This window comes from Streptomyces melanogenes (assembly GCF_014649795.1).
In the GTDB taxonomy this organism is placed as follows: Bacteria; Actinomycetota; Actinomycetes; order Streptomycetales; family Streptomycetaceae; genus Streptomyces; species Streptomyces noboritoensis.
Window position 1 is genome coordinate 222,105 of sequence record NZ_BMTS01000002.1, and the last position, 55,065, is coordinate 277,169.

At 72.0% G+C, this 55,065-nt stretch carries 55 protein-coding genes and 1 riboswitch (2 of these 56 running past the window's edge); of the genes, 27 read left to right on the plus strand and 28 right to left on the minus strand.

Annotated features, from left to right (window positions below):
- Window positions 1-240 carry the 3' portion of a carbohydrate-binding protein gene (locus IE252_RS05015; protein WP_190088061.1) on the plus strand. Its footprint begins 765 nt before the window's first position, so the window shows 240 of its 1,005 coding nt (coding positions 766-1,005); its start codon lies off the left edge, out of view; its stop codon occupies window positions 238-240.
- An 87-nt stretch (window positions 241-327) separates the two neighbouring features.
- Here the strand turns inward: IE252_RS05015 and IE252_RS05020 are convergent, their stop codons facing one another.
- From IE252_RS05020 to IE252_RS05030, 3 genes are all read right to left on the minus strand, one after another.
- A complete protein-coding gene (locus IE252_RS05020; protein WP_190088062.1) occupies window positions 328-1,245 on the minus strand; it encodes a 1-phosphofructokinase family hexose kinase in 918 nt (305 codons plus the stop codon).
- Window positions 1,246-1,324: 79 nt separating this feature from the next.
- Entirely contained in the window at window positions 1,325-2,461 is a 1,137-nt protein-coding gene (gene nagA / locus IE252_RS05025; RefSeq protein ID WP_190088063.1) for an N-acetylglucosamine-6-phosphate deacetylase, read from the minus strand.
- The gene (locus IE252_RS05030) at window positions 2,461-3,450 is read right to left on the minus strand and encodes an ROK family protein (protein ID WP_190088064.1); all 990 of its coding nucleotides are present in this window, start codon (window positions 3,448-3,450) and stop codon (window positions 2,461-2,463) included. Before IE252_RS05030 ends, nagA begins: the two co-directional genes overlap by 1 nt.
- A 271-nt stretch (window positions 3,451-3,721) precedes the next feature.
- Between IE252_RS05030 and IE252_RS05035 the strand changes: the two genes are divergently transcribed.
- The 3 genes from IE252_RS05035 to otsB all read left to right on the plus strand — a co-directional run bounded on the left by IE252_RS05035 (window position 3,722) and on the right by otsB (window position 6,274).
- Window positions 3,722-5,008, plus strand: coding sequence for an extracellular solute-binding protein (locus tag IE252_RS05035; protein WP_190088065.1), 1,287 nt, complete (start codon window positions 3,722-3,724; stop codon window positions 5,006-5,008).
- A gap of 127 nt (window positions 5,009-5,135) precedes the next feature.
- On the plus strand, window positions 5,136-5,381 hold the full coding sequence (locus tag IE252_RS05040; protein ID WP_190088066.1) for a DUF3263 domain-containing protein: 246 nt from the start codon (window positions 5,136-5,138) through the stop codon (window positions 5,379-5,381).
- 50 nt (window positions 5,382-5,431) lie between these two features.
- Window positions 5,432-6,274, plus strand: coding sequence for a trehalose-phosphatase (otsB, locus tag IE252_RS05045; RefSeq protein ID WP_190088067.1), 843 nt, complete (start codon window positions 5,432-5,434; stop codon window positions 6,272-6,274).
- 237 nt (window positions 6,275-6,511) lie between these two features.
- On the opposite strand, the gene IE252_RS05050 is transcribed toward otsB, so the two are convergent.
- The gene (locus IE252_RS05050; protein ID WP_190088068.1) at window positions 6,512-7,900 is read right to left on the minus strand and encodes an alpha,alpha-trehalose-phosphate synthase (UDP-forming); all 1,389 of its coding nucleotides are present in this window, start codon (window positions 7,898-7,900) and stop codon (window positions 6,512-6,514) included.
- Window positions 7,901-7,975: 75 nt separating this feature from the next.
- Window positions 7,976-8,923 carry a glucosyl-3-phosphoglycerate synthase gene (locus tag IE252_RS05055; RefSeq protein WP_190088069.1) on the minus strand — a complete coding sequence of 316 codons (948 nt, stop codon included), beginning with the start codon at window positions 8,921-8,923 and terminating at the stop codon, window positions 7,976-7,978.
- A 152-nt stretch (window positions 8,924-9,075) separates the two neighbouring features.
- A riboswitch (SAM riboswitch) is annotated at window positions 9,076-9,203 on the plus strand.
- A 17-nt stretch (window positions 9,204-9,220) separates the two neighbouring features.
- Here IE252_RS05055 and thrC point away from each other — a divergent pair.
- The 4 genes from thrC (at window position 9,221) to groL (ending at window position 13,406) form a co-directional block, all read left to right on the plus strand.
- Entirely contained in the window at window positions 9,221-10,507 is a 1,287-nt protein-coding gene (gene thrC / locus IE252_RS05060; RefSeq protein WP_190088070.1) for a threonine synthase, read from the plus strand.
- Window positions 10,508-10,535: 28 nt separating this feature from the next.
- Window positions 10,536-10,814 (plus strand): MoaD/ThiS family protein, encoded by a 279-nt coding sequence (locus IE252_RS05065; protein WP_067162840.1) that lies wholly within the window; start codon window positions 10,536-10,538, stop codon window positions 10,812-10,814.
- 433 nt (window positions 10,815-11,247) lie between these two features.
- Window positions 11,248-11,451 carry a cold-shock protein gene (locus tag IE252_RS05070; protein WP_005315736.1) on the plus strand — a complete coding sequence of 68 codons (204 nt, stop codon included), beginning with the start codon at window positions 11,248-11,250 and terminating at the stop codon, window positions 11,449-11,451.
- Between the two features lie 332 nt (window positions 11,452-11,783).
- Window positions 11,784-13,406: a chaperonin GroEL gene (groL, locus tag IE252_RS05075; RefSeq protein ID WP_067162842.1), complete on the plus strand. Its 1,623-nt coding sequence runs from the start codon at window positions 11,784-11,786 to the stop codon at window positions 13,404-13,406.
- Between the two features lie 94 nt (window positions 13,407-13,500).
- Here groL and IE252_RS05080 read toward each other — a convergent pair whose 3' ends face one another.
- Genes IE252_RS05080 through IE252_RS05090 form a run of 3 tightly spaced genes read right to left on the minus strand, consistent with a single transcriptional unit; the run spans window position 13,501 to window position 15,894 of the window.
- Window positions 13,501-13,971, minus strand: coding sequence for a hypothetical protein (locus IE252_RS05080; RefSeq protein ID WP_190088071.1), 471 nt, complete (start codon window positions 13,969-13,971; stop codon window positions 13,501-13,503).
- 43 nt (window positions 13,972-14,014) lie between these two features.
- Window positions 14,015-14,932, minus strand: coding sequence for an N-acetylmuramic acid 6-phosphate etherase (gene murQ / locus IE252_RS05085; protein ID WP_190088072.1), 918 nt, complete (start codon window positions 14,930-14,932; stop codon window positions 14,015-14,017).
- Window positions 14,933-14,973: 41 nt separating this feature from the next.
- Window positions 14,974-15,894 carry a MurR/RpiR family transcriptional regulator gene (locus tag IE252_RS05090; RefSeq protein WP_190088073.1) on the minus strand — a complete coding sequence of 307 codons (921 nt, stop codon included), beginning with the start codon at window positions 15,892-15,894 and terminating at the stop codon, window positions 14,974-14,976.
- A gap of 87 nt (window positions 15,895-15,981) precedes the next feature.
- Between IE252_RS05090 and IE252_RS05095 the strand changes: the two genes are divergently transcribed.
- Both IE252_RS05095 and IE252_RS05100 read left to right on the plus strand, forming a co-directional pair.
- Complete coding sequence (locus tag IE252_RS05095) at window positions 15,982-16,350, plus strand: DUF8819 family protein (protein ID WP_190088074.1); 369 nt, start codon at window positions 15,982-15,984, stop codon at window positions 16,348-16,350.
- The gene (locus tag IE252_RS05100; protein ID WP_190088075.1) at window positions 16,347-16,613 is read left to right on the plus strand and encodes a DUF4031 domain-containing protein; all 267 of its coding nucleotides are present in this window, start codon (window positions 16,347-16,349) and stop codon (window positions 16,611-16,613) included. Before IE252_RS05095 ends, IE252_RS05100 begins: the two co-directional genes overlap by 4 nt.
- A gap of 1 nt (window position 16,614) precedes the next feature.
- Here IE252_RS05100 and IE252_RS05105 read toward each other — a convergent pair whose 3' ends face one another.
- The 5 genes from IE252_RS05105 to IE252_RS05125 all read right to left on the minus strand — a co-directional run bounded on the left by IE252_RS05105 (window position 16,615) and on the right by IE252_RS05125 (window position 21,602).
- Window positions 16,615-17,256: an HD domain-containing protein gene (locus IE252_RS05105; protein WP_190088076.1), complete on the minus strand. Its 642-nt coding sequence runs from the start codon at window positions 17,254-17,256 to the stop codon at window positions 16,615-16,617.
- Window positions 17,257-17,418: 162 nt separating this feature from the next.
- Window positions 17,419-18,108: a copper homeostasis protein CutC gene (locus tag IE252_RS05110; protein WP_190088077.1), complete on the minus strand. Its 690-nt coding sequence runs from the start codon at window positions 18,106-18,108 to the stop codon at window positions 17,419-17,421.
- A 140-nt stretch (window positions 18,109-18,248) separates the two neighbouring features.
- Window positions 18,249-19,478: an alpha/beta hydrolase family protein gene (locus IE252_RS05115; RefSeq protein ID WP_190088078.1), complete on the minus strand. Its 1,230-nt coding sequence runs from the start codon at window positions 19,476-19,478 to the stop codon at window positions 18,249-18,251.
- Window positions 19,479-19,605: 127 nt separating this feature from the next.
- Window positions 19,606-20,280, minus strand: coding sequence for a hypothetical protein (locus tag IE252_RS05120; RefSeq protein ID WP_190088079.1), 675 nt, complete (start codon window positions 20,278-20,280; stop codon window positions 19,606-19,608).
- 134 nt (window positions 20,281-20,414) lie between these two features.
- Complete coding sequence (locus IE252_RS05125; RefSeq protein WP_190088080.1) at window positions 20,415-21,602, minus strand: MFS transporter; 1,188 nt, start codon at window positions 21,600-21,602, stop codon at window positions 20,415-20,417.
- A 90-nt stretch (window positions 21,603-21,692) separates the two neighbouring features.
- On the opposite strand from IE252_RS05125, the gene IE252_RS05130 reads away from it, so the two are divergent.
- Window positions 21,693-22,022, plus strand: a complete 330-nt coding sequence (locus tag IE252_RS05130) for an ArsR/SmtB family transcription factor (protein WP_190088081.1) — start codon at window positions 21,693-21,695, stop codon at window positions 22,020-22,022.
- Between the two features lie 179 nt (window positions 22,023-22,201).
- On the opposite strand, the gene IE252_RS05135 is transcribed toward IE252_RS05130, so the two are convergent.
- Complete coding sequence (locus tag IE252_RS05135; RefSeq protein WP_190088082.1) at window positions 22,202-24,247, minus strand: HelD family protein; 2,046 nt, start codon at window positions 24,245-24,247, stop codon at window positions 22,202-22,204.
- A 311-nt stretch (window positions 24,248-24,558) separates the two neighbouring features.
- Between IE252_RS05135 and IE252_RS05140 the strand changes: the two genes are divergently transcribed.
- Together IE252_RS05140 and IE252_RS05145 are read left to right on the plus strand one after the other, a co-directional pair.
- The gene (locus tag IE252_RS05140; RefSeq protein WP_101388879.1) at window positions 24,559-24,750 is read left to right on the plus strand and encodes a hypothetical protein; all 192 of its coding nucleotides are present in this window, start codon (window positions 24,559-24,561) and stop codon (window positions 24,748-24,750) included.
- An 87-nt stretch (window positions 24,751-24,837) separates the two neighbouring features.
- Entirely contained in the window at window positions 24,838-26,040 is a 1,203-nt protein-coding gene (locus tag IE252_RS05145; protein WP_373298504.1) for a glycosyltransferase 87 family protein, read from the plus strand.
- A 62-nt stretch (window positions 26,041-26,102) separates the two neighbouring features.
- On the opposite strand, the gene IE252_RS05150 is transcribed toward IE252_RS05145, so the two are convergent.
- Both IE252_RS05150 and IE252_RS05155 read right to left on the minus strand, forming a co-directional pair.
- The gene (locus IE252_RS05150) at window positions 26,103-27,752 is read right to left on the minus strand and encodes a DNA repair helicase XPB (RefSeq protein ID WP_190088083.1); all 1,650 of its coding nucleotides are present in this window, start codon (window positions 27,750-27,752) and stop codon (window positions 26,103-26,105) included.
- A gap of 70 nt (window positions 27,753-27,822) precedes the next feature.
- Complete coding sequence (locus IE252_RS05155; RefSeq protein WP_190088084.1) at window positions 27,823-30,381, minus strand: helicase C-terminal domain-containing protein; 2,559 nt, start codon at window positions 30,379-30,381, stop codon at window positions 27,823-27,825.
- Between the two features lie 92 nt (window positions 30,382-30,473).
- Between IE252_RS05155 and IE252_RS05160 the strand changes: the two genes are divergently transcribed.
- Window positions 30,474-31,490: a hypothetical protein gene (locus tag IE252_RS05160; RefSeq protein ID WP_190088085.1), complete on the plus strand. Its 1,017-nt coding sequence runs from the start codon at window positions 30,474-30,476 to the stop codon at window positions 31,488-31,490.
- 224 nt (window positions 31,491-31,714) lie between these two features.
- A complete protein-coding gene (locus IE252_RS05165) occupies window positions 31,715-32,332 on the plus strand; it encodes an HAD family hydrolase (RefSeq protein ID WP_190088086.1) in 618 nt (205 codons plus the stop codon).
- On the opposite strand, the gene IE252_RS05170 is transcribed toward IE252_RS05165, so the two are convergent.
- Window positions 32,329-32,589 (minus strand): hypothetical protein, encoded by a 261-nt coding sequence (locus IE252_RS05170; protein WP_101388874.1) that lies wholly within the window; start codon window positions 32,587-32,589, stop codon window positions 32,329-32,331. The genes IE252_RS05165 and IE252_RS05170 overlap by 4 nt on opposite strands.
- Window positions 32,590-32,762: 173 nt before the next feature.
- Here IE252_RS05170 and IE252_RS44120 point away from each other — a divergent pair, with 173 nt between their 5' ends.
- Window positions 32,763-33,146, plus strand: a complete 384-nt coding sequence (locus IE252_RS44120) for a cold-shock protein (protein WP_067162767.1) — start codon at window positions 32,763-32,765, stop codon at window positions 33,144-33,146.
- Between the two features lie 14 nt (window positions 33,147-33,160).
- On the opposite strand, the gene IE252_RS05180 is transcribed toward IE252_RS44120, so the two are convergent.
- The 4 genes from IE252_RS05180 to IE252_RS05195 are packed head-to-tail and all read right to left on the minus strand — an operon-like array spanning window position 33,161 to window position 36,525.
- Window positions 33,161-34,021 carry a 1,4-dihydroxy-6-naphtoate synthase gene (locus tag IE252_RS05180; RefSeq protein WP_190088087.1) on the minus strand — a complete coding sequence of 287 codons (861 nt, stop codon included), beginning with the start codon at window positions 34,019-34,021 and terminating at the stop codon, window positions 33,161-33,163.
- Window positions 34,014-34,652, minus strand: a complete 639-nt coding sequence (locus IE252_RS05185; protein ID WP_190088088.1) for a futalosine hydrolase — start codon at window positions 34,650-34,652, stop codon at window positions 34,014-34,016. The genes IE252_RS05180 and IE252_RS05185 overlap by 8 nt, the downstream gene beginning before the upstream one ends.
- 1 nt (window position 34,653) lies before the next feature.
- On the minus strand, window positions 34,654-35,151 hold the full coding sequence (locus IE252_RS05190) for a DUF2771 domain-containing protein (protein WP_229848007.1): 498 nt from the start codon (window positions 35,149-35,151) through the stop codon (window positions 34,654-34,656).
- Between the two features lie 27 nt (window positions 35,152-35,178).
- The gene (locus IE252_RS05195) at window positions 35,179-36,525 is read right to left on the minus strand and encodes an MFS transporter (protein WP_190088089.1); all 1,347 of its coding nucleotides are present in this window, start codon (window positions 36,523-36,525) and stop codon (window positions 35,179-35,181) included.
- Between the two features lie 291 nt (window positions 36,526-36,816).
- On the opposite strand from IE252_RS05195, the gene IE252_RS05200 reads away from it, so the two are divergent.
- Both IE252_RS05200 and IE252_RS05205 read left to right on the plus strand, forming a co-directional pair.
- Entirely contained in the window at window positions 36,817-37,725 is a 909-nt protein-coding gene (locus IE252_RS05200) for a DUF3027 domain-containing protein (protein WP_190088090.1), read from the plus strand.
- A 317-nt stretch (window positions 37,726-38,042) separates the two neighbouring features.
- Window positions 38,043-41,141 carry a sacsin N-terminal ATP-binding-like domain-containing protein gene (locus tag IE252_RS05205; RefSeq protein WP_229848048.1) on the plus strand — a complete coding sequence of 1,033 codons (3,099 nt, stop codon included), beginning with the start codon at window positions 38,043-38,045 and terminating at the stop codon, window positions 41,139-41,141.
- A gap of 233 nt (window positions 41,142-41,374) precedes the next feature.
- Here the strand turns inward: IE252_RS05205 and IE252_RS05210 are convergent, their stop codons facing one another.
- On the minus strand, window positions 41,375-43,792 hold the full coding sequence (locus tag IE252_RS05210; protein ID WP_190088092.1) for a cation-translocating P-type ATPase: 2,418 nt from the start codon (window positions 43,790-43,792) through the stop codon (window positions 41,375-41,377).
- Window positions 43,793-43,902: 110 nt separating this feature from the next.
- Window positions 43,903-44,172, minus strand: a complete 270-nt coding sequence (locus IE252_RS05215) for a DUF2530 domain-containing protein (protein WP_190088093.1) — start codon at window positions 44,170-44,172, stop codon at window positions 43,903-43,905.
- A 222-nt stretch (window positions 44,173-44,394) separates the two neighbouring features.
- Between IE252_RS05215 and IE252_RS05220 the strand changes: the two genes are divergently transcribed.
- Window positions 44,395-45,840 carry an NCS2 family permease gene (locus IE252_RS05220; protein ID WP_190088094.1) on the plus strand — a complete coding sequence of 482 codons (1,446 nt, stop codon included), beginning with the start codon at window positions 44,395-44,397 and terminating at the stop codon, window positions 45,838-45,840.
- 11 nt (window positions 45,841-45,851) lie between these two features.
- On the opposite strand, the gene IE252_RS05225 is transcribed toward IE252_RS05220, so the two are convergent.
- Window positions 45,852-46,034: a ribbon-helix-helix protein, CopG family gene (locus IE252_RS05225; RefSeq protein WP_101388865.1), complete on the minus strand. Its 183-nt coding sequence runs from the start codon at window positions 46,032-46,034 to the stop codon at window positions 45,852-45,854.
- A gap of 167 nt (window positions 46,035-46,201) precedes the next feature.
- On the opposite strand from IE252_RS05225, the gene IE252_RS05230 reads away from it, so the two are divergent.
- From IE252_RS05230 to thpR, 3 genes are read left to right on the plus strand one after another with little or no spacing between them, the layout of a single operon-like run.
- Window positions 46,202-46,645, plus strand: coding sequence for a MarR family winged helix-turn-helix transcriptional regulator (locus tag IE252_RS05230; RefSeq protein WP_067162750.1), 444 nt, complete (start codon window positions 46,202-46,204; stop codon window positions 46,643-46,645).
- Window positions 46,646-46,676: 31 nt separating this feature from the next.
- Window positions 46,677-48,023 carry an MFS transporter gene (locus IE252_RS05235; protein WP_190088095.1) on the plus strand — a complete coding sequence of 449 codons (1,347 nt, stop codon included), beginning with the start codon at window positions 46,677-46,679 and terminating at the stop codon, window positions 48,021-48,023.
- A 37-nt stretch (window positions 48,024-48,060) separates the two neighbouring features.
- Window positions 48,061-48,624, plus strand: coding sequence for an RNA 2',3'-cyclic phosphodiesterase (gene thpR / locus IE252_RS05240; RefSeq protein WP_190088404.1), 564 nt, complete (start codon window positions 48,061-48,063; stop codon window positions 48,622-48,624).
- 8 nt (window positions 48,625-48,632) lie between these two features.
- Here thpR and IE252_RS05245 read toward each other — a convergent pair whose 3' ends face one another.
- The 3 genes from IE252_RS05245 to IE252_RS05255 all read right to left on the minus strand — a co-directional run bounded on the left by IE252_RS05245 (window position 48,633) and on the right by IE252_RS05255 (window position 50,763).
- Window positions 48,633-49,496 carry a hypothetical protein gene (locus IE252_RS05245; protein WP_190088096.1) on the minus strand — a complete coding sequence of 288 codons (864 nt, stop codon included), beginning with the start codon at window positions 49,494-49,496 and terminating at the stop codon, window positions 48,633-48,635.
- A 15-nt stretch (window positions 49,497-49,511) separates the two neighbouring features.
- Window positions 49,512-50,105, minus strand: a complete 594-nt coding sequence (locus IE252_RS05250) for a hypothetical protein (protein ID WP_190088097.1) — start codon at window positions 50,103-50,105, stop codon at window positions 49,512-49,514.
- Between the two features lie 199 nt (window positions 50,106-50,304).
- Window positions 50,305-50,763, minus strand: a complete 459-nt coding sequence (locus IE252_RS05255) for a carboxymuconolactone decarboxylase family protein (RefSeq protein ID WP_190088405.1) — start codon at window positions 50,761-50,763, stop codon at window positions 50,305-50,307.
- A gap of 75 nt (window positions 50,764-50,838) precedes the next feature.
- Between IE252_RS05255 and IE252_RS05260 the strand changes: the two genes are divergently transcribed.
- From IE252_RS05260 to IE252_RS05275, 4 genes are all read left to right on the plus strand, one after another.
- A complete protein-coding gene (locus tag IE252_RS05260) occupies window positions 50,839-51,372 on the plus strand; it encodes a MarR family winged helix-turn-helix transcriptional regulator (protein ID WP_190088098.1) in 534 nt (177 codons plus the stop codon).
- 104 nt (window positions 51,373-51,476) lie between these two features.
- Window positions 51,477-52,064, plus strand: a complete 588-nt coding sequence (locus IE252_RS05265; protein ID WP_190088099.1) for a Uma2 family endonuclease — start codon at window positions 51,477-51,479, stop codon at window positions 52,062-52,064.
- A 55-nt stretch (window positions 52,065-52,119) separates the two neighbouring features.
- Entirely contained in the window at window positions 52,120-53,130 is a 1,011-nt protein-coding gene (locus IE252_RS05270) for an aldo/keto reductase (protein WP_190088100.1), read from the plus strand.
- 59 nt (window positions 53,131-53,189) lie between these two features.
- The gene (locus IE252_RS05275) at window positions 53,190-54,188 is read left to right on the plus strand and encodes an aldo/keto reductase (protein WP_190088101.1); all 999 of its coding nucleotides are present in this window, start codon (window positions 53,190-53,192) and stop codon (window positions 54,186-54,188) included.
- Between the two features lie 10 nt (window positions 54,189-54,198).
- Here the strand turns inward: IE252_RS05275 and IE252_RS05280 are convergent, their stop codons facing one another.
- Window positions 54,199-54,879 carry an SGNH/GDSL hydrolase family protein gene (locus IE252_RS05280; RefSeq protein ID WP_190088102.1) on the minus strand — a complete coding sequence of 227 codons (681 nt, stop codon included), beginning with the start codon at window positions 54,877-54,879 and terminating at the stop codon, window positions 54,199-54,201.
- A gap of 80 nt (window positions 54,880-54,959) precedes the next feature.
- Between IE252_RS05280 and IE252_RS05285 the strand changes: the two genes are divergently transcribed.
- Window positions 54,960-55,065: the 5' portion of an esterase-like activity of phytase family protein gene (locus tag IE252_RS05285; RefSeq protein WP_190088103.1), read on the plus strand. The gene runs 875 nt beyond the window's last position; only the first 106 of its 981 coding nucleotides appear in the window; its start codon is at window positions 54,960-54,962; the stop codon falls past the right edge of the window.

Sequence of the window (55,065 nt, forward strand, 5' to 3'; positions counted from 1 at the left end):
CCGGCGAAGGACGCGAACGCGACGCTGACGGTCAACGGCAAGCCGAACTCGCAGCCGATAGGTCTGAAGAACTTCAGGGGGTCGACCGACCCGAACCTGGAGAACAACTGGCAGTACACGTGGGCGCCGGTGACCCTCAAGCAGGGGTCGAACACGATCAAGCTCTCCTGTGAGCAGGGGAATCAGTGCGACGCGGTGTTCGACTGGGTCGAGATCAGCAAGACGAAGAAGTCCTACTAGGCCGCTGGCCGGGTCTTTCGGCTGCGGACCGTGCTGGGTTGCTCGCGCCCACGCGGCGGAGCCGCAAATGTCACAGCCCCGCGCCCCTCAGGGGGTGCTGGTCACCCGGATCTGCGTGAGCAGCTCCTCGTACGCCTCGGCGTCGAACTCCCCCGCCACCGGCGCCAGTACCGTCGCCGCCGACAGTGCCACCGCTCGGGTCAGCCGGGACGGCCACGGCAAGTTCTCCACCAGGGACGACAGCAGGGCCGCCACCGCCGAGTCGCCCGCGCCGGTGGGGTTGCCTCGGACCGGGGACGGTGGGGTGGCCTGCCAGGTGCCGTCGGGGGTGACCGCCACCAGGCCCTCGGGGCCCAGTGAGGCGACCACCGCGTGGGCGCCCCGGCGGCGGGCGTCGCGGGCCGCGCGGAGCGGTTCGCGGGAGCCGGTGAGGCGGGCCAGCTCGTCGGCGTTCGGCTTGATCAGGTCGGGGCGGGCCGCCAGGCCGCGCCGCAGGGGCTCGCCGCTGGTGTCCAGGAGGACGGGGACGCCCGCCGCGCGGGCCCGGCGTACCAGGTCCGCGTAGGCGCCGACCGGTACCCCGGGCGGCAGGCTGCCGCACAGCGCCACCGCGTCCGCCTGCCGCAGCAGCGGCTCGTACGCCGTGAGGAACGCCTCCCACTCGTCGGCCGTGATCTGCGGGCCCGGCTCGTTGAGCTGCGTGGTGTCGCCGGTGGCCGCGTCCACGACCGCGATCGTGCGGCGGGTGCTCCCGGCGACCGGGACCAGCGCGTCGACGGGCGCGAGCGGCGCGAGCAGTTCGCGCAGCACCGCGCCGGTGCGGCCGCCCGCGAAGCCAGTGACGACGCATCTGTGGCCGAGCGCGGTCAGCACCCGGGCGACGTTGAGGCCCTTGCCGCCGGGGCGCTCGGTCACCTCGTCCACGCGGTGGCTGGCGTGCGGGACGAGCTCCGGGACCCGGTAGGTGAGGTCGAGTGCCGTGTTCAGCGTGACGGTCAGGATCACGAGGTGATCATGCCAAACGGACGGTGGCCGGCCCAGACCCCACAGCCCCGGAATCCGGCCACCGTCCCGTCATGAGGGGCTAGGGCGCCACGATCCACTCGCCGCGCCGCATCACGCCCTTGAGCGCGAAGTGCTCGTCCAGGACCACCAGGTCCGCGTCCTTGCCGGGTTCGAGCGAGCCGACCTTGTCGTACACGCCGAGCAGCCGCGCCGGGTTGGCGCTGAGCGCGCGGACGGCGTCCTCGACGGGGAGGCCGTCGACGGTCACCGCACGGCGGAACGCGCGGTCCAGGGTGAGGGTCGAGCCCGCGATCGAGCCGCCCTCGACGAGCCGGGCGACGCCCTCCTTGACCTCGACCTCCAGCGGGCCGAGGTGGTAGAGCCCGTCCCCGAACCCGGCCGCGTCCATGGCGTCCGTGATGAACGCGACCCGGTCGGCGCCCTTGTGGTGGAAGGCGAGTTCGAGCGAGGCGGGGTGCAGGTGCGTGCCGTCGTTGATCAGCTCGACGGTGATCCGCTCGTCCTCCAGGAGGGCGGCGATCGGGCCGGGCGCGCGGTGGCCGAGCGCGGGCATCGCGTTGTAGAGGTGGGTGGCGACGGTGGCGCCCGCGTCGATCGCCTCGACGGTCTGCTCGTACGTGGCGTCGGTGTGGCCGATCGCGGCGATCACGCCGTGCTCGGCGAGCAGCCGTACGGAGTCCAGGCCGCCGGGGAGCTCGGTGGCGAGCGTGAACATCTTGGCGGTGCCCCGGGCCGCGTCCATCAGCTTGCGGACCTCGGCCGGGTCCGGGTGGCGCAGCAGGTCCTCGCTGTGGGCGCCCTTGCGGCACGGCGAGATGAACGGGCCCTCGAAGTGGATGCCCGCCAGGTCGCCCTGCTCGACCAGCTCGGAGAGCAGCCCGGCCCGCTGGGCCAGGAAGTCCATCTCGCCGGTGACGGTGGAGGCGACCATGGTGGTGGTGCCGTGCAGCCGGTGGGTGTGGACGCCCTTGAGGACGTCGTCGACCGTGCCGTTGGTGAAGGAGGCGCCGCCGCCGCCGTGCACGTGCATGTCGACGAAGCCGGGGACCACCCAGTGGCCGGTGAGGTCGACGCGCTCGGCGGCCTCGGGCGCGCTTCCGGCGATCTTCCCGCCCTCGACGATCACGCGTCCGTTCTCGACGACCCCGGTCGGCAGGACGACGCGGGCGCCGGAGAGGACCTTGCTGGTGGCCATCAGGCGGTTACCTCCGAGGAGTGGGTGGTGCCGGCGTCGGTGCCGGACGAGGGGGAGCCGGACGAGGCGGCGGTGTCGAGCAGGTCCCAGGCGAGCAGGCCCGCGCCCAGGCAGCCCGCCGTGTCGCCGAGGGCCGCCGGGACGATCGCGGGCAGCTTCTGGAAGGTGACGCGCTCCTCGACGGCCGCCCGTAGCGGTACGAACAAGGTTTCCCCCGCTTCGGCGAGTCCGCCACCGATGATCAGGGTGCGCGGGTCGAGCAGGGTGAGCGCGGTGACCAGGCCGTCCGCGAGCGCGTCGACCGCGTTCTGCCACACGGCGCGCGCCGCCGGGTCGCCGGACTCGACGGCCTTGGCGCAGTCGGCCGCGTCGGCGTCCGGGTCGCCGCTGGCCTCGGCCCACGCCTGGGTGACGGCGGAGGCGGAGGCGAGCCGCTCCAGGCAGCCGCGCTGGCCGCAGCCGCAGGGGATGCCGCCGGGGCGCACCACGATGTGGCCGATCTCGCCCGCGTAGCCGTGGGCGCCCGGCTCGATGCGGCCGTCGATGCCGATGGCCCCGGCGATGCCGGTGCCGAGCGGGATGAACAGGAAGCGGTCGGCGCCCTTGCCCGCGCCGATCCGGCCCTCGGCGAGGCCGCCGGTGCGCACGTCGTGGCCGAGGGCGACGGGCACGCCGTCGAGCCGCTCGCTCAGCAGCCGCCGCATGGGGACGTCGCGCCAGCCCAGGTTGGCCGCGTAGACCGCGATGCCGTTCTCGGCGTCGACGATGCCGGGCACGGCGACGCCGGCCGCCACGGCGCTCTCGCCGAGGTGCTCCTCGCCGTACGTCCGCAGCTCGGCGGCGAAGTCGAGGATGCTCTCGACGACGGCCTCGGGGCCGCGCTCGCGGCCGGTGGGCCTGCGCGCCTCGTACAGCAGGCCGCCGTCCACCCCGATGAGGGCGGCTTTCATCCCGGTGCCGCCCACATCCAGGGCGATGACGTGTCTCACGGGGGACAGTCTCGCGCGTTCACCCATGAAAGGTCTAGTCCACTCACCGGGCGGCGGGTAAGCGTTTTCCCAAGTGCCGCCCGGAATACGGCCGTACGGGTGGGACGGCGGCGGCAGAAGTTGCGGAAGTGATACCCAACTGGTGTAGACCTCAGCCCCGGCCGCAAGGGAAGATCGCAGCTCATGTAGACAGGACGTTGCGAACAGGACGTTCACGGGGGACCGACTGGCGAACAACGAGGGTGGGACAGGGCACGTGCAGCAGCGGCGGATGGGGTCTCCCCTGCTCTTTAAGAGCTTGGGGAACGGTCTGACGGCGGCGGTTGCCGCACTCGGAATAGCGGCTGCGGGCCTCACCGGCTGCGGCAGCGACAGCGGCTCCGGCAGCGTCACCCTCAAGCTGGTCGCGGCCGACTACGACATCGCGGGCGGCAGCAGCACCAAGGCGTACTGGCACGACGTGGTCGCCGACTTCGAGAAGAAGAACCCCGGCATCAAGGTCGACGTCTCCGTCCTGTCGTGGGACGTCGTCGACGCCAAGGTCGCGGAGATGGTGAAGGCGGGCAAGGCCCCCGACATCGCGCAGATCGGCGCGTACTCCGACTACGCGGCGGCCGGCAAGCTCTACTCCGTCGACCAGGTGCTCTCCATCCCCGTCCAGGCGAACTTCCTGGCGCCGCTGGCGGACGCGGGCGAGATGAAGCGCGTCCAGTACGGCATCCCGTTCGTCGCGTCGACCCGGCTGCTGTTCTACAACCAGACGCTCTTCGACAAGGCGCACCTCAAGCCGCCGCAGACGTGGGCGCAGCTGGAGGCCGACGCCAAGGCGCTGAAGGCCAAGGGGGTCAAGACCCCGTTCGCGCTGCCGCTGGGCAGCGAGGAGGCCCAGGCCGAGACGATGATGTGGATGCTGAGCGGCGGCGGCAGCTACGTCAACCAGATCTCCGGGTACGACATCGACTCGCCCGAGAACATCAAGACCTTCAACTGGCTGAAGAGGAACCTGGTCGAGGAGGGCCTGACCGGCCCCGTCGCCCCGGCGAAGCTCAACCGCCAGGCGGCCTTCGACGCGTTCGCCAAGGGCGAGGTCGGCATGCTCAACGGCCACCCGTCGCTGATGGAGCAGGCCAAGAAGAAGGGCGTGAAGTACGGGATGGTCCCGCTGCCCGGCGCCGAGGGCAAGGCCAAGGCGTCGATGGGCGTGGCCGACTGGATCATGGGCTTCAAGCAGAACGGCCACCGCGAGCAGATCGGGAAGTTCCTGGACTTCACGTTCAACGACCAGAACGTGCTGGCGTTCGCGGACAAGTACGACCTGCTCCCCGCGACCCGTACGGCGTCGCAGACCATGCAGAACAACGGCAAGCACCCGGAGCTCAAGGAGTTCCTGGCCGCGCTGCCGACGTCGGAGCTGCCGCCGGTCGGCAAGACGTCGTGGCCGAAGGTGAGCGAGACGATCAAGAAGCGGATCGGCGGGGCGGTGTCGCCGGAGGGGGACCCGCGGTCGGTGCTGGAGGGGATCGCGAAGGTGGCTACGGAGGCGGAGAACGCGGAGTGAGGTGCCCGGGGTTTGTCTGCGGGTGATCTGTGGCTGGTCGCGCCCACGCGGCGGAGCCGCAAATGTCACCGCCCCGCGCCCCTGACTTTCGGGGCTGCGCCCCTCAATCGGCTATACGTTGGCTTGTATGACTGACCACGACGACGGTGGGCTTAGTGAGCGGGCTCGGGCCGTGTTGGCCATCGAGCGGGGGTCCTGGGCCGGGCCCGGGGCCAAGGAGCGGGCCGTACGGGAGCGGCTGGGTATCTCTCCGACGCACTACTACCAGCTCCTCAACGCCCTGCTCGACGACGAGCGCGCGCTGGCCCACGACCCGGTCACGGTGAACCGGCTGCGCCGGATACGCGAGGCCCAGCGCGAGCGCCGCGCATAACCGCTCTCCCGCCATGGCTGTGATCCGCCCCGCGCCGCTAGGGTCGTGGCATGGGCAGCCAACCGCACCTCCTGCCGACCCCTGCCACCTCCGCCGGACGCGAGGCGCTGGCCGCGATCCTGGCCGCGCCCGAGCGGGCCGTGATCGCCCTCGACTTCGACGGCACGCTCGCCGAGATCGTCCCCGACCCCGAGCAGGCGCGCGCCCACCCCGGTGCCGTCCCCGCCCTGGCCGCCCTCGCCCCGAAGGTCGCCTCGGTCGCGGTGATCACCGGGCGTCCTGCGGGTGTGGCCGTACGGTACGGGGGCTTCGCGGGCGTTCCCGGCCTGGAGCACCTGGTGGTCCTGGGCCACTACGGGGCCGAGCGCTGGGACGCGGTGACCGGGACCGTGGCCGCGCCCGCCCCGCACCCCGGGGTCACGGCGGCGCGGGCCGAGCTGCCGGGGGTGCTGGACGCGCACGGGGCGTGGCGGGGTACGTGGATCGAGGAGAAGGGGCAGGCGGTCGCGGTCCATACGCGGCGGGCCACGGACCCCGCGGCCGCGTACGCCGCGCTGCGGGACCCGCTCGCCGCCCTCGCCACCCGCCATGGGCTCATCCTCGAACCCGGCCGGCTGGTTCTGGAGCTGCGGCCGCCCGGGATGGACAAGGGGGTGGCGTTGGCGGAGTACCTGCGGGAGGTGGGGGCGGGGTCGGTCTTGTACGCGGGCGACGACCTCGGTGATCTGCCCGCGTTCGCCGCCGTCGAAAAACTCCGCTCGGACGGGGTGCCGGGGCTGTTGGTGTGCAGCGGGTCCACGGAGGTGCCGGAGGTGTGGGAGCGGGCGGATGTGGCGGTGCCGGGCCCGGCGGGCGTGGTCGCGCTCTTGGCCGCCTTGGCGGCGGGCCTTTAGAGGCCCCCACCCCACCCCTTCCCGAAAGCCCTCGGCCGGGCGGCTTGGTTCTTCGTCTGCGGACCGTGGATGGCTGGCCGCGCAGTTCCCCGCGCCCCTAGAAGCGCCCCTCCGGGCCGCCCAGGGGATGCCGCGCAGCGGCACTTAAGGGGCGCGGGGAACTGCGCGACCAGCCCAGCACGGTCCGCAGACGAACGAGCACCCTCGGAGAGTTTCGGGAAGGGGCGGGGTGGGGGATTACCCCTCGCGCAACGCGTTCAGCTGCTCCAAGAACCACTGCCGCGGCGGCAGCGCCGTCGCCGCCGCGGCCAGCCGCTTCGTCCGCTCCCCCCGCTCCCCCGCAGACATCGACAACGCCTCATGGAGCGCGGCAGCCGTACCGACCACGTCGTACGGATTCACCCCCACCGCATCCTCCCGCAGCTCCTCATACGCCCCGGCCTCCCGAGAGAGCACCAGCACGCACCCCTCCTCCGACACCACCGGCACCTCCTTGGCCACCAGGTTCATGCCGTCCCGGATGGGGTTCACCAGGGCCACGTCCGCCAGCCGGTACGCCGCGAGGGACCGCGCGAAGTCGTCCTCGACGTGGAGGAGGACCGGGGTCCAACCGTCGACGCCGTACGTCGAGTTGATCGCGGACGCCACCCGCGAGACCTCCGCCGTGTACTCCCGGTACACCGCCAGATCCTGCCGCGACGGGTACGCGAACGCCACGTGCACCACCCGGCCCCGCCACTCGGGGCGGTCCGTGAGCAGCTGCCCGTACGCCAGCAGCCCCCGCACGATGTTCTTCGAGAGTTCCGTGCGGTCGACCCGCACGATCGCCTTGCGGCCCGGCCCGATCTGCTCCCGCAGCGTGGCCAGGCGCTCGTCCACGTCCGGCTCGTGCGCGCGCCGCCGCAGGAACTCCGCGTCCGCGCCCAGGCCGTACACCCCGATCCGGGTGGCGCCCGTACCGCCCAGCACGTCCACGCAGCAGCGCGCGAACGCGTCCGCCCAGCGCCGCGTCAGGAACCCGAGCCGGTCCGCGCCGAGCATCCCCCGAAGGAGCTGCTCCGCCACGTCGTCGGGGAGCATCCGGAAGTACTCCGGCGGCGCCCACGGCGTGTGCGAGAAGTGGCCGATCCGCAGGTCGGGGCGGAGCTCGCGGAGCATGCCCGGCACCAGCGCCAGGTGGTAGTCCTGGACCACCACCGAGGCCCCGTCCGCCGCCTCCTCGGCCAGCGCCTGGGCGAAGGCGCGGTTGTACGTCTCGTACGCACCCCACTGGCGCCGGAACTCCGCGTCGAAGACCGGCTCCAGCGGCGTCTGGTACAGCATGTGGTGGACGAACCACAGCACCGAGTTCGCGATGCCGTTGTACGCGTCCGCGTGCGTCCCCGCGTCGATGTCGAGCATCCGCACGCCCTCTTCGCCCACCCCGCGCCGCACGGCCTCCCGGTCGCCGTCGCCGAGCGCCGAGCAGACCCACAGGGCGTTCGCCTCGGAGCCGATGGCCGACAGGCCGGAGACCAGGCCGCCGCCGCCGCGCCGGGAGGTCAGCGTCCCGTCGGCGTCGAGGGCGTACGAGATCGGGCCGCGGTTGGACGCGACGAGAACCTGGGCAGCGCGCGCGGAGACCATGGACACGAACCTAGCCCGTAGCGGAATGCCTCAAACGTGCGAACAGCGGCACCGGCCCCCGATCGTCACGCCCCCTTACGCCGCCCGATGCACCGCGTACTCCCCGATGTCGCGCATCGGCGGCCGCTCCTCGGTGTCCACCGCGTACGTGCGCGGCACGAATCCGTCCTCGCCGCGCTCGAACTGCGTCAGCGTCGGGCGCACCAAGTGGGCGCGGGAGAGCCGGAGTTGGGCCGTGCGGTAGATCGCCGCCGCCATCCGGCCGAGGGCCTGGCCGTCCTGGTGGCGGTGTTTGCGTACGCCCACGTCGACCTGGGCCAGCGCGTCCAGGCCCACCGTGTGCAGCGCGTCGACGAGCAGGCCCAGCTCCACTCCGTAACCGACGGGGAACGGCAGCCGCTCCAGGAGCGAGCGGCGGGCCGCGTACTCGCCGCCCAGCGGCTGGACGAACCCGGCCAGCTGCGGCCAGTGCAGATTGAGCAGGGGACGGGCCACCAGTTCGGTGACCCGACCGCCCTGACCTGGGGAGTCGCCGAACGGGCGGTCGTACATCGCCTTGACGAAGTCGACGTCCGGGTCGGTCAGGAGCGGCCCGACGATCCCGGAGACGAAGGCGGGGTCGAAGTCCTTCAGGTCCGCGTCGATGAAGCAGACGATGTCACCCGTGGTGACCAGCAGCGAGCGCCACAGGACCTCGCCCTTGCCGGGCAGGGCGGGGATCCGGGGCAGGATCGCGTCCCGGTGCACCACCCGGGCGCCCGCGGCGGCCGCGACCTCGGCCGTACGGTCGGTGGAGCCGGAGTCGACCACCACCAGCTCGTCCACCAGCGGCACCGCGGCGGTCATCAGCTCGCGCCGGATCGCGGCGACGATCTGGCCGACCGTGGCCTCCTCGTCGAGCGCCGGCAGGACGACGCTGACCGTGGTGGCGCCGCGGCGCTTGGCGGCCAGGATCCCGTCCAGCGGGCGGTCGGCCGCCGACCAGGAACGCCTGCTCAGCCAGCGCTCCACCTCTTCCAACACGGGCCGGAGCCTCCTCTGTGATCCATCTCGCGGTTCGGACGACTATCTCAACCGTCCGGGCCTTCGGTTACAGTCTTGAACAACGCGGATGGCCGTCGCATGTCGGGGTCGTCGCGCGAACAAATGCCTGGGTCCTGGACCCAGTGCCACAGCGCTCATCCAGAGGGACTGAGGGAACGGCCCGTTGAAGTCCCGGCAACCCTCCTGCCGACCGCGAGGTCACGGTGGGGAAGGTGCCAATTCCGTCTCATGGCGAAATGCGCCATGGGGAAGATGAGGAGAAAGGGCCTCGCCATCATGGCTGTGCAGACCATCGACAATGCCGCCACCACTGTGAACCTCGGTCCCGCCGTCGCGCTTTCCTGCCGGGAATGCGGCGAGCGGTTCGACCTCGGCCCGATCTTCGCCTGCGCCCTGTGTTTCGGTCCGCTCGAAGTCGCGTACGACCTTCCGACGGGTGACCCCGAGGCGCTGCGCAAGCGTATCGAAGCGGGCCCGGACAACATCTGGCGCTATGCGCCCCTGCTGCCCGTTCCGGCCAATGTGGCTGAAAAGCCCAACCTGAATCCGGGATTCACCAAGCTCGTCAAGGCCGACAATCTCGCCCGCGAGCTGGGCGTCACCGGCGGCCTCTACGTCAAGGACGACTCCGGCAATCCGACGCACTCCTTCAAGGACCGCGTCGTCGCGATCGCCGTCGAGGCCGCCCGCGCCTTCGGCTTCACCACGCTCTCCTGCTCCTCCACCGGCAACCTCGCCGGCGCCGTCGGCGCGGCCGCCGCCCGGGCCGGTTTCCGCTCCTGCGTGTTCATCCCGCACGACCTGGAGCAGGGCAAGGTCGTCATGGCCGCGGTGTACGGCGGCGAGCTGGTCGGCATCGAGGGCAACTACGACGACGTCAACCGCTTCTGCTCGGAGCTCATCGGGGACCCGCTCGGTGAGGGCTGGGGCTTCGTGAACGTGAACCTGCGCCCGTACTACGGCGAGGGCTCCAAGACGCTGGCGTACGAGATCTGCGAGCAGCTCGGCTGGCGGCTCCCGGACCAGATCGTCATCCCGATCGCCTCCGGCTCGCAGCTCACGAAGATCGACAAGGGTCTCCAGGAGCTGATCAAGCTGGGCCTGGTCGAGGACAAGCCGTACAAGATCTTCGGTGCTCAGGCGGAGGGCTGCTCCCCGGTCTCCACCGCCTTCAAGGCGGGCCACGACGTCGTCCGGCCGCAGAAGCCGAACACCATCGCCAAGTCGCTGGCCATCGGCAACCCGGCGGACGGGCCGTACGTGCTGGACATCGCCCGGCGCACCGGCGGCGCGGTGGAGGACGTGAACGACGAGCAGGTCGTGGACGCGATCAAGCTGCTCGCCCGGACCGAGGGCATCTTCGCCGAGACGGCGGGCGGGGTGACCGTGGGCGTCACCCGGAAGCTCATCGAGAGCGGGCTGCTGGACCCGGCGCTCACTACTGTCGTCCTCAACACGGGGGACGGCCTCAAGACCCTGGACGCCGTGGCCCCGACGACCGGCCCGACCGCGACGATCCGCCCGAGCCTGGACGCGTTCCGCGACGCGGGCCTCGCCCACTGACCCACCGGCCACGGAAAGGCAGAACACCATGAGCGTCAACGTCCGCATCCCCACCATTCTCCGTACGTACACCGGCGGCAAGGCCGAGGTCGCGGCCGAGGGCACCACCCTCGCCGAGGTCATCGCCGACCTGGAGAAGAACCACACCGGGATCGCCGCCCGGGTCCTGGACGACCAGGGCAAGCTGCGCCGCTTCGTCAACGTGTACGTCAACGACGACGACGTCCGCTTCGAGCAGGGCTTGGAGACGGCGACGCCGGACGGCGCCGGAGTCTCGATCATTCCCGCCGTCGCCGGCGGCTGCTGAAGACAGGCGCGAACATAGGCGCGCCACACGCACAGTTACCTGAATTGCCCCCTCCGCAAGCTAAGCGGAGGGGGCAATTCAGTGTGGTTGAGCGCGGTAGAGTGGGGAAGTCCCCTTCGTTGTGCGTGCCACGTGCATATGAGAACGCGACGAACCGGCGTCGAGAAGCAGTCAAAGTGTTCGAGCATATTGCTCCTTAAGTGCGCTTTGCCCGGCCCGACTTGCCCCGGAATGCTGAATTTCGCGGCATTCCGCTCCTCACCCCTGCCCGGAATTCTCGTCCGATTGACCTGTTGCAGAGGGCAGTTGGGCAGATACATTCAGCCGCGGTCGACGCGTTCCGGCGCACACCCTCTCCTGTCGGAGGGTGGAGGTCTGACCCGGGTCCGCGAAGTGCGGTCCCGTGCAAGGGCCAGTAATAGGGGAGTTAGGCATGGCTCAGGGCACCGTCAAGTGGTTCAACGCGGAGAAGGGGTACGGCTTCATCGCGGTCGACGGTGGTGCGGATGTTTTCGTCCACTACAGCGCGATCCAGATGGACGGCTACCGCACCCTTGAAGAAGGTCAGCGAGTCGAGTTCGAGATCTCGCAGGGCCAGAAGGGTCCGCAGGCGGACATGGTCAAGCTCGCCGTCTGATCTCGGCGCGATCGGCCACCGACGCATACAGGCCCGTGGGGCCCGCATCCTCTGTAAATGGATGCGGGCCCCACGTGTGTGTCCGGGGCCCGGGCCGCCCGCCCCGGAGGTGGCCGGGACCCGGCCGGAGCGGTGGGACGGCCTTGCACTCTCCTGGGTCGAGTGCTAATCATTGGCGTTAGCACTCTCCGAGTGAGAGTGACAGAACCAGGATCGGGTCGGTGAGGTCCGCGAGCCGCGTGGGGCAAGGAACCACAAGGCGCGCAGGCCGTCCGTCGCGGGCGCCTCCTCGATCCGGAGCAATCCACCCCTGTCCGGGAGGACCACTTCACATGGCCAAGATCATCGCGTTCGACGAGGAGGCACGGCGCGGTCTCGAGCGCGGGATGAACCAGCTCGCCGACGCCGTCAAGGTCACCCTTGGCCCCAAGGGCCGCAACGTCGTCCTCGAGAAGAAGTGGGGCGCCCCCACGATCACCAACGATGGTGTTTCCATCGCCAAGGAGATCGAGCTCGAGGACCCGTACGAGAAGATCGGCGCCGAGCTGGTCAAGGAAGTCGCCAAGAAGACGGACGACGTCGCCGGTGACGGTACGACCACCGCGACCGTCCTCGCCCAGGCGCTCGTCCGCGAGGGTCTGCGCAACGTCGCCGCCGGCGCCAACCCGATGGCTCTGAAGCGCGGCATCGAGAAGGCCGTCGAGGCCGTCTCCGGTGCGCTCCTGGAGCAGGCGAAGGATGTCGAGACCAAGGAGCAGATCGCTTCGACGGCCTCCATCTCCGCCGCCGACACCCAGATCGGCGAGCTCATCGCCGAGGCGATGGACAAGGTCGGCAAGGAAGGCGTCATCACGGTCGAGGAGTCCCAGACCTTCGGTCTGGAGCTCGAGCTCACCGAGGGCATGCGCTTCGACAAGGGCTACATCTCGGCGTACTTCGCGACCGACATGGAGCGCATGGAAGCCGCGCTCGACGACCCGTACATCCTGATCGTCAACTCGAAGATCGGCTCGGTCAAGGACCTGCTGCCGCTCCTCGAGAAGGTCATGCAGTCGGGCAAGCCGCTCCTGATCATCGCCGAGGACGTCGAGGGCGAGGCCCTGTCGACCCTGGTCGTGAACAAGATCCGCGGCACCTTCAAGTCCGTCGCCGTCAAGGCCCCGGGCTTCGGCGACCGCCGCAAGGCGATGCTGAACGACATCGCCATCCTCACCGGCGGCACGGTCATCTCCGAGGAGGTCGGCCTCAAGCTGGAGAACGCGGGTCTCGACCTGCTGGGCCGCGCCCGCAAGGTCGTCATCACCAAGGACGAGACCACCATCGTCGACGGTGCCGGTGACAGCGAGCAGGTCGCCGGTCGGGTCAACCAGATCCGCGCCGAGATCGAGAACTCGGACTCGGACTACGACCGCGAGAAGCTCCAGGAGCGCCTGGCGAAGCTGGCCGGCGGCGTGGCCGTCATCAAGGCCGGCGCCGCCACCGAGGTGGAGCTCAAGGAGCGCAAGCACCGCATCGAGGACGCCGTTCGCAACGCGAAGGCGGCCGTCGAGGAGGGCATCGTCGCCGGTGGTGGCGTGGCCCTGCTGCAGGCCTCCTCGGTCTTCGAGAAGCTGGACCTGTCGGGTGACGAGGCGACCGGCGCCAACGCCGTGAAGCTCGCCCTGGAGGCCCCGCTGAAGCAGATCGCCGTCAACGGTGGTCTCGAGGGCGGCGTCGTCGTCGAGAAGGTGCGCAACCTGGCCGTCGGCCACGGTCTGAACGCCGCGACCGGCGAGTACGTCGACATGATCGCCGAGGGCATCATCGACCCGGCGAAGGTGACGCGCTCCGCGCTGCAGAACGCCGCGTCGATCGCCGCGCTGTTCCTCACCACCGAGGCCGTCATCGCCGACAAGCCGGAGAAGGCCGCCGCGGCCGCTCCGGGCGGCATGCCGGGCGGTGACATGGACTTCTGATCCCCTCCGGGATCGGTAGCTCCATAACGCTGTACGCCGAGGGCGGCACTCCTGTTCGCAGGGGTGCCGCCCTTCGGCGTTCTGTCGGGCTGCTTCAGCAGGCGCCGTCCGTGACCCGCGCCCCGATCACCGCCAGGCCGTCGCCGAACGGGCTCACCGTGAGGTGCATGCAGAACGCCGCGTCCGTACCGGCCCCGGTGATGTCGTACGCCGCCGATTCCTTGCCGTGACCGCGCAGCACGACCGGGTCGACGAACCACTGGGCCGCGCCGGTGTTCTTCATGGCGTCCTCGATGGTCCGTGCGTAGTCGCCGCCGGAGAACGCCCGGGACGGGTCCATGTTGGGCTGGGTCGACCCGTCCAGGTCGTGGGCCGCCTGGCGGGCGGCGTCGCGCAGCTCGCCCTCGCTCCAGTCGCTCTGGTCGTTCACGACGAAGAAGGCGACGGCGACGAAGACCAGGGTGAGGATGATGAGGGTGAGGCCGACGGGGTTGGCGGGGTTGTAGGCGAAACGGCCGTTGGCGTGGGTGAAGACCGGCTCGGGTTCGCGGTCGGACGTGGTCATGACGAGATCGTAAGGCGGCTGCGCCGTAAGGGAGTTGCCGGTTTTACGTCAGTGCCGAGCGCAGCCGCCCGCCCGCCCGCTCCAGGCGCCGCGTCGCCGTCGCCGCGTCCACGTCCGCGAGCAGCATCAGGATCGCCGTCTTCACCTCGCCGTCGGCGGCGGTGAGGGCCGACTCGATGTCCTCGTCGCCCGCGTCCGTCGCCAGCGCGACGATCCGTCGCGAGCGGGCGCGCAGCTTCTCGTTGGAGGCCCGTACGTCGACCATGAGGTTCCCGTACGTCTTGCCGAGCCGGATCATCGTGATCGTCGAGATCATGTTGAGCACGAGCTTCTGGGCGGTGCCGGACTTGAGCCGGGTGGAGCCGGTGAGCAGCTCAGGACCGACGACGACCTCGATGCCGTGCTCGGCGGCGGCGGCCAGGGCGGACCCTTCGTTGCAGGCGAGCCCGATGGTCAACGCCCCAAGCGCACGGGCGTGTTCGACGGCGCCGACGGCGTACGGGGTACGGCCGGAGGCGGACACACCGACGACGGTGTCGAGGGAGCTGAGCCGGAGCCCGTCCAGATCCTCCGCCGCCAACTCCTTGGAGTCCTCGGCGCCTTCGACGGAGGTGGCGACGGCTTTCGGCCCGCCCGCGATCAGCCCGACGACCTGCGACGGGTCGGTGTTGAAGGTCGGCGGGCACTCACTGGCGTCCAGGACGCCGAGCCGCCCGGCGGTGCCCGCGCCCGCGTAGACGAGCCGCCCGCCGCGGGCCATCCGCTCGGCGGTGGCGTCGATGGCGGCGGCGATCCGCGGCAGCTGCGCGGCGACGGCGGCCGGGACGGTGGCGTCCTCGGCGTTCATGAGGCGGGCGATCTCGGCGGTCGGCAGCCGGTCGATGTCGGCGAGCTCGGGCCGGAACGCCTCGGTGGTCAGTGCGGCCAGCTGGGCGCGGAGTTCCCCGTACGTGGAAGTCATGGGAGCGCTGCTCTTTCCGTACGTGTGCGAGGCACCCGGGGTCAGCGGGTGCGCGGGCTGTGGCGGTGGGCGAGTGCCTCGTAGGAGGCGGCGAGCGCGGGGGCGGCCGTCTCGTACGTGCGCTGGGCGATGCCGATGAACAGGCAGTCCACGACGAGGAGTTGGCTCGTCCGGGACGACATCGCGGCCGGGCGCAGCTCGCTCTCGCGGGCGGTGGAGGTGGTCAGTATGTGGTCGGCGTACTGGGAGACGGGGCCGTCGGGGCGGCCGGTGATGGCGATGGTGGTGGCGCCCCGGTCGAAGGCGACGCGCAGCGGCTCGATGACGTCGCCGGTGGAGCCGGAGTGGGTGATGGCGACGGCGGCGTCGCCGGACCGCAGCTGGACGGCGTTGGTGACGGCGAGGTGCGGGTCGGTGTGGGCGTGCGCGATGAGCCCGATCCGCAGCAGCTTCTGAGCAAGATCCTGCCCCACCAGCGAGGAGGCCCCCACCCCGTAGATGTCCACCCGACGGGCCTGGGCGAGGGCGGTGACGGCGGCGCCGAGCTGGACGGTGTCGAGGGCGGCGGCGGTGTCGGCGAGGGTCTGCTGCTCGTCGTAGGCGAGCTTGGCGACGACGTCGGCGATCGGGTCGTCCACGGCGATGTCGGCGGTGACGGCCGGGGCGCGCCCCGACTGCTGCTGGGCGGCGAGCCCGGCGAGCGCGAGGCGCAGATCGCGGTAGCCGGGGTAGCCGAGCAGCCGGGCGGTGCGGACCACGGTGGCCTCGCTGGTGCCGGTGAGCTCGGCGAGGCCGGTGACGGTGAGGGCGGCGCACCCGGCGGGGTCCTGGGCGACGGCCTCGGCGACGCGCTGCATCGAGCGGGTCATGGACGGCGCGAGGGTGCGGACCTTGGCGGCGAGGGCGGCGGGGGCCGGCGGGGTGCCGTCGCCGATGAAAATTTCCTTCACGTCACGAGTCACTATTGAAAGATATTTTCGCAGGTGGGCCGCGGTCAACCCTCTGGTGGTGGGGCGAGCGGGTGCGGCCGAAGGGGTGACAATGGCTGCATGGACGACGTCGACCCCCTGGAGCAGTCCCTTCACGCCGCACGCGCCCTGGTGCTGGCGGATCTGGCCGCGCGCGATGTGGCCCAGGCCGATGTGGTCTCGCTGGTCGAGGACGCGGTGACGCACCGCCGCTGGTGGGTGGAGCAGTGGCCGGACGGCGTTGAGTACGTGGCCGGCCTGGTCGCCCAGGACGTCCAGGACGCGCTCCTGGAGAAGTACGGTCGCTGGCCCATCTGCCCGGTCTGCGACGCCGGGGACCCGCACGCGCTGGACGTGGAGCCGGAGCTGGGCCCCGACCCGCACTGGGTGTGCGGCAAGGCGGGCGTGAAGGTGGCCCCGGTCGGCGGCCTGGGCGGCCCCGCCGCATGACGGTCTACATAGACCCCCCGACCTGGCCGGGCCACGGCCGCCTGTGGTCCCACCTGATCAGCGACGTCTCGTACGACGAGCTCCACGCCTTCGCCGCCGCGATCGGCTGCCCACCGCGCGCGTTCGAACGCGACCACTACGACGTGCCTCAGTCGCGGTACGGGGACGCGGTGGCGGCCGGGGCGGTGGAGATCGGGTCGAAGGAGCTGGTGCGGAGGCTTACGGGGGCGGGGCTGAGGCGGCCGAAGGGGCGGCCGGCGTAGCTCACCCGCCGAGCAGCTCCAGCTCCGCCGTCAGGTTTTCGCGGGCGCGGGACTCCCACTCCTTGGTGCCGTGCGGGGTACGGAACAGCCTCGGCAGGTCCAGGAGCTGGCGCAGGACCGCCGCTCGGCCGGTGCGGAAGGCTTCGTCGGGGACGAAGGCGTACTCCTCGCGGACTGCGGCGGCGTAGGCCGCGTACTCCTCCGGGTCCCCGGCGAGCACCGCCAGGTCCGCGTCGCACAGGACCTCGCCGTTGGTGTCGCCCTCGGCGGGGTCGTGGGTGACGGTGAGGCGCACCAGCCGGGCGACCTCGGCGGTGCCGTCCCGGCTCAACCCGGCCTCGGGCAGCGCCCGTTCGGCCTGCGCCGCGCTGCGCTCCTCGTTCTCGGAGCGGTCCGGGCGGTACACGGCGTCGTGGAACCAGGCGGCGAGGCGTACGAGTTCGGGGTCTGCGGCGTGGTCGGCGAGGGTGTCGACGTGGCGCAGGACGGCGCTGAGGTGGGCGACGGTGTGGTACTTGCGGTGCGGCTCGGCCCACTGGGCGAGGAGGCGCTCGGCGTAGGGGGCGGGGTCGGGGCCGGGCCCTTGGCGGGCGGCGGTGAGGGTGTGGGTCCAGCGGGTGTGGAGGTCGTCGAGGTCGGCCATGTGTTGAGCGTAGCCATGGCTCTGCCCTGTTCGTCTGCGGGCCGGTGGGGGCTGGTCGCGCCTGCGCGGCGGAGCCGCAAGTGTCACAGCCCCGCGCCCCTGACCACCTAGGGGCGCGGGGAACTGCGCGAGCAACCCACCACGGTCCGCAGACAACACCGACTACCCCTCCAACGCCCCCCGCCACTCCGCGACCGCCTCCGCCGCCACAGGCGCCCCCCACCCGTGGGGCCGGGACGCGCCGCCGATGTGGACCGCGTCGATGCCCGCGCGGAGCAGGGCGGGGAGGTGGTCGAGGCGGAGGCTGCCGCCTACGAGGATGCGGGGCTCGTAGCCGGGCTCGGTGGCGCGGGACGCCTCCGTGAGGAGGGTCGGGAGGCCGTCGTCGACGCCGCCCGCCGCCCCGGCCGTGAGGTACGTGTCGAGGCCCGGGAGCCCCGCGAGCTCCTTGCGCAGGGCGTCACGGTCGGCGGCGCGGTCGATGGCGCGGTGGAACGTCCAGCGGCAGCCGTCCAGCTCCGCGACCAGTGCCCGTACCGCCGTCATGTCCGGCGCGCCCGTCTCGTCGAGGAACCCGAGCACGAACTCGTCCGCGCCCTCGGCCCGCAGCGCCCGCGCGTCCCGTACGAGCGCGTCCACGTCGCCCGCCGCGAAGCCGTCCGCCGAGCGGAGCATCACGCGCAGGGGGATGTCGACGGCGGCGCGGATCGCCGCGAAGGTCTCCCTGGAGGGGGTCAGGCCGTCGGCCGCCATGTCGGTGACCAGCTCAAGGCGGTCCGCCCCGCCGGACTGCGCCGCGATCGCGTCCGCCGCGTCGAGGGCGATCACCTCAAGCAGTGCACGGTTGCTCATCTGACCCCAATTCCTCGGCTGCCATACAGGTCGACAGGTCTAGTCCAATAACAAGCCTACGCGTCGACCTGCCCAGCCGCATGACACCACCGCCGACGCGGCTGGATCACATACGGGCGGGGGGTGTGCCGAAAGGGATCTCACTCCACGAATCGCACCTCCGGCCATCGCCCCGAAGGCCCGTCGAGCAGCCGCCCGGCCTCCTCGCGCCCGCGCAGCCACCGGTCGAAGAACGCGGATACGTACGCCTTCTGCGCGGCGACCGAACGTACGGGATCGATCGCCCCCACGTTCTTCACGACGAAGGCGTCCGGCAGCCCCAACTGGCGGGCGATCTGTGGGACTTGCGACTGGAGGTCGGTGAAGGAGGCGTGGGCGGAGCCGGTGAGCGTCAGGTCGCGGTGCCAGCCGGTGCTGTGCTCCCAGGCCGCGCCCCACGAGGCCACGGTGTGGTGGTTGTCGCCGTCCATGCCCATGAGCAGCAGCGGCCGGTCGACGCCGTCGGTGCCGACGGGGGACGGGTTCGCGGGGTCGTCGTCGCGCTGGCTGTATCCCATCACCCCGTCCATGTTCAGCGCGGCCCTGATCCGGCGGTCGTCGTGCATGGTCTGCGCGGCGGTGAAGCCGCCCGCGGACTGCCCGAACATGCCGATGGCGTCGAGGTCGAGCAGGCGCGGGAGGGGGCCGGGGAGGTGACGCAGCTGATCGAGTACGAACCGGGTGTCCGCCACCCGTACGTCCACGACCTTCTTCAGGAGGGCGACGACGTGCTCGGGTCCCGCCTCCTGCGCGCGTGTGAACTCGCGGGGCAGGACCGTGCGTTCGAGCCTGCGCCGGGGGAATTCGACGACCTGGGCGTCGTACGTGTGGTCCACCATCACCACGACATAGCCGCGCGAGGCGAGCTCGTCGCAGAGGGTGGTGCCGAGGGTGCGGGGGTCGCCGGCGCCGGGCGAGTAGAGGACGACGGGGAGGCGCCGGCCGGGGGCGATGACGGGGGCGTGGGTGTACGCGTGGCTGCGGGTCGCGGCCCAGTCGACCGCGCCGGGCGGCACGTCGAGCCCGCTGACCTGGCCGTACGCGTCCGCCGCGGCCGGGGGCATCTGCGGCGCGCGCTCGTACCCGCGCACGCTCCGGGCCGGATACCGCACCCCCACCATCAGCTCCCGGTACGGCCGCACCCCGTCCCACGGATCCCGCCGCCCCCGGTCGACTAGCCGCACGCTCACGGTGCCGACGGGGTGCGGGCCGGTGGGCTCGGGCAGCGACATCCGTACGCGGGGTGCGGCGACGGCGGGTCCGCCGACGAGGGTGGCGGCGGCGGAGAGGGCGGCGGCGGACAGGACGACTCGACGAGACGGCGCGATCATGCCTCCGACTGTCCCAGTCCCCGTCCCCGCCCCCAATCGGGCAGGCCCCCGTGTCGGGCTTGGGGTTACCCCGACCAGCCCCACCGGCACGCAGACGACCACGCGCCCCGGCCTGCCCTCTTCCGGGCTACTTCCAGAAGATGCCCTTGCCGCCCAGGCTGAACGGGTCCCCCCAGTACTCCGCCGACGCCACCTTCGTCGCGGCCGACGGTGCCAGTGCGACCGCGCAGCCCTTCTGGGTCTTGCCGTTGGTGAAGCCCTGTGGCAGGGACTCGCTCCGGCACTTGGCGAAGTCGCCGACTATCAGGAGGCTCTGGGCCTCGGTGCCGTCGCCGAGGTGGCCCTTCATGTGGGACACGGAGGCGTACTCGAGGTTCGTCGTGCCGACGTTCTTGACCGTGTAGCGGATGTAGTACGGGACCTTTCCGCTGGCCTTGTCGCCGAGCTTGAGCGGGGCGAGGTCGGCCGGGTCGCCCTTCTCGATCGCGTCCACGGTGAGGGCGATCTCGCCCTTCTTCGTGGTCCCGTACTTGAACGGGAACTGCGCCGCCTCGCCGATCTTGAACGTCTGGCCCGCCTTCGCCTGACCCCCGGTCGCGCCGCCGTCGGCGGCCGGGTCCGACGGCTTGGTGGACGGGGCCGAGGACGGCGCCGACGACGTCGGCGTCGCCCCGCCGACCGGCTTGTCCGCCGTGCCGTCGTCCCCGTTGCACGCGCTCAGCGCCAGCGAGCCGACGACCACCAGCCCGACCGACGCCAGCTTGACCCGGCCGCCTCGGCGCATGACAGAACTGCTGCTCATTGTTCGTACTCCCCCGTACATCATCGTGCTGTGGATCGCCTTTGCGATCTCTGATCGCTACGAACAGAGTTCCTAGTGCAGATCCACTACGCGTTGCCACCGCGCTGACCGAAATGCCTGCGCCCGTGGCCGATTCATGACTTGGTCAATACGAAAGTGCTACGCGCGCCCCGCGTCGACGGTGAGGGCGCCCGCCGCGTCGTTGCCGCCGCCAAGGCGACCGCACACAGCATCAGCGCCGTTGACGTGAACGGGAACCAGCGCTCGCCCAGGACCGCGATCGCCGCGCTGCCCGTGCCGCCCGCCGCCGCCACGCCCAGGTACAGCGCGCTGCTGTTCAGGGAGAGGAGGAGGGGTGCGGACGGTGGGTCCAGGGACACCAGGCGGGCCGGGAGCGCCACCGCCACCGCCCAGCCCGCGAGGGGGTTCAGGGCCGACGCGATCAGGGCGGTCGTCATCGACTGCATCAGCCACGGCAGGGCCAGCGACACCGCCGCCGAGACCGTGCCCGCCGTCAGGATCACCACCCTCGGACCCCAGCGGTCCACCACCCGGCCGCCCAGCGAGCTGCCCGCCACCGAGAACACGCCCGAGACGAGGAGGAGCAGGGTCAGGCGCGACTGGTCGCCGCGGGTCGCCGGGGCCGCCGCCACCGTGTAATAGATGAAGACCGTCTGGGCGGCCAGGAAGACCAGGAACGTCGTCGCCGTCGCACCCAGTACGCGGGTGTTGGCCAGCGGGGCCAGGCGCACCCGCAGGCCGGGAGACGGCTGGGGGGCCGGGAGGCCCCGGAGCATCAGGCCGACCCCGGCGAACGCGGCCGCGCCCAGCGCCGTGACCAGCCACATCGTCAGGCGCCAGTCCGTCCGGCCGATCCAGGTGCCCAGCGGTACGCCGAGCGCCGTGGCGACCGTGAGGCCGCCCATCACCGTGGCGATCGCCCGGCCGCGCCGCTCCGGCGGTACGAGTGCGGTGGCCACGGCGTTGGCGGTGGGCGTGTAGAGGGCCGCGCCGACCGCCGCCAGGACGCGGGTGGCGAGCAGCAGGCCGAAGTTCGGGGCCAGGGCCGAGAGCGCGTTGGCCACGGTGAACACCGCCAGGGCCGTCAACAGGGTGTGCAGCCTCGGCCACTTCGCCGTCGCCGTGGCCAGGACCGGCGCGAGCACGGCGTACGCGAGGGCGAAGACCGTGATCATCTGGCCCGCCGCCGACACGGACACGTCCAGGTCGTCCGAGACGAGCGGCAGGATTCCGGCGATCACCATCCCGTCCGTACCGACGGCGAAGGTGCCGAGAGCGAGCAGGAGCAGGCGTAGGCGCATCAGATCCCCCGTATCGTTTGATGTGCGTCAAACGATCGCGGAGTTGTTTGATGTTTGTCAAACGATTCTGGTGGAGGGGAGGGTGGGGGCATGGGTGACGAACCGATCGGGGAGTGGCTGGCGCAGCCCGATGCGAGGGAGATCGAGCTGGTCAAGGTGCTGCACGCGCTCGGCGATCCCGTACGGCTGAGGCTGCTCAAGGTGTACGCGGACGGGGAGCAGTACAGCTGTGCGCCGGGGGCGTTGGGGCTCGATCACCTTCATAAGTCGACGGTGTCGCACCATATGCGCATCATGCGCGAGGCGGGGGTGACCTCGACCCGGGTCGTGGGGCGCAGTCGTTATGTACGGCTGCGTCGGGACGACCTGGATGCGCGGTTCCCCGGCCTTCTCGATGCGCTGATCAAGGCGTTGCCGTAGCGCTTCGCGGGAAGTGTGTCGTCTGCGGGCCGTCCCCAACTGGTCGCGCAGTTCCCCGCGCCCCTTAGATGCGCCCCTACAGGGGCGCCCCTGTGGGGCGCCCCCGTAGGGGCGCGGGGAACTGCGCGAGCAACCCACCACCACCCGCAGACGAACGCCGGGCCAAAAAGGGGCGCCGCTCAGGCCAGCTGTTCCGGCAACCCCGCCGCATGCACCACCGTCAACCCCGACACCGCCCGCGTCAGCGCCACATACAGCCGTCGCAACCCCGTGCGTTCGTCCGGCTCGCCGTCCACCACCGCTGCCGGCTCGTCCAGGACCACGTAGTCGTACTCCAGGCCCTTGGCCAGGGACGCGGGGACGAGGGTGAGGCGGGATTCTGCTGTCGTCTCCTCGCCGGGGGCCAGGAATGCCAGGTCCGCCGCCGTCAGGGCCTCCGCCAGGGCCGGGATCCGGGCGTCGGCCGCGATCAGGCCGATCGAGCCCTCGTGCTCAAGCGACTCGCGGCAGGCGGCGATCACGTCCGCGTCCAGGTCCGTGGAGAGCCGTACGTCCAGCGAGCCCGGTGTCTCACGGACCGACTCCACCGGGGCCAGGCCGGGGGAGATGGAGGGGAGCAGACGCGAGGCGTACGCGATCACCTCGCGCGGCACGCGGAAGCCCGCCGTCAGCTCCTCCACCACCGCGTCCGCCTTGCCGAGGTGGCGCAGCGCCTCGTCCCAACTGGCCGTCGCCCAGGGTGTGGTGCCCTGCGCCAGGTCGCCGAGGACGGTCGCCGAGCCGGTCGAGCAGCGGCGGCCGACCGCCCGGTACTGCATGGGGGAGAGGTCCTGCGCCTCGTCGACCACCACATGGCCGAGCGAGTGCGTGCGCGCCACCAGGTCGTTCGCCTCGTCGATCAGGACCGCGTCCGCCGCCGACCACCTGGCGCTCTTCACGCTCCGCGCGGGCCTGGCCCACAGGATCGTCTTCTGCTCGTCGGGGGTGAGCACGCCTTCCGCGTGCTCGGCCAGGAAGTCGGGGTCGGCGAGCAGCCGCAGCACCAGCTTCGCCGGGTCGACCGGCGGCCAGATCGCCTTGACCGCCGCCTTCACCGCCGCGTTGCGGGCCACCGCGTCCTGCACCCGGTCGTCGGGCGCCTCGCCCGCCTGCTCCATCCGTACGAGCACGGTGTGCGCGATGCGCTGCGGCAGGGCGTCGCGGGCGGCGCCGTAACGGATGTCGCGCTCCTGCAACTCGCGGACGATCTCCTCCAGTTCGTACGCCGGGACCCGCCAGCGGCGCGAGCCGCGCACCACGACCAGTGGCTCGGTGGGGATCGTGACGTGCGAGCGGACCGCCCGGCGCAGCACCTCGGCCATCCGGGCGTCGCCCTTGACGATCGCGGCGGGCGCGTCGTCGGCGCCCTTCACCTCGACGTGCGCCACCAGGTCGTCGACGGTCGCCTGCTTGACCTCCAACTCGCCCAGTGCGGGCAGCACTTGCTCGATGTAGTGGAGGAAGGACGCGTTCGGCCCGATGACCAGCGTGCCGGTGCGGGCCAGGCGCTCGCGGTGCGCGTAGAGGAGGTACGCGACCCGGTGCAGGCCGACGGCGGTCTTTCCGGTGCCGGGGCCGCCCTGTACGCACACCGATCCGCTGAGCCCGGACCGTACGATCTCGTCCTGCTCCGGCTGGATCGTCGCCACGATGTCGCGCATCGGGCCGACGCGCGGGCGCTCGATCTCCGCCTGGAGCAGCTTGCTGGTGGTGGCCGCCTCGGCGGGGTCGGTGAGGTGCTCGTCCTCGTACGCGGTGAGGTCGCCGCCCGTGTAACCGAAACGGCGGCGCAGACCGATGTCCTGCGGGTCCTTCTTGGAGGCGCGGTAGAACGGCTGAGAGACCGGCGCACGCCAGTCGATCACCATCGGGTCGCCCTCGGCGTCGTGCACGTGGCGGCGCCCGATGTAGAACCGCTCGCCGTCCGCGCCCTCGGCCAACTCGGCGCCGGGCGCGTGCAGATAGTCGAGGCGGCCGAAGAAGAGGGGGGTGTGCGAGAGGTCCGCGAGGGCCTTGATGCGGTCGTCGATCTGGCGCTGCAGGACGGCTGCGTTGACCCAGTTCGCGGTGACGTCCTTGATGTCGAGGTTCTCCACGTCCTCGCGCATCGCGCGCAGGGCCGCACGCGACTCGGAGAGGTGGGCGCGCTCGCGGCTGAGGGGGTCTTCGGGGTCGTGCGGGGACACGGGTTTCCTCCGGGCGGCAGATCGGGGCGGCGGTTCAGGGCTGCGGGATCGCCTTGCGGCTTCGGCGGCCGGCCGGTTTCCGTCCGGGCGGCGGCGCTCCTCGGGGGAGGCGGGGGAAGGGGTGATTGTAGTCAGGGGTTCGGGGGTGGTCGAACGAATTTCCCGGCGGCCGTCCCTGACCGTGGGCGAACCCTTAGGGACCGGGGTCCTACCCGTAGGGGATGGCGTTGGACCAGAGGTGGACACGGGGGCGCTCCTGGTTCCGACCGCAGAGCGATGAAACGCGGGGGGCCCGGGAGCACCATGGATACATGAGCACCGTGACCTGCACCTCCGCGCCCACCGTCCCCGCCCCCAGGGGCGCCACCGCCACCGGGGCCCCGCACTCGCCGCACCGCGTCGGCAACGCCCTGCGCGCCTGCAAGGCGTTCGCGGGCGCCGCGCTGAGCGTCGTCGTCCTCGGGGAGTACTCGGAAGAGGCGGGCGTGCGCCGCCGCCACTGAGCCCCGCGCGCCACCGGAACCGCCCGGACCGCCCGGGGCCGCCGAGCCTGTCCCCTCCGGATCGTGTGATCCTCTAGGGTCACGGCCGTGAAGTACCGGACCGTGATCGACCGTTCACTCCTCGTCACGCCCGCGACAGGCGCCGTCCTGCTCGCCCTCTCCCTCGCCGCGCTGACAGCGCTCTGCGCCGCACTCCGCATCCCCATGGCGGACGCCCTGGTCTACCGGGCGGAGGGCGCGGCCGTCGCGCACGGCACCGAGCTGTACGGCTTCACCGTCACCCGCTGGCACCTGCCCGCCACGTACCCCCCGTTCGCCGCGATCCTCTTCGTGCCGACCGCCTGGCTTCCCGTGCCGGTGCTCAAGGCCGCCTTCGCCGTCGGCAACGCGCTGCTGCTCGCCCTCCTGGTGCGGCTGTCCTGCCGTTTCGCCCGGATCGCGCCCCGTCCCGCCGTCCTGCTCGCGGCCACGGCCGCCGGGCTCTGGCTTGAACCGGTGTTCCAGACGCTGCTGTTCGGCCAGATCAACCTCGCCCTGACCTGCCTGGTCCTGTGGGACCTGACCCGCCCGCCGGGCTCCCTCGGCAAGGGCTTCGGGGTCGGCATCGCGGCGGGCATCAAGCTCACGCCCGCGCTGTTCCTGTTGTACGCGCTGCTCACCGGAAGACGGAGGGAGGCGGCGACGGGGGCGGCCACGTTCGCCGGGACGGTGGTTTTCGGCGCGCTCGTCCTGCCGGGCGCCAGCGCGGACTTCTGGACCCGGCGGCTCTATGAGACCGACCGCGTCGGCAAGGCGTGGATCGTCGACAACCAGTCGCTCCAGGGCCTGGTGGCGCGGCTGCTGCACACGCCCGGGCCGGGGGTGGTGTGGGTAGGGGTGACGGCCGTCGTGGGGGCAGCGGGGCTGTGGACGGCCCGGCGCGCGGACGAACGCTGGGGCGTCCTGGTCACGGCCCTCACGGCCCTGCTCGTCTCACCGATCAGCTGGTCGCACCACTGGGTGTGGTGCGTGCCGCTGGTGGCGGTGCTGGTGGCCGAGGGCCGGACCCGCACCGCCGTCGCCGTCGCGGCCGTCTTCGCCGGGCGAACGCTGTGGCTGGTGCCGCACGAGGGGGACCTGGACCTCCACCTCCCCTGGTGGCAACAGCCGCTGGCGTCACCGTACGCGCTGCTGGGGATCGTGGTGTCGGCCCAGGTTGCCTTTCGTCTGCGGCCCGGTGGTGGGCTGGTCGCGCAGTTCCCCGCGCCCCTGGGTAGTCCGCCGCAGCCGGAGAACTCAGCTCAGCCATAGTCCTTTAGGGGCGCGGGGAACTGCGCGACCAGTTGGGGACGGGCCGCAGACACAAACGAACCTCAGCCCAAGTCCCCCGTCAGCAAATCGTCCGCATCCACGATCCGATACGCATACCCCTGCTCCGCCAAGAACCGCTGCCGATGCGCCGCGAAGTCCTGGTCGAGCGTGTCGCGCGCCACCACGGAGTAGAAGTGCGCCTGGTGGCCGTCCGCCTTCGGGCGCAGCACCCGGCCGAGGCGCTGGGCCTCCTCCTGGCGCGACCCGAACGTGCCGGACACCTGGATCGCGACCGTCGCCTCCGGCAGGTCGATCGAGAAGTTCGCGACCTTGGAGACGACCAGCACGGAGATCTCGCCCTGCCGGAACGACTCGAAGAGCTTCTCGCGCTGGGAGTTGGGCGTCTCGCCCTTGATCACCGGCGCGTTCAGATGCTCGCCCAGCTCGTCGAGCTGGTCGATGTACTGCCCGATGACAAGGATCTGCTGCCCCGCGAACTTCCGTACCAGCGCCTCCGTGACCTTCCGCTTGGTCGCGGTCGTCGCACAGAACCGGTACTTCTCCTCCGCCTCGGCCGTCGCGTACGCCAGCCGCTCGGAGTCGGTCAGATTGACGCGGACCTCCACGCAGTCGGCGGGCGCGATGTAGCCCTGCGCCTCGATCTCCTTCCACGGCGCGTCGAACCGCTTCGGCCCGATGAGCGAGAAGACGTCCGACTCGCGCCCGTCCTCCCGTACGAGCGTGGCGGTGAGCCCGAGGCGGCGGCGCGCCTGGAGGTCGGCGGTGAACTTGAAGACGGGCGCGGGCAGCAGATGCACCTCGTCGTAGACGATCAGGCCCCAGTCACGGGAGTCGAAGAGTTCGAGGTGCGGATAGACGCCCTTACGGCGGGTCGTCAGGACCTGGTACGTGGCGATGGTGACCGGGCGGATCTCCTTGCGCGTACCGCTGTACTCGCCGATCTCGTCCTCGGTCAGCGAGGTGCGCTTGACCAGCTCGTGCTTCCACTGCCGGGCCGAGACGGTGTTGGTGACGAGGATGAGGGTGGTGGCTTTGGCCTGCGCCATGGCGCCCGCCCCGACCAGCGTCTTTCCGGCGCCGCAGGGCAGCACGACCACGCCGGAGCCGCCGTGCCAGAACCCCTCGACGGCCTGCTTCTGGTACGGCCGCAGCGCCCAGCCGTCCTCCGCGAGCTCGATGGGGTGCGCCTCGCCGTCCACGTACCCCGCGAGGTCCTCGGCGGGCCAGCCGAGCTTCAGCAGGGTCTGCTTGATCTGGCCGCGCTCGGAGGGGTGCACGGCGACGGTGTCCGCGTCGATCCGGGCGCCGACCAGCGGCACGACCTTCTTCGACCGCAGGATCTCTTCCAGGACCGGCCGGTCGGTGGTGGTCAGGACCAGGCCGTGGACGGGGTGCTTGCTCAGCGTCAGCCGCCCGTACCGCGCCATCGTCTCGGCGACGTCGACGAGCAGGGCGTGCGGGACGGGGTAGCGCGAGAACTCGACGAGCGCGTCCACCACCTGCTCGGCGTCGTGCCCGGCCGCGCGCGCGTTCCACAGCCCGAGCGGGGTCAGCCGGTAGGTGTGGATGTGCTCCGGCGCGCGCTCCAGCTCCGCGAACGGCGCGATGGCCCGGCGGCAGGCGTCGGCCTGCTCGTGGTCGACTTCCAGGAGCAGGGTCTTGTCCGACTGGACGATCAGTGGCCCGTTCACGTACCTACATCCCTCCGCAGGTGCCAAACCTCCAGTGTGCCTCAGTCGGGCGTGGCCGGGGCCCGTCCGCTCAGGCCGGATCGTCGGCGAGCTCCGCGACTCCCGTGATCCGGTGCAGGGGGTACGTGCGGACCTCGTCGGCCGTGTGGTCGTACGCCGTCACGAAGCCGCCCTCCACCCGCACCGGTGCGATCACCCGCTGGCTGGCGGCGCCGTCCGCGTTGACGTAGCCGATCCACAGCGCCGAGCCGGTCATCACGGCGGCCTGGACCGTGGCCAGGGTCTCGGCGGCGGTGGTGCGCGGCAGCCCGCCCGGCTCGGCGGGGGCGGTGTGCGGCGCCTCCTTGCGTACGACCGTGGCGGCCTCGTCGCCCGCCCGGATCGCCCGGACCGCCGCGCCGAGCAGCGTCTCGTCGGGCAGCGGCGGGCCCTCCGGCACGGGGGCGGGGGCGGTACGGGGCGGGGTGCGGCGGGTGTCGGCGCGGGTGATCACCACATCGCCCTCGGCGGACTCGGCGGCCGGGGCGTAGCCCATCGCGCGCAGGCCTTCGAGGAGGGTCGCGGGGTCGGCCTGGGCGGCCAGGACCGTCGGGGCGAGCCGGCGCAGCCGCAGCCCGGCCGAGCGCTTGTCCGCGACGATCTCGTCCAGGAGCGCGTCGTCGTCGCAGCGTACGTACGCCGAGGCGGCGCCGACCCGGAGGTGGCCGTGGCGGCGGGCCACGTCGTCGATGAGGTAGCTCAGCGGCTGGGGCACCGGCGTGGTGCTGTGCGCGGCCAGGAACGCGTGCAGGTCGGAGGCCGCCTGCCCGGCGTCGAGGGCGCGGCGCACCGAGGCGGGCGTGAACCGGTAGACGGTCGCGCCGCCCTTCGACTCGATGTCCGCGAGCACGTTCAGCGTCGCGGCCAGCGGGCGCCGCAGCGGGCCGGGCGCGACGGCGGTCAGGTCGGCCTGGAGCAGGACGTGGTCGACGGGCTCGGGCAGGTGCGGCGCGAGCGCGGCGGCGGCCGCGAGGCCGAGGATCGGGGTGGTGGTGCTCGTACGGGAGGGGCCGCCCGTGGCGAGCAGCTCCCGGCCGTGCGCGGCCAGCGCGCCCCGGCCGGTCACGCCCAGCAACTCGGCCTCCGTCAGCGTCCATTGGGCCAGCTTGGGCCGCAGGTCCTCGGGGCCGGTGCGGGTCGGGTGCTCCCAGTGCAGCCGGGCGAGCAGCGTCTCCGGGTCGGGCGCGGTCCCCTCGGGCAGCCGCGCGAGCAGCGCGAGCACGCGGTGGCGCACCTCCGGGGCCGGGGAGCGGTCCAGGTCGGGGCCGAGAGCGGCCAGGGTGCGGGCGCGGGCGTCCTGACCGCCGACCAGACCGGGCGTACGGGTCGCGGTGAGCCAAGCGGCGGCCAGCCGCGACCACCGCTCGGCGGGCGGCAGGTCGAGCCAGCTGTCGTATGCGGGGGTAGGCGCGTACCGCTCGTCGGCTTCTCCGTCCGACGCCAACAGCCCGGCCGTGTAGGCGAGTTCGAGCCAGAAGGCGGCGGCCTGCTCGGTGGTGTCGAGGGCGGCGGCCGTCCGCTTCAGGTCGCGCACGCTCAGCCCGCCCGCGCGCAGCACGGCGGGCCCGCCCTCGTTCCACTCGGCCAGCAGGTCCTCGACCATGGTCAGCGCGGTCAGCGCCTGACCGGCGGCGGCCGAGTCCACCACCTGCGGCCGGTACTCCTTGGCCGGCGCGACGGCGGGCGCCACCGGCTCGGGCGCCCGGTGTGCGCGCCCGGCGCGTAGGTGCAGGGCGACCTCGCGCGGCAGGACGACCGTGCGCGCGGAGGTCGGCAGCAGCAGCCCGTGGTCGCGCAGCCAGCGCACCGGCGGCGCCGGATCCGCCGACACCTCTCCGTACGGCGGCCCCCACACCAGCCGGTCGAGCACCGCGAGCGCCTCCGGCGGGGCGGTGTCCAGGAGCGCCGACATCCGCGCCCGGTCGGTGACCAGCGAGGTCAGCGCGGCGACGGCGGAGACGGGGTCATGGGTGGCGGGCAGCTGGGCGGCCCGCAGGATCTCCTGCACCCGCCCCGGCGACATCCCGGCCGTGGCCTCGGCGACGGTCGGCCCGAGGCCGGTGGGCGAGGGGTGCGTGGGGGAGGGCGCGAGCAGCTCGCGGGCGGTGCGCACGAGCCGCAGCCGCTCGTCCGACCCCCACACCAGCGCCTGCTCCCGCAGCCCCGCGAGGGCCCCGGGCAGCGCGCTCTCCACCGCCGTGTCGCCCTCGTCCCCCGCCAGCAGCGCGAGCAGCACGGGATACGGCGCCGGGTCCGGCGCCACGGCCAGTGCCTGCGCGGTCTGGAGCGCGAACCGGTCCAGCCGCTCAAGCGCCCGTACGACCGAGGCCCGCGTCCCGGCCCGGGTGGCCAGCTGGGTCAGGTCGTTCGGTACGGGAGTGAGCAGATCGGGCCGGGCGCGCAGCAGCGCGGCGAGGGAGGCGTCGGGGCGGGAGCGGAGGGCTTCGGCGAGGGTGCGGGGGGAGGACGTGGGGGTGCCACGGTGCTCGGCGGCGGCCGCGCCGGTCGTTCCGCCCGCTTCGCCCGTTCCGCCCGCTCCGGTCGTTCCTTCGGACACGTGCGCCTCCTGGTCGCGCTCGCCGGTCCCCATCCGCCCCACGGTAGCCGCTGCGCGCTACCGTCAGGGCAGGGAGGCGGCGGCGGGCCCCGGCGGGACCCGGCCGGGGCACGGAGGGGAACGGTGTGGGGATCGAGAGCGACCAGCTGGTCTACGACTATCTGAGCCGGGTCGGCGACCTGGCCCAGCAGCGGCAGCTGCCCTCGGCGGCACGGATGCGGCTGGTGTCCACGCTGCGCGACGAGATCGACCGCAGACGGGCGAAGTTCGGCAGCGACTCCCCGGCGGCGGTGCGCCGGATCCTGGGGCGGCTCGGTACTCCGGACGAGGTGGTGGAGTCCGTCGCGACGCACGGCGCGTACGAGGCGCCGGCGGAGGTGGAGACGGCGGTGCGCGGGGTGCCGGGGCAGCGGGACGGGGGCCGGGGGCGCCGCGTCCAGCTCCCGCAGTTCCCGCGCCCGCGCGCGTCGTCGCCCGCGCCGCCCCCGCCCCCGTCACAGACGGCCGCGTCCCCGCCGCACCTGGCGGGGATGGACGAGCTCGGCCCGTCGGACGGCGAGCCGGACTGGTGGCGGATCGAACCGGGGCCGATGGGCGGGATGCCGGGGGAGTCGGTGGCGGGGTTCGTGGGCGGGGTGGAGATTCCGGAGATACTGCGGCCGCCGGAGGAATTGGCGGAGCGCGCGGAGAAGGCGGAGCCCGTGGAGGCTCCGGAGACCTCCGAGACCGAGGAGGAGCCCCCGCCGCCCCGGGGCCCGAACTGGCGGGCCCTGCTCCCCGGCGCGAGCACGACGTCCTCCCGCCGTTCCCTGGCGAACCCGCTTCTGCTGCTGGCGGCCGCGCTGCTGGTGGTGGGCGCGGTCCTTGGCAACTGGCTCGCGCTCGGCGGGGGCTGGCTTCTGGCATACGTGTCGCGCCGCCTCACTCCTGCGGAGACGAAGTGGGCGGTGTTGGGGTTGCCGTCGCTTGCGGTGGTCGGGGGGTTGGTGTGGTTGTGGGGGCGCCAGAACGAGCGGTGGGGTGCGCCGATCGCTGAGGGGGCGATGGGGGATGCGGTGGCGGGGGTGTGGCCGTGGGTGGTGCGGGCCGCTGCGCTGTCGTCGGCGGCGTTCTTGACGTGGCGCTCGCAGCGCCAGCGCTGAGTTTCCCCCACCCCGCCCCTTCCCGAAAGCCCTCTGGCGGGCGGCCGGATGCTTCGTCTGCGGACCGTGCTGGGTCGCTCGCGCAGTTCCCCGCGCCCCTAACTACCTAGGGGCGCGGGGAACTGCGCGACCAGTTGGGGACGGTCCGCAGCCGAAGAACCAGGCCGCCCGCCAGAGGGCTTTCGGGAAGGGGCGGGGTGGGGGGCTCACCCCACAATGGGGGCATGGCTTCGCGCACAGTCGGGTTCGACCTCGACATGACCCTCATCGACTCCCGCCCCGGCATCCACGCCTGCTACCGCCGCCTCGCAGAGGACACCCGCACCCACATAGACGCCGACGCGGCAGTCAGCCGCCTCGGCCCCCCACTGGAGTGGGAGCTCAGCCACTGGTTCCCCGAGGACCGCATCGCGGAAATGGCGGCCCGGTACCGCGAGCTGTACCCCACGTACGCCATCGAGCCCACCACCGCCCTTCCCGGCGCCGCCGACGCGATCCGCGCCGTCCAGGAGCTCGGTGGCCGCGCCATCGTCGTGACCGCCAAGAACCGGCCGCAGGCCGCCCTGCACCTCACGCATCTCGGCCTGGAGCCCGACGAGCTGATCGGCGGGCTGTGGGCGGAGGCCAAGGCCGAGGCACTGCGCGCGCACGACGCCTCGGTGTACGTCGGCGACCACACCGGAGACGTACGCGGCGCCCACACCGCGGGCGCCCTCTCGGTGGCCGTACCGACCGGCCCCATCGGCGCGGACGAGCTGCGCGCGGCCGGCGCGGACGTCGTCCTCGCCGACCTCACGGAGTTCCGCCCGTGGTGGAAGACCTACGCACGGACGACGGGCTAGCCCGCCGCGCTCTCCGCCCGGCGTTGCGTCCGTACCGACGTCACCACGCCCGCCCCGGCGATCAGGAAGCCGACGCCCATCAGCATGCACACCGCGTACGCGATCGGCGGGAACGGCGACGTGTGCAGGAACAGCGGCGCCACCGTGACCAGCGTGGCGAGCGCGCCGACGAAGAAGACGATGACACCGGCGCGAACCAGCCGGTCCCCGGTGTTCGACTCGTTCCTGGCCGAATTCGCTTGGGTTTCGTTACTCACTCGGTCAGGGTAGTTCCCTGCCCGTAAGGACCCGCCGGGACGTCTTGTCAGCAGCCTCTGGACCATTAGCCTTGGTGTCGGCGGGTCCGAAGGCGACCCGCTGCAGTGCTATCCAGAGCCGTTTTCGCGGCGATCCCGAGCACCCGACGACGAGTACGAGGACGAGGACAGACGTGCCTACCGGCAAGGTCAAATGGTTCAACAGCGAGAAGGGCTTCGGCTTTCTCTCCCGCGACGACGGCGGTGACGTCTTCGTCCACTCGTCCGTGCTCCCCTCCGGGGTGGAGACGCTCAAGCCCGGCCAGCGCGTCGAGTTCGGTGTGGTCGCGGGCCAGCGCGGTGACCAGGCTCTCTCGGTGACCGTCCTCGACCCGGCTCCCTCGGTCGCGGCCGCCCAGCGCCGCAAGCCCGACGAACTGGCCTCCATCGTCCAGGACCTGACCACACTGCTCGAGAACATCACGCCGATGCTGGAGCGCGGCCGCTACCCCGACAAGGCGGCGGGCAAGAAGATCGCCGGACTGCTGCGGGCGGTGGCGGACCAGCTCGACGTCTGATCCACGAAGCCGGGCTAGTCCACGAAGCTGAGCGCGTCGCGGCCGAGCGGAGGCACGAGCCCCTCGGCCGCGGCCCGCGTCAGCAGCCCGCGCACCGCCGCGTAGCCGTCCTCGCCCAGGTCGTGGGTGAACTCGTTGACGTACAGCCCGATGTGCTGGTCGGCCACCGCCGGGTCCATCTCCTGGGCGTGCTCCCGTACGTACGGCCGGGAGGCCTCCGGGTCGTCCCAGGCCATGCGGACGGACGTCCGGATGACCTCGGCCAGCTCGCGCAGCCGCGCGGCGCCCAGCGAGCGGCGGGCGATGATCGCGCCCAGCGGGATGGGCAGCCCGGTCGTGGACTCCCAGTGCTCGCCCATGTCGGCGAGCGAGTGCAGCCCGTACTCCTGATAGGTGAACCGGGCCTCGTGGATGACGAGTCCGGCGTCCACCTTGCCGTCGCGCACGGCGGGCATGATCTCGTGGAACGGCATCACGACGACCTTGCCGACCCCGCCGGGCACCACGTCGGCGGCCCAGAGGCGGAAGAGCAGATAGGCCGTGGAGCGCTCGCTGGGGACGGCGACGGTCTTGCCGGTGAGGTCCACGCCCGGTTCGCGGGTCAGGACGAGCGGGCCGCAGCCGCGCCCGAGCGCGCCGCCGCAAGGCAGCAGCGCGTAGTCGTCGAGGACCCACGGCAGTACGGCGTACGACACCTTCAGGACGTCGAAGTCGCTCTCGGCCGGACCCCGTTCGGCGATGCCGTTGGTGATGTCGATGTCCGCGAAGGTGACGTCGATGTCCGGCGCACCCGGGACGCGGCCGTGCGCCCAGGCGTCGAAGACGAACGTGTCGTTGGGGCAGGGCGAGTAGGCGATGCGCAGCGGCTCAGTCATGACCGTTCCAACTCTCCAGTACGGGCGGGAGCTTCCCGAAAGCGTCGGTGAGTGCGCCCAGCGCGTCCCCGATCCGCCAGGCGGAACGGTCGCGGGGCCCCACGGCGTTGGAGACCGCCCGGACCTCCAGGACGGGCACCCCCCGCTGCGCGGCCGCCTCGGCGACCCCGAACCCCTCCATCGCCTCGGCGGCGGCCCCGGGGTGGCGGGCGGCGAGTTCGGCGGCGCGGGCGGCGGTGCCGGTGACGGTGGAGACGGTGAGGACGGGTCCGTACGCCGCGCCGGTGGCGTCCGCGACCGCCCGTCCGAGTTGCCGCGGCGGCAGGTGCGCCGAGCGCCCGAACCCGAGCGCCTCGACATCCAGATAACCGTCGGGCGTGTCGGCGCCGAGGTCGGCGGCGACGATCCGCGAGGCGACGACGAGGGAGCCGACGGGTGCGAGGGGCTGGAACCCGCCCCCGATCCCGGCGGAGACGACCAGGTCGTACGGGGTGAGGGCGAGCGCGGTCGCGGTGGTGGCGGCGGCCGCGGCGGGGCCGACCCCGCCCGCGAGGACGTCGAAGCCGGCCGGGCACGCCCTCGTGACCGCGTCCCGTTCGGCGGGGACGGCGGTCACGACGAGGACGCGCATGTCAGCCGTTGTCGTGCTTGAGCGTGAATCCCCACACGGCCTTGGGCTTGTTGTCCTTGTTGACCTGGATGATGTTGATCTTCCGGGTCTTCGGCGCGGCGCTCTGGCCACCGGTCGCGAACACGTCCGCGTTCGGGAACGAGCGGTAGGTGGTGCCGATCGGCTCGCTGAAGATCGGCGAGCCGTCCAGCAGCGCGAGCCACTTGTCGCCGTGCTCCACCACGTCCGGGTCCACGCCCAGACGCAGGGTCGAGCCCGGCGAGTAGTCGATCGACTTCGACGTCTTGACGCTGCTGAGGCAGGTCGTGACCTTCTCCTCGGTCAGCACCTTGCCGTCGTTGCGGCAGGAGGCCTCGGCGTTCACCGAGCTCGTCCCGACCGTCACGGTCGCGAGGGGCGTCGGCTTGTCGCAGGCGGAGAGGGCGAGGAGGCCGACGGAGACAGCGCCCAGGGCGATGCCGGCCCGACGGGCCTTACCAGAGGTGAACGCAACGGTCATGAGCCGAAGGCTATCGGTCCCCCGAGATCACGCCACGCGCGGGTGTGGCGTGCCGCGCCGCGCGGAGCTCAGCAGCCCTCGTACGGACGTGGCCGCGCCGACCGCGAGCAGCCCCGCCGCGACCGACATCCCGACCACGCCGTTGAGCGGCAGCACGATCCCTATGGCGCCGCCGAACACCCACGACATCTGGAGCACGGTCTCCGAGCGGGCGAACGCGGAGGTCCGCACCTCCTCGGGCACATCGCGCTGGAGCATCGCGTCGAGCGACAGCTTCGCCAGCGCCTGGGTGAACCCGGCGGTCGCGCCGAGCACCGCCATCAGGACCCCGCTGAAGAACGCGGCCGCGCACACCGCCGCGCCCAGCGCGGCCGTCAGCGCCATCACGATGATGATCTCCGGGCCCCGGGAGCGCAGCAGCGAGCCCGCGGCCGTGCCCAGCGCGTTGCCGACGCCCGCCGAGACGCCGACCACGCCGAGCGAGACGGCGGCGCTCTGCCCGGCCAGCGGGTGCTCGCGCAGCAGGAACGCCAGGAAGAAGATCAGGAAGCCGGAGAGGGAGCGCAGGGCGGCGTTGGCGATCAGCCCGTTCTGCACGGACGCGCCGACCGTGCGCAGCCCCGGTTTGCGGGCGCCGTGCACGACCAGCTGGGCCTTGCCCTCGCCCTTGGCCGAGTCCACCTTGTGGTCGAGCGTGAACGCCAGGAAGGTGCCCGCCACGAAGACGCAGAACGCCCCATAGAGCGGCCACTGGGGCCCGACGTGCTGGAGCCCCGCCCCGATCGGGGCCGCCGCGGCCGTCGCGAGCAGCCCCGCGAGTGTGACTCTGGAATTGGCTTTGACCAGCGAGAACCGTGGTGGCAGCAGCCGTGGCACGACGGCGCTGCGCACCACTCCGTACGCCTTCGACGCCACCAGGACGCCCAGGGCCGCCGGATACAGCTCAAGGCCGCCCGTCGCCACCGCGCCCGACATGGTGAGCGCGAGCAGCGCCCGCGCCAGCATCGCGCCCGCCATCGCGGCGCGCCGGCCGTGCGGCATCCGGTCGAGCAGCGGGCCGATCACGGGGGCCAGGAGGGTGAACGGGGCCATCGTGATCGCCAGGTACAGCGCGACCCGGCCGCGGGCCTGGTCGGTCGGGACGGAGAAGAAGACCGTGGACGCCAGGGCCACGGTGATCATCACGTCGCCCGCGCCGTTCACCGCGTGCAGCTCGATGAGTTTGCCCAGGCCCGACTCACCGGCGCCGTGCGCGTGGGTCGCCCTTCTGATGGAACGGGCGGTGCCCGTGAAGGGCAGGTGCAGCGCTCGGCCGACCGTCCGCCCCGCCCTGCGGAGGGGACTGGCCTTGTCGGTGGACCTTGCGGTAGCCACGCAGTCATAGTGCCCCAACCCCGTACGACCATGACGTACCGACGGGGATTCGGACCGGCAGGTGGGCCACGGGCCGGGAAGGGGGTAGCGTGACAGGCGCGCCGCCCGCGGCTGCTCATGGCCGCGCGCCTCTCCGCGATCCCGCAGAATGGATGGCGAAAGGCGCGCCCCTGATCAGCTCACGGCCCGGGCGCGGACGTCGACGCGGCCCCCTGGTCCGCTCCGTCCGCGACTCGTACGTACGCGGTCCCCGGCGCACCCGTGAGACGGCGTAGGAGAGAAGCGAGACCTGTGAGTGCTGCGACGACGCGAAGCCGTACCCCCGACCGCCTGTGCGCCGAAGCGGTCGACCTCGCCCGGGAGGCGGCCGAGGAGGCCGCGCACCCCGGCGTGGTCGGAGAGCACGTATCGGCGGTGGCCGAGGGCGACCGGGTCGTCACGCACTTCTTCGAGTGCAAGGAGCCGGGGTACCGGGGCTGGCGCTGGGCGGTGACCGTCGCGCGGGCCTCCCGCGCGAAGCTGGTCACCCTCGACGAGACGGTCCTGCTGCCCGGGCCCGACGCGCTCCAGGCGCCCGAATGGGTGCCGTGGAGCGAGCGGCTGCGCCCCGGTGACATGGGTCCCGGCGACCTGCTGCCCACCGAGGCGGACGATCTGCGCCTGGAGCCCGGCTACAGCGGCGAGGACGCCCCGCCGCCGAACTCCGCGGTCTCCGAGGAGATGGCCGAGCGGGTCGAGGCGGAGGACGCGGAGCTGGTGTCCCGTCCCGGGACCTCGCGCGGTTCGATCGCGGCGCTGGCCGACGAGCTCGGCATGCGCCGGGCGCGCGTGCTCTCGCGGTACGGCCTGCACGCGGCGGCGGACCGCTGGGACGAGTCGTTCGGCGCGAAGACGCCGATGGCGCAGGCGGCCCCGGCCTCCTGCGTGACCTGCGCCTTCCTGGTCCCGCTCGCCGGGTCCCTCCGGCAGGCCTTCGGCATCTGCGCGAATGAGTTCGGTCCGGCGGACGGGCGTGTCGTGTCGCTTTCGTACGGCTGCGGTGGCCACTCGGAGGCGGCGGTCATGCCGAAGCCGCCGAAGCCGGCGGCGCCGGTCCTGGACACGCTGGGCGCGGATGCGCTGCCCCTGCGGCCTGCTGCGGACAGTGGGTCTGTGGAGGCGGCGGGGGACGAGGGCTCGGAGGACTTGGGCCACTCGTGAGCCCGGGGGGTTTGAGGCCCCTCCCCGCCCCTTCCCTAAACCCTCCGGGGGTGCTCGTGCGGCTGCGGACCGTAGATGGCTGGTCGCGCAGTTCCCCGCGCCCCTGACATGCGCCCCTTCGGGGCGCCCCAGGGGATTGCCGCGCAGCGGCATCTTCAGGGGCGCGGGGAACTGCGCGAGCAACCCAGCACGGTCCGCAGACAAAGTCGGGGCCCGGGGCGGAGCCCCGGCGGGGCCGGGGCCGGGCGCCGGAATCCTCGACGCGGTACCTTCGGGCCGCAGGGTTTCCGATGGTTGTGGACGGAGTGCGCGTGATCGTGAAGGCGACGGCGGTCGAAGGTGCCGACCCCTTCGGGACGGGGCGGCTCCGACGCGGGGTCATCGACGCCTGGGCCACCACCCCGGCCCGCTTCCGCGAGGACGCCAACGCCGAGGAAGACCTCGCCCTGGGCGGATACAGGGACCGGCTGGTCGTCGAGCTTGCTCAGAATGCCGCCGACGCCGCCGCACGGGCGGGCGTCGAGGGACGGCTGCGGCTCACCCTCCACCCCGGCGCCCCCGGCGAACAGCCCGTCCTCGCCGCCGCCAACACCGGCGCCCCCCTGGACGCCACCGGCGTCGAATCCCTCTCCACCCTCCGCGCCTCCGCCAAGCGGCGCGACGCCGGCACCGCCGTCGGACGGTTCGGCGTCGGGTTCGCCGCCGTGCTCGCCGTCAGCGACGAACCCGCCGTCGTCGGCCGCACCGGCGGGGTGCGCTGGTCGCTGGCCGAGGCCCGCGACCTGGCCGCCGAGGCCGCCCGGTTCAGCCCCGGCCTCGGCGACGAACTGCGCCGCCGCGACGGCCACGTACCCCTGCTGAGGCTCCCGCTGCCCGCCGAGGGCACGGCACCCGACGGGTACGACACCGTGGTCGTGCTGCCGCTGCGGGACGAGCCCGCCGAGGACCTCGTGCTTCGGCTGCTCGCCGCCGTCGACGACGCCCTGCTGCTCACCCTCCCCGGCCTCGTCGAGGTCATCGTCGAGACCCCCGACGGCTCGCGCGTGCTGCGCCGCTCCGAGCACGACGGGTACGTCCACATCGACGACACCCGGGACGGGCTCAACCGCTGGCGGGTGGAGAGCGCGAGCGGCGCCCTCGGCGCCGAACTCCTCGCCGACCGGCCCGTCGAGGAGCGGCTGCGCCCCCACTGGTCGGTCACCTGGGCCGTGCCGGTCGACCTGGACGGCGCCCCCCAACGACCCCGCACCGCCCCCGTCGTCCACGCCCCCACCCCCACCGACGAACCCCTCGGCGTCCCCGCCCTGCTCATCGCGTCGCTCCCGCTGGACACCGCCCGGCGCCACCCGGCGCCGGGGCCGCTGACCGACTTCCTGGTGGAGCGCGCGGCCGACGCGTACGCCCGGCTGCTCGCCGACTGGCGGCCCGTGTCGACCGGCACCGTCGACCTCGTGCCCGGCCCGCTGGGCCGCGGCGAGCTGGACGGGGCGCTGCGCGCGGCGATCCTGGAGCGGCTGCCCCGGGTCGCCTTTCTCGCCCCGGCCGTGCCGTCCGAGGAGCTGCCCGCGCTGCGGCCGTTCGAGGCCGAGGTCGTGGAGGGGGCGGGCGCCGACACCGTACGGGTGCTGGCGGAAGTCCTGCCCACGCTGCTGCCCGCCGGACTTGAGCGCCGCGCCGAGCTGCGGACGCTCGGCGTCGGCCGGCTGCCGCTCGGGGACGCCATCGAGCGCATCGGGGGCGCCGAGCGCGCGCCCGAGTGGTGGTACCGGCTCTACGACACCCTGGCCGGCGTCGACCCCGACCGGCTCTCGGGTCTTCCGGTGCCGCTCGCGGACGGGCGTACGGCCATCGGGCCCCGGCAGATCCTGCTGCCCTTGCCCGACACCCCCGCCGACCTCGGCCGCCTCGGCCTGAAGGTCGCGCACGCGGACGCCACGCACCCCCTGCTGGAGAAGCTGGGCGCCCTCCCGGCCACGCCCCGGGCCGTCCTGACGACTCCTCAGGTACGGGCCGCCGTCGCCTCCTCCCTCGACAGCGGGGAGATCTGGGACGAGGACGCGCTCGACGCCGACGAACTCGCCGAAACCGTACTGGCGTTGGTGCGCGACGCGGCCCTTGAGCCCGGCGACGAGCCGTGGCTCGGCGCGCTCGCCCTGCCCGACGAGGACGGCGAACTCGCCCCCGCCGGCGAACTCGTCCTGCCCGGCAGCCCCTTCGCCTCCGTCATCCGCCCCGGCGAGCTCGCCGAGGTCGACGCGGAGCTCGCGGGCCGCTGGGGCGGGCAGCCGCTGGCCGCCTGCGGCGTCCTGGCGACGTTCGCCCTGGTCCGGGCCACCGACGTGGTCCTCGACCCGGACGAACTGGAGCCCCGCGACGGCGACTTCGCCGAGCCCGACGACGCCGGGCTGCTCGACGCGGTCGACGTGTGGTGCGAGGACGTGCTCGACCGGCTGCCGCACACGCCCGTACCGCCGGTGGCCACCGAGATCGTGGCGGTACGCGACCTCGACCTCGTCGACGACGACGCCTGGCCGCAGGCCCTCGCCATGCTCGCCCAGCCGCCGCTGCGGGACGCGCTGACCCAGCCCGTACGGATCCTGCTGCCGGACGGTACGACGGAGACGGTCCGGCCGTACACGGCGTGGTGGCTGCGCGGCCACCCCGTCCTCGGCGGGCGCCGCCCGGCGGGTCTGCGGGCGGCCGGGTCCGATCCGCTCCTGTCCGGGCTCTACGAGTCCGCCGACGCGACCGGGTTCGACGACGAGCAGGTGCTTCGGGCTCTCGGTGTACGTACGTCGGTGGCGGCGCTGCTCGACGAGCCCGGCGGCGCGGCCGAGCTGCTCGCCCGCCTCGCGGATCCCTCCCGCCCGGTCTCGGACGCCCAACTCCACGCCCTGTACACGTCGCTGGCCGACCTCGACCCCGAGCAGGTGACGCTGCCGGACGAGCTGCGGGTGGTGCTCGACGGGGCGGTACGGGTCGTGGACGCGGCCGATGCGGTGGTGGCGGACGCGCCGGATCTGCTGCCGCTGGCGTCGGGGGTGCCGCTGCTGCCGGTGGCCCCGGCGCGGGCCGCGGACCTTGCCGACCTGCTTCAGGTCCGTCGTCTCGGTGAGTCGGTGACGGCGGAGGTGACGTCGGTCGGGACCGAGCATGAAGTCCCCGAGGCGGTACGGGTTCTGCTGGGTGCGGCGACTCCTTCGACGTACGTCGAGCACGAGGAGCTGTTGGCGGGCGGGGTCGAGCTGGACTGGCGCCGGGCCCCTGACGGGGTGCTGCACGCGGCGACCCTGGAGGGGGTCGCGGCGGCGCTCGCCTGGGCGGCGGGGCAGTGGCCCCGGCGGTTCGAGGTGGCGGCGCTGTTGGAGGACCCGTCGCGGACGGGGGAACTGGCGCGAGCGCGCTGGTTCGACTAGGGGGGAGGCCCCCACCCCGCCCCTTCCCTAAACCCTCCGGGGGTGGGTGGGTGGTGGAGGCCCGTCTCCCGGGGGCTGCGCCCCCGGACCCCCGTTGCGGGGCCTGCGGCCCCTGCACCCCGCTTCGTTCGTCTGCGGACCGTGCTGGGCTGGCCGCGCAGTTCCCCGCGCCCCTATAGGGGGCGCGGGGAACTGCGCGACCAGTTGGGGGCGGCCCGCAGACGAACCCCGGGCTACGTCGGGAAGCGGCGGTCCACCCACCTCCACGCCACCTCCAGCAGCCCCGCCCCCACTACCGCAATCCCCACCGCGGCCCACGGCAACGTCGTCCCCACCAGTTTCAGGGCGAAGAAGGTCTGGAGCCACGGGACCGCCAGGACCAGGAGGAAGGCCGCGGCCATGGACAGGACCAGGCAGATGCGCCACCAGGTGTACGGGCGGGCGATGATCGCCAGGACCCACATCGAGACCAGGAACAGCGTCAGGGTGGCGGCGCTCGTCTCGGCCTCCCGGGCGCCGTCGCCCACGTAGTAGTGCCGCGCCAGCAAGTACGTCGCGAACGTCGTCACCGCCGCGATCACCCCGCCGGGAATGGCGTACCGCATCACCCGCCGTACGAAGTGCGGCTTCGCCCGTTCCGTGTTCGGCGCCAGGGCCAGGAAGAACGCCGGGATGCCGATCGTCAGCGTGGACAGCAGCGTCAAGTGCCGCGGCAGGAACAGGTATTCCACCTGGGTGCAGACCACCAGCAGGGCGAGGAGTACTGAGTAGACCGTTTTTACCAGGAACAGCGTCGCGACCCGCGTGATGTTGCCGATCACCCGGCGGCCCTCCGCCACCACCGACGGCAGCGTCGCGAAGCTGTTGTTGAGCAGGACGATCTGCGCGACCGCCCGCGTCGCCTCCGAGCCCGACCCCATCGAGACGCCGATGTCCGCGTCCTTCAGCGCGAGGACGTCGTTGACGCCGTCCCCCGTCATCGCCACCGTGTGCCCGCGCGACTGGAGCGCCGCCACCATGTCCCGCTTCTGCTGGGGAGTCACCCGGCCGAAGACGGCGTTCGAGTCGAGGACCGCCGCCATCTCCGCCTGGTCCGTCGGCAGCTGCCGCGCGTCCACCGTGTTCTCCGCGCCCGGCAGCCCCAGCTTCCCCGCCACCGCGCCCACCGACACCGCGTTGTCACCGGAGATGACCTTCGCGTGGACGTTCTGCTCCTCGAAGTAGCGCAGGGTGTCACCCGCGTCGGGGCGCAGCCGCTGCTCCAGGACGACCAGCGCCGTCGCCCGCGCGTCCGCCGCCACCTGCGGGTCGTCCAGCTCGCGCCGGGCCCGGGCGAGGAGCAGGACCCGCAGCCCCTGCTCGTTCAGCCCGTCGATCTCCGCGAGCGCCGGGTCACCGGGCGGCAGCAGCACGTCCGGCGCGCCGAGCAGCCACGTCGAGTTCTCCCCGTCCCCCTCGCTGAACGCCGCCCCGCTGTACTTGCGCGCCGACGAGAACGGCAGCGACTCCCTGCACCGCCACTCCTCGCTGTCCGGGTATGCGTCGATGATCGCCTGGAGCGACGCGTTGGGACGCGGGTCGGACTCGCCGAGCGCGCCGAGCACCTTCCGTACGTACGCCTCGTCCGCGCCCCCCAGCGGCCGCAGCTCGGTGACGTCCATGCCGCCCTCGGTGAGCGTGCCCGTCTTGTCGAGGCAGACCACGTCCACGCGCGCGAGGCCCTCGATCGCCGGGAGCTCCTGGACCAGGCACTGCTTGCGGCCGAGCCGGATCACCCCGATCGCGAACGCCACCGAGGTGAGCAGCACAAGACCCTCGGGGATCATCGGGACGATGCCGCCCACCGTGTACGCCACGGACTGCTTGAAATTGTCGTCCTTGACGACGAGCTGGCTGATGATCAGGCCTATGGAGGTCGGGACCATCAGCCACGTCACGTACTTGAGGATCATCGAGATGCCCGAGCGCAGCTCGGAGTGGACCAGCGTGAAGCGGCTGGCCTCCTCCGCGAGCTGCGCCGCGTACGCCTCGCGCCCCACCTTCGTCGCCGTGAACGCGCCACCGCCCGCGACCACGAACGACCCGGACATCATCCGGTCGCCGGGCTTCTTCAGTACGGGGTCGGCCTCACCGGTGAGCAGCGACTCGTCGACTTCGAGGCCGTCGGTCTCCACCACCTCGCCGTCGACCACCACCTTGTCGCCGGGGCCGAGCTCCACCAGGTCGCCGAGGACGATCTCGGACGTGGAGATCTCGGCGGCGACCCCGTCGCGCCGGACCGTCGGCTTGGCCTCGCCGATGACCGCGAGCCCGTCCAGGGTCTTCTTGGCGCGCAGCTCCTGGATGATGCCGATGCCCGTGTTGGCGATGATCACGAAGCCGAAGAGGCTGTCCTGGAGGGGCGCCACGAAGAGCATGATCAGCCACAGGACGCCGATGATCGCGTTGAAGCGGGTGAAGACGTTGGCGCGGACGATCTCGGTGGTCGAGCGGCTGCTGCGCACCGGTACGTCGTTGACCTCGCCCCGGGCGACGCGTTCGGCGACTTCGGCGGTGGTCAGACCGGTGGCCCGGCCGGGCGCCACGGGCGGCGGCACGGGGTGGACGGGGTCGAGTTCCGCCCCGGCGTCGATATTGGCGCGCTGCGTCATGATTTCGACGGTACGGGGGGAATTCCCGCTTCACCTGCCGGGAACGTCGAACATCCGACCAAGGGAGGAGACGAATGGTCCTCTGGCGGTACGTGCCGCAGGGGCCGCTCCTACCGGCTCTCCGCCTCCGCCTGCTCCGCCGCGTGCCGCTTGAGGGCCGCGTCGCGCCCCCGTACGTACCAGATGCCGATCAGGCCGAGACCGCCGCCGGCCAGGCAGGTCCACACCCACCACAGGTGTCCGTGGTCGTCGAACCAGCCGTAGAACGGCAGCTGGACGAGGAAGAGGACGAACCAGAGGATCGTGCCGCCGGTGATGGTGGCGACGACGGGCCCTTCCAGGGGCTCCGGCGCCTCGTGCTTGGGTGTCCACTTCGCCATGCGATCAGTGTAGGGGGAGGGGGCCGGGGCCCCCTCGGGCCTCTCACGGCCCAGGCGCCCCTTGTGTCTACGCGCGGAGATAGCGATCTTTGCCTTATGTATTCATACTGAAACGGCTTACGGCTGACTCGTTTTGTTCGTTGAAACGTCCAAAGAAGTTCGGGTTGAGGCCGCTTTCCGCATTTCCCTGCCCCCCGCCCCGTCTCACGACTGAGGTTCCGCATGTCCCCCTCGGCCACCGCCAAGGTCGACGTACCGTCAGCCCCGAAGCCGCCGGTCAACGCACTGGACCGCTACTTCAAGATCTCCGAGCGGGGCTCCACCCTCGCCCGTGAGGTCCGCGGCGGCTTCGCCACCTTCTTCGCGATGGCCTACATCATCGTGCTGAACCCGATCATCCTGGGCAGCGCGAAGGACATGTACGGGCATCAGCTCGACGGCGGCCAGCTGGTCACCGCCACCGTGCTGACGGCCGCCTTCACCACGCTCCTGATGGGCGTCATCGGCAACGTGCCGATCGCGCTGGCCGCCGGGCTCGGCGTGAACACCGTGGTCGCCCTCCAGCTGGCGCCCCGGATGAGCTGGCCGGACGCGATGGGCATGGTCGTCCTCGCGGGCTTCGTGGTGATGATCCTGGTCGCCACCGGGCTGCGCGAGCGCGTGATGAACGCGGTGCCGCTGGGCCTGCGCAAGGGCATCGCGATCGGCATCGGCCTGTTCATCATGCTGATCGGCCTGGTCGACTCGGGCTTCGTCTCGCGCATCCCGGACGCCGCCCACACCACCGTCCCGCTCCAGCTCGGCGGCAACGGCCATCTGCTCGGCTGGCCGGTCCTGGTCTTCATCCTGGGCGTCCTGCTGACGCTGGCGCTGCTGGTGCGCAAGGTGCCCGGCGCGATCCTCATCTCGATCGTCGTGATGACCGGCCTCGCGATGATCGTCAACGCGGTGGCGACCGTCCCGTCCTGGGGCCTGACCACCCCGACCTGGCCCGGCAACCCGGTCGCCAGCCCCGACTTCGGCCTGCTCGGCAAGGTCAGCCTGTTCGGCGGCTTCGACAAGGTCGGTGTGCTGACCGGCGTCCTGTTCGTCTTCACCGTGCTGCTGTCGTGCTTCTTCGACGCCATGGGCACGATCATGGGCATCAGCGACGAGGCCAAGCTGACCGACGCCGAGGGCAACATGCCGGGCATCAACCGGGTGCTGTTCGTGGACGGCATCGCGGTCGCCGCGGGCGGCGCCTCGTCCTCCTCGGCCACCACCTGCTTCGTGGAGTCCACGGCGGGCGTCGGCGAGGGCGCGCGCACCGGCTTCGCCAACGTCGTCACCGGCGGCCTGTTCACGGTCGCGCTGTTCCTGACCCCGCTCGCCACCATGGTCCCGTCCCAGGCGGCCACCCCGGCGCTGCTCGCGGTGGGCTTCCTGATCCTGTCCGGCTCGATCCGGCAGATCGACTGGGACGACTGGACGATCGCGATCCCGGCGTTCGTGACGATGGTGATGATGCCGTTCACGTACTCCATCACCAACGGCATCGGCATGGGCTTCGTCACCTTCACGGTGCTGCGCCTGGTGGCCGGGCGCGGCCGTGACGTGCCGGTGGCGATGTACATCGTCTCGGCGGTGTTCGGCTTCTACTACCTGATGCCGGCGCTGGGTCTTACGTAGTCGAGGGGGCGCTAGGCCGCCCCGTAGAACTTCTCCGTCTCGGCGGCAGCGGCCTGGAGCCGCTCGTCGAAGTCGTCGCGAATGAGCGTCCGGACCACATAGTCCTGGACGCTCATTCCGCGTTTGGCGGCATGCTGCCGGAGCCGTTCGAGCAGCTCACCGTCTATCCGCAGGCTGAGCACGCTGGTCCCCATGGGACGAGGGTCGCCGCAGGCCCCGCCCCGGTGCGTCACTTTTCCGATAGCTCTCACTCATTCGGGTGATGTGTGTGGTGGTGCGCGACGGATGTCGCGGCACGCCGGTGGTACCCGAGGGGTACCGGGCTGGTATTTAGCCAGAGTAATGAGTTATTCTAACGAACATGTCTGACCTGCCCCACGACAGCGACGCCGACGTCGCCGCCGTGAACTCCCTCCGCTCGGCGGTCATGCGCCTGAGCAGGCGCCTGAAGCACCAGCGCGTCGACGAGTCGCTGAGCCCCACCGAGATGTCGGTACTCGGCACCCTCTTCCGCTGCGGCTCGGCCACCCCCGGTGAGCTGGCCCGCAAGGAGCACGTCCAGCCGCCGTCGATGACCCGCATCGTCGCGCTGCTGGAGGCGAAGGGACTGGTCAGGCTGGAGCCGCACCCCGACGACCGCCGCCAGAAGGTGGTCAGCCAGACCGAAGAGGCCGAGGCGATGCTCGAAGAGAGCCGCCGCAAGCGCAACGCCTGGCTGGCTTCCCTCGCGGAAGGCCTGGACGAGGACGAGTGGGCGAAGCTGCGCGCCGCCGCACCCGTACTGGAGAAGCTCGCACACCTGTGAACTGACCGCGCAGAAAAGGAGGCGAACCCCTTTGAGTACGGGATCCGGAGCAGACTCCGCCCCCGCACACAAATCCACCCACGACACCGCTGCCACCGGCAACGGACGAGGGACCTTCTCCTCCCTCGCGATCCCCAACTACCGGCTGTTCTTCTCCGGTGCCATCGTCTCCAACATCGGTACGTGGATGGCGCGGATCACCCAGGACTGGCTGGTCCTCCAGATCACCGGCTCCTCGGTGGCGGTGGGCATCACCACCGCCATGCAGTTCCTGCCGATGCTGCTCTTCGGGCTGTACGGCGGCGTCATCGCCGACCGCTTCGCCAAGCGGAGCATCCTCTTCGTCACCCAGAGCGCGATGGGCCTCGGCGGTCTGTTCCTGGCGGCCATGACGCTCTCCGGGAACGTCGAGGTCTGGCACGTCTACGTGACCGCGTTCTTCACCGGCCTGGTCACCGTCGTCGACAACCCGACCCGGCAGTCCTTCGTCTCCGAGATGGTGGGCCCCGACCAGGTCCGCAACGCGGTCAGCCTCAACTCGGCCAACTTCCAGTCGGCGCGGCTCGTCGGTCCCGCCGTCGCGGGCGCGGTGATGGCGGCGGTGGGCCCCGGCTGGGCGTTCCTGGCCAACGGCCTCTCCTTCCTCGCCCCGCTGGCGGGCCTCGCCCTGATGCGCACGGCCGACCTGCGGCCCACCAAGCTCGCACCGCGCGGCAAGGGCCAGCTCCGCGAGGGCCTGGACTACGTCTCCAAGCGCCCGGAGCTGATCTGGCCGATCGTCCTGGTCGGCTTCGTCGGCACCTTCGGCTTCAACTTCCCGATCTGGCTGAGCGCCTTCGCCCATGACGTCTTCCACGGCGGCTCCGGGATGTACGGCCTGTTCAACAGCCTGATGGCGATCGGCTCCCTGATCGGCGCACTGCTGGCGGCCCGCCGGGGCACGACGCGGCTGCGCATGCTGGCCGGGGCGGCGGGCCTGTTCGCGGTCATCGAGATCGCGGCGGCGATGGCGCCCGGCATGGCGCTCTTCATCGCCCTCCTGCTCCCGATCGGCGTCCTCGGCCTGACGGTGAACGTCACGGCCAACGCCTCCGTCCAGATGGCCACCGACCCGGAGATGCGCGGCCGGGTGATGAGCCTGTTCATGATGGTCTTCACCGGCGGCACCCCGCTGGGCGGCCCGCTCTTCGGCTGGCTCACGGACGAGTACGGCGTACGGGTCAGCCTCGCCCTGGGCGGACTGATCTGCGCCCTCGCGGCGGTCGGCGTCGGCCTGATGCTGGCGCGGGCGGCGAACCTGAAGTTGAAGGTCGACCTGCGGCGCGGGCGCAGGCACGTGGAGTTCGTCCCGAGGGAGCAACTGGCCACGGCGGCGTGACGAGTCTTTCCCCTGGGGCAAAACTGGTCCCATGAGCATGAGACTCTTCGTGGCCGTGCTGCCCCCGTCGCCCCGGCTGGCCGAACTCGGCGCGGCGGTGGACGAGTTGCACGCCCTGCCCGGCGCGGACCACCTGCGCTGGGCGGGCCGCGACGACTGGCACCTGACGCTGGCGTTCCTGGGCGAGGTGGACGAGGGTCTGCTGCCGGACCTGCACACCCGCCTGGCCCGGGCCGCCCACCGCACCCCGCCCTTCGAGCTGCGCCTGCACGGGGGCGGCCGGTTCGGGGACAAGGTGCTGTGGGCGGGCGTCGCGGGCGCGCTCGACGCGCTGCGGCTGCTGGCCGAACGGACGGACGCGGCGGCCCGCCGCGCGGGTGTGTCGATGGAGGAGCACCGCCGCTACCACCCGCACTTGACGCTGGCCCGCAGCCGGTCGGGGGCCGACCTGCACCCGTACGTCGACGCCCTGACGCCCTTCGAGGGCACGGCGTGGCAGACGGAGGAGCTGGTCCTGGTCCGCAGCCGGCTGCCGGTGGGCGGGGTGGTGGGGGAGCAGCCCCGGTACGAGGTGGTGGGGCGGTGGGGGCTGGGGGTGTGAGGTCCGGCTCAGCCGGGGCGGAAGGCGACGCGGACGGTGCCGTCCGCCGGGACCATGATCACGAACCCTCGGGTACGGGTCCAGCCGTCCGGGATGAGGAACATGCGGTTCCCGGACTGGGCGAGCAGCCGCACGCCTCGGTAGCGGTACTTGTACTTCTGCCCCGGGCCGCCCGCCGGCAGCGAGGTCTCCTTCACCGGCGCGGCCCCGAAGTAGAGCTGCTCGGGGGTGTCGACGACCACGGTCGGCCGGTGCCACAGATTCCGGGCCAGCTCCCGCCCGTCGTCCCTGCCGTGGCTCTGGGCGTAGGCCTGTACGGCCCAGAACGAGCTCAGGGCGACCAGCGCCGCCACGACGGCGAGGGCCTTCAGCTCGCCGGGGAAGGGGTGGCCGGTGGTCTTGAGGTGCAGGGTGCGCCCGTACACCACGAGCAGCAGGCCGCCGCCGAAGAGCAGCGGGGTGTCGAGCGGCCCGGCGGGCCACACCTGGAGCCCGCCGAGCAGCCCGAGGACGAAGAGCGCGCCGCCGCTGACGGCGAGCCCCACGCCCACGCGCCCCAGGCGGCGCACCAGGACCGGCCGTGCGTCGCCGATGGAGGAGACCCAGGCGAGCCCGAGCGCTCCCGCGAGCCCGGCGGCGAGCGCCACGGCCAAGGGCATGTACAGGCCCGCCGCGCTGCGCAGCAGCAGGTCCTGGGTGGACAGGCCGAGGGTGGCGAGATCGATGCCGAAGTACGCGTAGAAGGAGGAGCTGTACGCGTAGCCGAAGTAGAGGAGGAGCCCGGTGAGCAGGGTCGTGGGCGCGACGAACCCGGCGACGGCCTTGAGCCAGTTGCCCCACGGGGGCCGGGCCGGGGTGGGCTGCTCCTCCATGCGCTGCCTCCTGGGTCAGGTGGCGTCGAGGGAGGGGGACGCGGAGGAATCGGGGTCGGGCTCCTCATCCGGGTCCGGCGGCACGGTGTCGGCCGGGAACGGGCTGCTCTGCGGTTCGGGGGTGCCGGTCGTCTTCACGCACGCGGTGTGGACGGGGATGAGCGGCGCGTTCGAGGTGTTCTCGAACACCCATTCAAGTGTCACGGATTCATCGGGTGAGAGCTTGACCGGCTGAGGGCCGGTCCTGGTCGTCCAGCGGCCCGTGGGGCTGCAGTCGTAGACGGTCGCGGTGCCGCTGTACGCGTCGGTGGTGGGGTTGGTGAAGGTCACCTTGACGCTGGGCCACACCCCGTCGAAGTCGGTCGAGACCCGCCCCGCCGTGTTGAAGCCGCCGCTGCTGCCGCCGCTGGTCTGCTGACCGCCCGTGTCCTCGGTCGGCTGCCCGGTCGGCTCCGGGGGCGGCGGCGCGGTGGGCTCCTCGGTCTGCGAGGTGTCGCCCGGCGGGCTGGGGGATTCGTCCGACCCCGAGGAGCAGCCCGAAAGCAGCAGCCCCACCACGAGGAGGGTGACCGGAACGAGGCGGTGTCGTCGACGCCGTACGTGATCCACCTTCGGGACGGTAACAGCGAGTCATCGCCCGCGTACGGTGGCGCGCCCGGGGTGGCCGAACGGAGCCGGGCGGGCGTTCGTTACGCTCATACGCGTGAACCCGAAGACCAGGAACCGGATCATGGCCGGTGTGCTCGTGCTGATGTTCGTCGTCGTGGCGGTGGCGGCGGCACGCGGCTGAGAGGGCGAAGGCCCGCACTCAGTGCGACGCGCCCGTCAGGCGGTTGGCGAACGTCGACACGGTGTACGCCCCGATGCCCAGGACCACCTCCAGGGCGTTCTGGCGGGTGTGGCCGTGGGACAGGAACGCGTCCAGGGCGTCGTCGGGGACCGCGCCCGCCGTCGCGTACACGGCCAGCGTGAACTCCCGTACGGCTTCGAGGCGTTCGTCCGTCAGCGGCTTGCCCTCCCGCAGCTCGGCTATCAGCTCCTCCGGCGCGCCGAGGCCTCGCAGCTTGGCCGTGTGCATGTTCACGCACAGGTCGCACGCGTTGCGGGTGGCGACCGTCATGATCACGACCTCGCGGGCGACCGGTTCGAGCGTCGTCCGCTCGAAGAGGGCGCTCATCTTCAGGAAGCCCTCCAGTGTGTGCGGTGAGGTGGCCAGCCGGGCCACGGCAGGGGACAGGTGCCCCAGGTTCTTGATCGTCCCCTCCATCGCGCGGCGCGACTCGGCCGGTGCGGACTCCAGGGTGTGCTCGACGAATGTCACGGCGTTCCTGCTCCCCGTAAGATGGACAACGTGGTTGACGATAAGAAGGTAAACCAGGTTGTCGGTTCTCGCAACGAGGAAAGCGAGGAGGCGCCCACCCCCGGCTACGAGCTGCCCCTGCTCCTCCTCGGCGGGTTCCGCTCCCTCATCGACCGCCTCCACGCCGAGCTCGCCCGCCAGGGCCACCCGGACCTCCGGCCCGCCCACGGCTTCGCGCTCCAGGCCGTCGGGCCCGGCGGGGCGACCGCGAGCGAGATCGGGCGGCGGCTCGGCGTCTCCAAGCAGGCCGCCGGCAAGACCGTCGACCGCCTGGAGGCCCTGGGCTACGCCGAACGCGCCGACGACCCCGCCGACGCCCGCCGCAAGGTCGTCCGCATCACCCCGCGCGGCCTCGACGCGCTCGCCCGGTCGGCGGCCGTGTTCGACGAACTGCGCGCCGACTGGGTCCGTACGCTGGGCGCCGGTCCCGTACGCGGCATGGAGGCGGCCCTGCGCACGGTCGTCCCGCCGGAGGCGTTCCGCCTCGACGCGTCGAGCTGGTTCGCGGGGTCCTAGCCGCGTACGCACTTGGGTTCGACAGCCCGTGTCCTTGGTGCCGTGCGTATCGTTGTACTAAGCGGCTGGCCGCTACAGAGCGGCGGCCGGGGAGGAGCGCCGCGATGACCGTCATTGAGACCGACAGGATCGAGATGGCCGAGAGCGACAACGAAGTCACTTTGGACGCAATGTTCGAGTGGCTCGAAGGGATGCCCATCCCCGGGTGCAAGACCGAGATTGTCGGGGGGCATATCTTCATGACGCCGCAGCGGCAGGTCCATTTCGAGATCATCCTGGACCTCATCGAGCAGTTGCGAACCAAATACCCACGGAAGCGTATGGCCTCTGACGTCCGCATCGACTTTCCCGGCCATCTAAACGGCTTTGCCTGCGACGTCGTGGCACTGAAGGACGGAGCGGCCCGGGACGACAAGGGGCACTGGCATTACGAGGACATCGAATTCGTCGCCGAGGTGATTTCCAGGGGCACTGCCGACAACGACTACGGCCCCAAGAAGGCCGCCTTCGCCGCCGCCGGCGTCCCCGCCTACCTGATCGTCGACCCGTACACCGGCAAGTGGCACCTGTACACCCTGCCGAAGGAAGGCGAATATCACTGCACGCTTTCGCTCGGTTTCGGTGACCCGATCGACCTCACCCAGACCCCCGTCGGACTCACCCTCACCACCGACGAGTTCCCCCGCGACTGAACGCCGCTGAACGGCGCTTGCTTGGAGCGCACTTCAACAGGTTCGCTGGTACCTCATGGAGTACACGCAGCTCGGACGCACAGGTCTCAAGGTCAGCCGTCTCGTCCTCGGCACCATGAACTTCGGCGGCCTCACGAACGAGGCCGACAGCCACGCGCTCATGGACACCGCCCACGACGCCGGTATCAACTTCTTCGACACCGCGAACATCTACGGCAAGGCCGAACGCAAGGGCCTCACCGAGGAGATCGTCGGGTCCTGGTTCGCGCAGGGTGGTGGGCGCCGCGACAAGACGGTCCTGGCGACCAAGGGCTACGGGAACATGACCCAGGACGGCACCCCCTGGAACGTCACCTCCTGGCCCAACCACGACCGGCTCTCCGCGCTCAACATCCGGCGCTCGGTGGAGGCCAGCCTGAAGCGGCTCGGCACGGACTACATCGACGTCTACCAGTTCCACCACGTCGACCGCGCCACTCCCTTCGAGGAGATCTGGCAGGCGATGGACGTCCTCGTACAGCAGGGCAAGGTCCTGTACGTCGGTACCTCCAACTTCCCCGGTTACAAGATCGCCCAGGCGAATGAAGTCGCTGCCCGCACCGGGCGGTTGGGGCTCGTCAGCGAGCAGTGCCTCTACAACCTCGCCGAGCGCCGCGCCGAGATGGAGGTCATTCCCGCCGCCCAGGAGTACGGCGTCGGGATCATCCCCTGGTCCCCGCTCCACCAGGGCCTGCTCGGCGGTGCCCTGCGCAAGGAGCGGGCGGGGGACGGGGCGCGTACGAAGGGCGGCCGGTCCGCCGCCGGGCTCGCGGATCCGGCGGTCCGGGCGCAGGTGCAGGCGTACGAGGACCTGCTCGCCAAGCACGAACTGGAGCCGGGCGAGGCGGCGTTGGCGTGGCTGCTCACGCGGCCGGGCGTGACCGGCCCGATCGTCGGCCCGCGCACCGCCGAGCAGCTCGCATCGGCTCTGCGGGCGGTCGAGCTGGAGCTGAGCGAGGAGGTGCTGGCCGGGCTCGACGAGATCTTCCCCGGACCGGGCCCGTCGCCGGAGGCCTTCGCCTGGTAGCAGCCGCGTGGCGCGTGGTGCTTGCTTGAAGCGCACTTCAAGGCGTTCGCTGGTACCTCATGGAGTACACACAGCTCGGACGCACCGGTCTCAAGGTCAGCCGTCTCGTCCTCGGCACCATGAACTTCGGCCCGCAGACCGACGAGGCCGACAGCCACGCGCTCATGGACGCCGCGCAGGACGCGGGCGTCAATTTCTTCGACACCGCCAATGTCTACGGTCAGAGCGCCGGGAAGGGCCGCACCGAGGAGATCATCGGCAACTGGTTCGCGCGGGGCGGCGGGCGCCGCGACAAGACGGTCCTGGCCACGAAGGCGTACGGGAACATGTCCGTCGACGGCGCCCCCGTCTGGCCGAACCACGACAAGCTGTCGGCGCTCAACATCCGCCGGGCGGTCGAGGGCAGCCTGAAGCGGCTCGGTACGGACTACATCGACGTCTACCAGTTCCACCACGTGGACCGCGCCACTCCCTTCGAGGAGATCTGGCAGGCCATGGACGTCCTCGTACGGGAAGGGAAGATCCTGTACGTCGGCACGTCGAACTTCCCCGGCTACAAGATCGCTCAGGCCAATGAAGTGGCCTCCCGCACCGGGCGGTTGGGTCTGGTCAGTGAGCAGTGCCTCTACAACCTCGCCGAGCGCCGCGCCGAGATGGAGGTCATCCCGGCCGCCCAGGAGTACGGCGTCGGGATCATCCCCTGGTCCCCGCTGTACGGGGGCCTCCTCGGCGGGGCGCTGCGCAAGGAGCGCGAGGGCGGGGGATCGCGGTCGACCGGCGGCCGGGCGGCCGATTCGCTGAAGGACCCGGTCGTACGGGCCCGGATCCAGGCGTACGAGGACCTGCTCGCCAAGCACGGCCTGGAGCCGGGCGAGGTCGGTCTTGCCTGGCTGCTCACCCGGCCGGGCGTGACCGGCCCGATCGTCGGCCCGCGCACGGCGGACCAGCTGGCCTCGGCCCTGCGCGCGGTCGAGCTGAAGCTGGACGAGGAGCTGCTGGCGTCCCTGGAGGAGATCTTCCCGGGTCCGGGGCCGTCGCCGGAGGCGTTCGCCTGGTAGGCCCCGGGCGTCAGCCCGCGTACGCCCCGCCCACCCCCCACCCCTGGTGCATCGCCTCGGCGAACGCCGCCGCCAGCTTGTGCTCGCCCGAGGCCGAGGGGTGGGTGCCGTCGTACGTGTCCTGGTGGATGTCGTACGTCGGCGGGTGGGAGGCGAGGAGCAGCGGGGAGGACGGCTGGTCCAGGTCCGCGACCGCCTTCGCCAGGAGTTCGTTGAAGCGGGCCACCTCGGCCGCGAAGGGGGCGTCCGACTCGGCGCGGACGTTCGGGATGACCGGGAGCAGGACCATGCGGACGGCCGGGTTCGCCGCGCGCGCCTGGGTCACGAAGGCGCGCACGTTGGCCGCCGTCTGATCGCTGTCGGTGTAGAAGCCGAGGTCTATCAGGCCGAGGGAGACCAGCAGGACGTCGGCGCCCGCCCCGGCCGCCGCCTCGCGGATCAGCGGGGCCATGTGCAGCCAGCCCTCGCCCCAGCCGGAGAGGTGGCGGCGGGCCGGGGCCGGGAAGTCCGCCGCCCCGTACGCGTACGACAGCGGGGCGCCCGCCTCCGTGTCGTACAGCTCGGTGCGCGGCCCCACGATCTCGAAGGGGCCGTCGAAGGACGTGCTGAGGTGCTGCCACATGCGGTAGCGCCAGGTGATGTCGCCGGCGCGTCCGATGGTCATGGAGTCGCCGACGAACATGAAACGCATGGGGCCATGATGGCGGATCACCTGGACGGCTTCGACGGGCTGCCACGTGACGATGGACACTTGGTCCCATGCGTTTCCCGATGCGTTCGCTTCTGTCCGCCGCCATGGCCGCCGGGCTCGTCGTGCTGGGGGCGGTCGGACCGGCCGCCGCCGACGGTGGTGACGGTGACTTCACGATCAAGGATC

What these genes read in the sequence shown, in the direction of transcription:
- nagA (WP_190088063.1), bottom strand. Translation starts at nt 2,461, where the DNA reads ATGGCCACCAGCAAGGTCCTCTCCGGCGCCCGCGTCGTCCTGCCGACC.
- IE252_RS05035 (WP_190088065.1), top strand. Translation starts at nt 3,722, where the DNA reads ATGGGGTCTCCCCTGCTCTTTAAGAGCTTGGGGAACGGTCTGACGGCG.
- IE252_RS05040 (WP_190088066.1), top strand. Translation starts at nt 5,136, where the DNA reads ATGACTGACCACGACGACGGTGGGCTTAGTGAGCGGGCTCGGGCCGTG.
- otsB (WP_190088067.1), top strand. Translation starts at nt 5,432, where the DNA reads ATGGGCAGCCAACCGCACCTCCTGCCGACCCCTGCCACCTCCGCCGGA.
- IE252_RS05050 (WP_190088068.1), bottom strand. Translation starts at nt 7,900, where the DNA reads ATGGTCTCCGCGCGCGCTGCCCAGGTTCTCGTCGCGTCCAACCGCGGC.
- thrC (WP_190088070.1), top strand. Translation starts at nt 9,221, where the DNA reads ATGGCTGTGCAGACCATCGACAATGCCGCCACCACTGTGAACCTCGGT.
- IE252_RS05065 (WP_067162840.1), top strand. Translation starts at nt 10,536, where the DNA reads ATGAGCGTCAACGTCCGCATCCCCACCATTCTCCGTACGTACACCGGC.
- IE252_RS05070 (WP_005315736.1), top strand. Translation starts at nt 11,248, where the DNA reads ATGGCTCAGGGCACCGTCAAGTGGTTCAACGCGGAGAAGGGGTACGGC.
- groL (WP_067162842.1), top strand. Translation starts at nt 11,784, where the DNA reads ATGGCCAAGATCATCGCGTTCGACGAGGAGGCACGGCGCGGTCTCGAG.
- IE252_RS05080 (WP_190088071.1), bottom strand. Translation starts at nt 13,971, where the DNA reads ATGACCACGTCCGACCGCGAACCCGAGCCGGTCTTCACCCACGCCAAC.
- murQ (WP_190088072.1), bottom strand. Translation starts at nt 14,932, where the DNA reads ATGACTTCCACGTACGGGGAACTCCGCGCCCAGCTGGCCGCACTGACC.
- IE252_RS05095 (WP_190088074.1), top strand. Translation starts at nt 15,982, where the DNA reads ATGGACGACGTCGACCCCCTGGAGCAGTCCCTTCACGCCGCACGCGCC.
- IE252_RS05100 (WP_190088075.1), top strand. Translation starts at nt 16,347, where the DNA reads ATGACGGTCTACATAGACCCCCCGACCTGGCCGGGCCACGGCCGCCTG.
- IE252_RS05105 (WP_190088076.1), bottom strand. Translation starts at nt 17,256, where the DNA reads ATGGCCGACCTCGACGACCTCCACACCCGCTGGACCCACACCCTCACC.
- IE252_RS05110 (WP_190088077.1), bottom strand. Translation starts at nt 18,108, where the DNA reads ATGAGCAACCGTGCACTGCTTGAGGTGATCGCCCTCGACGCGGCGGAC.
- IE252_RS05115 (WP_190088078.1), bottom strand. Translation starts at nt 19,478, where the DNA reads ATGATCGCGCCGTCTCGTCGAGTCGTCCTGTCCGCCGCCGCCCTCTCC.
- IE252_RS05120 (WP_190088079.1), bottom strand. Translation starts at nt 20,280, where the DNA reads ATGAGCAGCAGTTCTGTCATGCGCCGAGGCGGCCGGGTCAAGCTGGCG.
- IE252_RS05125 (WP_190088080.1), bottom strand. Translation starts at nt 21,602, where the DNA reads ATGCGCCTACGCCTGCTCCTGCTCGCTCTCGGCACCTTCGCCGTCGGT.
- IE252_RS05130 (WP_190088081.1), top strand. Translation starts at nt 21,693, where the DNA reads ATGGGTGACGAACCGATCGGGGAGTGGCTGGCGCAGCCCGATGCGAGG.
- IE252_RS05140 (WP_101388879.1), top strand. Translation starts at nt 24,559, where the DNA reads ATGAGCACCGTGACCTGCACCTCCGCGCCCACCGTCCCCGCCCCCAGG.
- IE252_RS05155 (WP_190088084.1), bottom strand. Translation starts at nt 30,381, where the DNA reads ATGGGGACCGGCGAGCGCGACCAGGAGGCGCACGTGTCCGAAGGAACG.
- IE252_RS05165 (WP_190088086.1), top strand. Translation starts at nt 31,715, where the DNA reads ATGGCTTCGCGCACAGTCGGGTTCGACCTCGACATGACCCTCATCGAC.
- IE252_RS05180 (WP_190088087.1), bottom strand. Translation starts at nt 34,021, where the DNA reads ATGACTGAGCCGCTGCGCATCGCCTACTCGCCCTGCCCCAACGACACG.
- IE252_RS05185 (WP_190088088.1), bottom strand. Translation starts at nt 34,652, where the DNA reads ATGCGCGTCCTCGTCGTGACCGCCGTCCCCGCCGAACGGGACGCGGTC.
- IE252_RS05190 (WP_229848007.1), bottom strand. Translation starts at nt 35,151, where the DNA reads ATGACCGTTGCGTTCACCTCTGGTAAGGCCCGTCGGGCCGGCATCGCC.
- IE252_RS05210 (WP_190088092.1), bottom strand. Translation starts at nt 43,792, where the DNA reads ATGACGCAGCGCGCCAATATCGACGCCGGGGCGGAACTCGACCCCGTC.
- IE252_RS05215 (WP_190088093.1), bottom strand. Translation starts at nt 44,172, where the DNA reads ATGGCGAAGTGGACACCCAAGCACGAGGCGCCGGAGCCCCTGGAAGGG.
- IE252_RS05220 (WP_190088094.1), top strand. Translation starts at nt 44,395, where the DNA reads ATGTCCCCCTCGGCCACCGCCAAGGTCGACGTACCGTCAGCCCCGAAG.
- IE252_RS05225 (WP_101388865.1), bottom strand. Translation starts at nt 46,034, where the DNA reads ATGGGGACCAGCGTGCTCAGCCTGCGGATAGACGGTGAGCTGCTCGAA.
- IE252_RS05230 (WP_067162750.1), top strand. Translation starts at nt 46,202, where the DNA reads ATGTCTGACCTGCCCCACGACAGCGACGCCGACGTCGCCGCCGTGAAC.
- thpR (WP_190088404.1), top strand. Translation starts at nt 48,061, where the DNA reads ATGAGACTCTTCGTGGCCGTGCTGCCCCCGTCGCCCCGGCTGGCCGAA.
- IE252_RS05245 (WP_190088096.1), bottom strand. Translation starts at nt 49,496, where the DNA reads ATGGAGGAGCAGCCCACCCCGGCCCGGCCCCCGTGGGGCAACTGGCTC.
- IE252_RS05255 (WP_190088405.1), bottom strand. Translation starts at nt 50,763, where the DNA reads ATGGAGGGGACGATCAAGAACCTGGGGCACCTGTCCCCTGCCGTGGCC.
- IE252_RS05260 (WP_190088098.1), top strand. Translation starts at nt 50,839, where the DNA reads ATGGACAACGTGGTTGACGATAAGAAGGTAAACCAGGTTGTCGGTTCT.
- IE252_RS05265 (WP_190088099.1), top strand. Translation starts at nt 51,477, where the DNA reads ATGACCGTCATTGAGACCGACAGGATCGAGATGGCCGAGAGCGACAAC.
- IE252_RS05270 (WP_190088100.1), top strand. Translation starts at nt 52,120, where the DNA reads ATGGAGTACACGCAGCTCGGACGCACAGGTCTCAAGGTCAGCCGTCTC.
- IE252_RS05275 (WP_190088101.1), top strand. Translation starts at nt 53,190, where the DNA reads ATGGAGTACACACAGCTCGGACGCACCGGTCTCAAGGTCAGCCGTCTC.
- IE252_RS05280 (WP_190088102.1), bottom strand. Translation starts at nt 54,879, where the DNA reads ATGCGTTTCATGTTCGTCGGCGACTCCATGACCATCGGACGCGCCGGC.